General features: G+C 33.9%; 53 protein-coding genes (2 of these 53 only partly in view). 23 read left to right on the top strand and 30 right to left on the bottom strand.

The genetic code is table 11. The annotated features are described in order from the left end of the window. The 3 genes from ACT3CE_RS09685 to ACT3CE_RS09675 all read left to right on the top strand — a co-directional run. Nucleotides 1–249, top strand: the final stretch of a protein-coding gene (locus ACT3CE_RS09685; protein ID WP_444709567.1) for a sulfite exporter TauE/SafE family protein. 528 nt of this gene lie to the left of the window's left edge; the window shows 249 of its 777 coding nt (coding positions 529–777); its start codon lies off the left edge, out of view; the stop codon is at nucleotides 247–249. A gap of 330 nt (nucleotides 250–579) precedes the next feature. Continuing rightward, on the top strand, nucleotides 580–2097 hold the full coding sequence (locus ACT3CE_RS09680) for a c-type heme family protein (protein ID WP_444709566.1): 1518 nt from the start codon (nucleotides 580–582) through the stop codon (nucleotides 2095–2097). Nucleotides 2098–2107: 10 nt separating this feature from the next. Beyond that, on the top strand, nucleotides 2108–2473 hold the full coding sequence (locus tag ACT3CE_RS09675) for a response regulator (RefSeq protein ID WP_444709565.1): 366 nt from the start codon (nucleotides 2108–2110) through the stop codon (nucleotides 2471–2473). 63 nt (nucleotides 2474–2536) lie between these two features. Here ACT3CE_RS09675 and ACT3CE_RS09670 read toward each other — a convergent pair whose 3' ends face one another. Further along, nucleotides 2537–3115, bottom strand: a complete 579-nt coding sequence (locus ACT3CE_RS09670) for a uracil-DNA glycosylase (protein ID WP_444709564.1) — start codon at nucleotides 3113–3115, stop codon at nucleotides 2537–2539. Nucleotides 3116–3534: 419 nt separating this feature from the next. On the opposite strand from ACT3CE_RS09670, the gene ACT3CE_RS09665 reads away from it, so the two are divergent. Beyond that, nucleotides 3535–3972 (top strand): CGGC domain-containing protein, encoded by a 438-nt coding sequence (locus tag ACT3CE_RS09665; RefSeq protein WP_444709563.1) that lies wholly within the window; start codon nucleotides 3535–3537, stop codon nucleotides 3970–3972. A gap of 81 nt (nucleotides 3973–4053) precedes the next feature. Beyond that, a complete protein-coding gene (locus ACT3CE_RS09660; RefSeq protein ID WP_444709562.1) occupies nucleotides 4054–4989 on the top strand; it encodes a radical SAM protein in 936 nt (311 codons plus the stop codon). A gap of 179 nt (nucleotides 4990–5168) precedes the next feature. Here the strand turns inward: ACT3CE_RS09660 and purT are convergent, their stop codons facing one another. After that, a complete protein-coding gene (gene purT, locus ACT3CE_RS09655; protein ID WP_444709561.1) occupies nucleotides 5169–6338 on the bottom strand; it encodes a formate-dependent phosphoribosylglycinamide formyltransferase in 1170 nt (389 codons plus the stop codon). Between the two features lie 187 nt (nucleotides 6339–6525). Continuing rightward, nucleotides 6526–6705 (bottom strand): hypothetical protein, encoded by a 180-nt coding sequence (locus tag ACT3CE_RS09650; RefSeq protein ID WP_444709560.1) that lies wholly within the window; start codon nucleotides 6703–6705, stop codon nucleotides 6526–6528. Between the two features lie 65 nt (nucleotides 6706–6770). On the opposite strand from ACT3CE_RS09650, the gene ACT3CE_RS09645 reads away from it, so the two are divergent. Continuing rightward, on the top strand, nucleotides 6771–7016 hold the full coding sequence (locus ACT3CE_RS09645) for a hypothetical protein (RefSeq protein WP_444709559.1): 246 nt from the start codon (nucleotides 6771–6773) through the stop codon (nucleotides 7014–7016). Between the two features lie 32 nt (nucleotides 7017–7048). Here the strand turns inward: ACT3CE_RS09645 and ACT3CE_RS09640 are convergent, their stop codons facing one another. From ACT3CE_RS09640 to ACT3CE_RS09615, 6 genes are all read right to left on the bottom strand, one after another. Next, entirely contained in the window at nucleotides 7049–8305 is a 1257-nt protein-coding gene (locus ACT3CE_RS09640) for a glycoside hydrolase family 117 protein (protein ID WP_444709558.1), read from the bottom strand. Nucleotides 8306–8319: 14 nt separating this feature from the next. After that, entirely contained in the window at nucleotides 8320–9549 is a 1230-nt protein-coding gene (locus ACT3CE_RS09635) for a hypothetical protein (protein WP_444709557.1), read from the bottom strand. A gap of 18 nt (nucleotides 9550–9567) precedes the next feature. Then, nucleotides 9568–11769, bottom strand: coding sequence for a glycoside hydrolase family 3 C-terminal domain-containing protein (locus ACT3CE_RS09630; RefSeq protein ID WP_444709556.1), 2202 nt, complete (start codon nucleotides 11767–11769; stop codon nucleotides 9568–9570). A 144-nt stretch (nucleotides 11770–11913) separates the two neighbouring features. Beyond that, entirely contained in the window at nucleotides 11914–14421 is a 2508-nt protein-coding gene (locus ACT3CE_RS09625) for a glycosyl hydrolase 2 galactose-binding domain-containing protein (RefSeq protein ID WP_444709555.1), read from the bottom strand. Between the two features lie 17 nt (nucleotides 14422–14438). Continuing rightward, nucleotides 14439–15656 carry a glycoside hydrolase family 117 protein gene (locus ACT3CE_RS09620; protein ID WP_444709554.1) on the bottom strand — a complete coding sequence of 406 codons (1218 nt, stop codon included), beginning with the start codon at nucleotides 15654–15656 and terminating at the stop codon, nucleotides 14439–14441. A 29-nt stretch (nucleotides 15657–15685) separates the two neighbouring features. Continuing rightward, nucleotides 15686–18208 (bottom strand): sugar-binding domain-containing protein, encoded by a 2523-nt coding sequence (locus ACT3CE_RS09615; RefSeq protein ID WP_444709553.1) that lies wholly within the window; start codon nucleotides 18206–18208, stop codon nucleotides 15686–15688. A gap of 206 nt (nucleotides 18209–18414) precedes the next feature. Here ACT3CE_RS09615 and ACT3CE_RS09610 point away from each other — a divergent pair, with 206 nt between their 5' ends. After that, complete coding sequence (locus ACT3CE_RS09610) at nucleotides 18415–20052, top strand: hypothetical protein (RefSeq protein ID WP_444709552.1); 1638 nt, start codon at nucleotides 18415–18417, stop codon at nucleotides 20050–20052. Between the two features lie 46 nt (nucleotides 20053–20098). On the opposite strand, the gene ACT3CE_RS09605 is transcribed toward ACT3CE_RS09610, so the two are convergent. After that, on the bottom strand, nucleotides 20099–21343 hold the full coding sequence (locus ACT3CE_RS09605) for a threonine/serine ThrE exporter family protein (protein WP_444709551.1): 1245 nt from the start codon (nucleotides 21341–21343) through the stop codon (nucleotides 20099–20101). Nucleotides 21344–21776: 433 nt separating this feature from the next. Between ACT3CE_RS09605 and ACT3CE_RS09600 the strand changes: the two genes are divergently transcribed. Then, nucleotides 21777–23411: a SulP family inorganic anion transporter gene (locus ACT3CE_RS09600; RefSeq protein WP_444709550.1), complete on the top strand. Its 1635-nt coding sequence runs from the start codon at nucleotides 21777–21779 to the stop codon at nucleotides 23409–23411. A gap of 85 nt (nucleotides 23412–23496) precedes the next feature. Here ACT3CE_RS09600 and ACT3CE_RS09595 read toward each other — a convergent pair whose 3' ends face one another. The 11 genes from ACT3CE_RS09595 to ACT3CE_RS09545 form a co-directional block, all read right to left on the bottom strand. Next, nucleotides 23497–23955, bottom strand: a complete 459-nt coding sequence (locus tag ACT3CE_RS09595; protein ID WP_444709549.1) for a DUF4405 domain-containing protein — start codon at nucleotides 23953–23955, stop codon at nucleotides 23497–23499. A gap of 101 nt (nucleotides 23956–24056) precedes the next feature. Next, nucleotides 24057–24461 carry an acyl-CoA thioesterase gene (locus tag ACT3CE_RS09590; RefSeq protein WP_444709548.1) on the bottom strand — a complete coding sequence of 135 codons (405 nt, stop codon included), beginning with the start codon at nucleotides 24459–24461 and terminating at the stop codon, nucleotides 24057–24059. Continuing rightward, nucleotides 24461–25345: a P-loop NTPase gene (locus ACT3CE_RS09585; protein ID WP_444709547.1), complete on the bottom strand. Its 885-nt coding sequence runs from the start codon at nucleotides 25343–25345 to the stop codon at nucleotides 24461–24463. The genes ACT3CE_RS09590 and ACT3CE_RS09585 overlap by 1 nt, the downstream gene beginning before the upstream one ends. Continuing rightward, nucleotides 25338–26213: a P-loop NTPase gene (locus ACT3CE_RS09580; RefSeq protein ID WP_444709546.1), complete on the bottom strand. Its 876-nt coding sequence runs from the start codon at nucleotides 26211–26213 to the stop codon at nucleotides 25338–25340. The genes ACT3CE_RS09585 and ACT3CE_RS09580 overlap by 8 nt, the downstream gene beginning before the upstream one ends. After that, a complete protein-coding gene (locus ACT3CE_RS09575; protein ID WP_444709545.1) occupies nucleotides 26203–27063 on the bottom strand; it encodes a damage-control phosphatase ARMT1 family protein in 861 nt (286 codons plus the stop codon). Before ACT3CE_RS09575 ends, ACT3CE_RS09580 begins: the two co-directional genes overlap by 11 nt. 1 nt (nucleotide 27064) lies before the next feature. Then, nucleotides 27065–27403 carry a NifB/NifX family molybdenum-iron cluster-binding protein gene (locus ACT3CE_RS09570; protein ID WP_320119429.1) on the bottom strand — a complete coding sequence of 113 codons (339 nt, stop codon included), beginning with the start codon at nucleotides 27401–27403 and terminating at the stop codon, nucleotides 27065–27067. Nucleotides 27404–27636: 233 nt separating this feature from the next. After that, entirely contained in the window at nucleotides 27637–27852 is a 216-nt protein-coding gene (locus ACT3CE_RS09565) for a DUF5320 domain-containing protein (RefSeq protein ID WP_444709544.1), read from the bottom strand. 14 nt (nucleotides 27853–27866) lie between these two features. Beyond that, entirely contained in the window at nucleotides 27867–28052 is a 186-nt protein-coding gene (locus ACT3CE_RS09560; protein WP_444709543.1) for a DUF5320 domain-containing protein, read from the bottom strand. A gap of 12 nt (nucleotides 28053–28064) precedes the next feature. Continuing rightward, nucleotides 28065–28382 (bottom strand): NifB/NifX family molybdenum-iron cluster-binding protein, encoded by a 318-nt coding sequence (locus tag ACT3CE_RS09555; RefSeq protein WP_444709542.1) that lies wholly within the window; start codon nucleotides 28380–28382, stop codon nucleotides 28065–28067. Between the two features lie 15 nt (nucleotides 28383–28397). After that, the gene (locus tag ACT3CE_RS09550; protein WP_444709541.1) at nucleotides 28398–28802 is read right to left on the bottom strand and encodes a DUF134 domain-containing protein; all 405 of its coding nucleotides are present in this window, start codon (nucleotides 28800–28802) and stop codon (nucleotides 28398–28400) included. A 129-nt stretch (nucleotides 28803–28931) separates the two neighbouring features. Then, a complete protein-coding gene (locus tag ACT3CE_RS09545) occupies nucleotides 28932–29720 on the bottom strand; it encodes an SDR family NAD(P)-dependent oxidoreductase (RefSeq protein WP_444709540.1) in 789 nt (262 codons plus the stop codon). A gap of 333 nt (nucleotides 29721–30053) precedes the next feature. On the opposite strand from ACT3CE_RS09545, the gene trpB reads away from it, so the two are divergent. After that, nucleotides 30054–31262 carry a tryptophan synthase subunit beta gene (trpB, locus tag ACT3CE_RS09540; protein ID WP_444709539.1) on the top strand — a complete coding sequence of 403 codons (1209 nt, stop codon included), beginning with the start codon at nucleotides 30054–30056 and terminating at the stop codon, nucleotides 31260–31262. A gap of 96 nt (nucleotides 31263–31358) precedes the next feature. Then, on the top strand, nucleotides 31359–31778 hold the full coding sequence (arfB, locus tag ACT3CE_RS09535) for an alternative ribosome rescue aminoacyl-tRNA hydrolase ArfB (RefSeq protein WP_444709538.1): 420 nt from the start codon (nucleotides 31359–31361) through the stop codon (nucleotides 31776–31778). Nucleotides 31779–31835: 57 nt separating this feature from the next. On the opposite strand, the gene ACT3CE_RS09530 is transcribed toward arfB, so the two are convergent. From ACT3CE_RS09530 to ACT3CE_RS09515, 4 genes are all read right to left on the bottom strand, one after another. Then, nucleotides 31836–33440: a fumarate hydratase gene (locus tag ACT3CE_RS09530; RefSeq protein WP_444709537.1), complete on the bottom strand. Its 1605-nt coding sequence runs from the start codon at nucleotides 33438–33440 to the stop codon at nucleotides 31836–31838. A gap of 257 nt (nucleotides 33441–33697) precedes the next feature. Then, nucleotides 33698–36010, bottom strand: a complete 2313-nt coding sequence (gene gshAB / locus ACT3CE_RS09525; protein WP_444709536.1) for a bifunctional glutamate--cysteine ligase GshA/glutathione synthetase GshB — start codon at nucleotides 36008–36010, stop codon at nucleotides 33698–33700. Nucleotides 36011–36015: 5 nt separating this feature from the next. Next, entirely contained in the window at nucleotides 36016–37368 is a 1353-nt protein-coding gene (locus tag ACT3CE_RS09520; protein ID WP_444709535.1) for an MATE family efflux transporter, read from the bottom strand. 75 nt (nucleotides 37369–37443) lie between these two features. Then, nucleotides 37444–37893 (bottom strand): MarR family winged helix-turn-helix transcriptional regulator, encoded by a 450-nt coding sequence (locus ACT3CE_RS09515; RefSeq protein WP_444709534.1) that lies wholly within the window; start codon nucleotides 37891–37893, stop codon nucleotides 37444–37446. A 213-nt stretch (nucleotides 37894–38106) separates the two neighbouring features. Here ACT3CE_RS09515 and ACT3CE_RS09510 point away from each other — a divergent pair, with 213 nt between their 5' ends. Both ACT3CE_RS09510 and ACT3CE_RS09505 read left to right on the top strand, forming a co-directional pair. Next, entirely contained in the window at nucleotides 38107–40023 is a 1917-nt protein-coding gene (locus ACT3CE_RS09510) for a RecQ family ATP-dependent DNA helicase (protein ID WP_444709533.1), read from the top strand. A 55-nt stretch (nucleotides 40024–40078) separates the two neighbouring features. Continuing rightward, nucleotides 40079–41389 carry an MFS transporter gene (locus ACT3CE_RS09505; protein ID WP_444709532.1) on the top strand — a complete coding sequence of 437 codons (1311 nt, stop codon included), beginning with the start codon at nucleotides 40079–40081 and terminating at the stop codon, nucleotides 41387–41389. A 36-nt stretch (nucleotides 41390–41425) separates the two neighbouring features. On the opposite strand, the gene ACT3CE_RS09500 is transcribed toward ACT3CE_RS09505, so the two are convergent. Beyond that, the gene (locus tag ACT3CE_RS09500; RefSeq protein ID WP_444709531.1) at nucleotides 41426–41959 is read right to left on the bottom strand and encodes a YkgJ family cysteine cluster protein; all 534 of its coding nucleotides are present in this window, start codon (nucleotides 41957–41959) and stop codon (nucleotides 41426–41428) included. A 154-nt stretch (nucleotides 41960–42113) separates the two neighbouring features. Continuing rightward, a complete protein-coding gene (gene sfsA / locus ACT3CE_RS09495; protein ID WP_444709530.1) occupies nucleotides 42114–42812 on the bottom strand; it encodes a DNA/RNA nuclease SfsA in 699 nt (232 codons plus the stop codon). A gap of 79 nt (nucleotides 42813–42891) precedes the next feature. On the opposite strand from sfsA, the gene ACT3CE_RS09490 reads away from it, so the two are divergent. After that, on the top strand, nucleotides 42892–44130 hold the full coding sequence (locus tag ACT3CE_RS09490; protein ID WP_444709529.1) for a hypothetical protein: 1239 nt from the start codon (nucleotides 42892–42894) through the stop codon (nucleotides 44128–44130). Between the two features lie 36 nt (nucleotides 44131–44166). Here the strand turns inward: ACT3CE_RS09490 and ACT3CE_RS09485 are convergent, their stop codons facing one another. The 3 genes from ACT3CE_RS09485 to ACT3CE_RS09475 all read right to left on the bottom strand — a co-directional run bounded on the left by ACT3CE_RS09485 (nucleotide 44167) and on the right by ACT3CE_RS09475 (nucleotide 46605). Beyond that, nucleotides 44167–44655: a superoxide dismutase [Ni] gene (locus tag ACT3CE_RS09485; RefSeq protein ID WP_444709528.1), complete on the bottom strand. Its 489-nt coding sequence runs from the start codon at nucleotides 44653–44655 to the stop codon at nucleotides 44167–44169. A 199-nt stretch (nucleotides 44656–44854) separates the two neighbouring features. After that, a complete protein-coding gene (gene fabG, locus ACT3CE_RS09480; protein ID WP_444709527.1) occupies nucleotides 44855–45601 on the bottom strand; it encodes a 3-oxoacyl-[acyl-carrier-protein] reductase in 747 nt (248 codons plus the stop codon). A gap of 257 nt (nucleotides 45602–45858) precedes the next feature. Beyond that, entirely contained in the window at nucleotides 45859–46605 is a 747-nt protein-coding gene (locus tag ACT3CE_RS09475) for an SIR2 family NAD-dependent protein deacylase (protein WP_444709526.1), read from the bottom strand. 281 nt (nucleotides 46606–46886) lie between these two features. Between ACT3CE_RS09475 and pstS the strand changes: the two genes are divergently transcribed. From pstS to ACT3CE_RS09425, 10 genes are all read left to right on the top strand, one after another. Beyond that, the gene (gene pstS / locus ACT3CE_RS09470) at nucleotides 46887–47963 is read left to right on the top strand and encodes a phosphate ABC transporter substrate-binding protein PstS (protein WP_444709525.1); all 1077 of its coding nucleotides are present in this window, start codon (nucleotides 46887–46889) and stop codon (nucleotides 47961–47963) included. 119 nt (nucleotides 47964–48082) lie between these two features. Beyond that, nucleotides 48083–48937: a phosphate ABC transporter permease subunit PstC gene (gene pstC / locus ACT3CE_RS09465; RefSeq protein WP_444709524.1), complete on the top strand. Its 855-nt coding sequence runs from the start codon at nucleotides 48083–48085 to the stop codon at nucleotides 48935–48937. A gap of 22 nt (nucleotides 48938–48959) precedes the next feature. Next, nucleotides 48960–49853 carry a phosphate ABC transporter permease PstA gene (gene pstA, locus ACT3CE_RS09460; RefSeq protein WP_444709523.1) on the top strand — a complete coding sequence of 298 codons (894 nt, stop codon included), beginning with the start codon at nucleotides 48960–48962 and terminating at the stop codon, nucleotides 49851–49853. Continuing rightward, a complete protein-coding gene (gene pstB / locus ACT3CE_RS09455) occupies nucleotides 49835–50683 on the top strand; it encodes a phosphate ABC transporter ATP-binding protein PstB (protein ID WP_444709522.1) in 849 nt (282 codons plus the stop codon). The genes pstA and pstB overlap by 19 nt, the downstream gene beginning before the upstream one ends. Nucleotides 50684–50739: 56 nt before the next feature. Beyond that, entirely contained in the window at nucleotides 50740–51432 is a 693-nt protein-coding gene (locus ACT3CE_RS09450; protein WP_444709521.1) for a phosphate signaling complex PhoU family protein, read from the top strand. A 103-nt stretch (nucleotides 51433–51535) separates the two neighbouring features. Continuing rightward, nucleotides 51536–52222 carry a response regulator transcription factor gene (locus tag ACT3CE_RS09445; protein WP_444709520.1) on the top strand — a complete coding sequence of 229 codons (687 nt, stop codon included), beginning with the start codon at nucleotides 51536–51538 and terminating at the stop codon, nucleotides 52220–52222. A 96-nt stretch (nucleotides 52223–52318) separates the two neighbouring features. Beyond that, on the top strand, nucleotides 52319–54115 hold the full coding sequence (locus ACT3CE_RS09440) for an ATP-binding protein (protein WP_444709519.1): 1797 nt from the start codon (nucleotides 52319–52321) through the stop codon (nucleotides 54113–54115). A 117-nt stretch (nucleotides 54116–54232) separates the two neighbouring features. Further along, a complete protein-coding gene (gene mgrA, locus ACT3CE_RS09435; RefSeq protein ID WP_444709518.1) occupies nucleotides 54233–55222 on the top strand; it encodes an L-glyceraldehyde 3-phosphate reductase in 990 nt (329 codons plus the stop codon). A gap of 233 nt (nucleotides 55223–55455) precedes the next feature. Beyond that, nucleotides 55456–55809 carry a hypothetical protein gene (locus ACT3CE_RS09430; protein ID WP_444709517.1) on the top strand — a complete coding sequence of 118 codons (354 nt, stop codon included), beginning with the start codon at nucleotides 55456–55458 and terminating at the stop codon, nucleotides 55807–55809. An 88-nt stretch (nucleotides 55810–55897) separates the two neighbouring features. Further along, nucleotides 55898–57671, top strand: partial view of a tetratricopeptide repeat-containing sensor histidine kinase gene (locus ACT3CE_RS09425; protein WP_444709516.1) — the 5' portion only. It continues 311 nt past the right edge of the window; 1774 of the gene's 2085 nt are visible here — the first part of the coding sequence; it begins with the start codon at nucleotides 55898–55900; the stop codon falls past the right edge of the window.

The following is a 57671-nucleotide window of genomic DNA, read 5'->3' as shown; positions in this document are numbered from 1 at the left end:
ATACCTATGCACATTGCAGTTGGTACATCAACTACTTTAGTAAGCATTTCGGCTGCCGCCGGATTTTTTGGTCACTTAAGTGCCGGCCTTTTCGACTTTGGGTTAGCTATTCCTTTAGCACTGGGAGGTATAATTGGTGCATTTGCAGGTGCAAAAATGGCATTAAAATCAAAACCTAAAAATTTAAAATACCTATTTGCAACTACTCAACTAGTCGCCTCTGTAATAATGATAATAGATATCTTTTAGACTACTAAATAATAAATTTATGTATTAGCATACAATTACATTCAATTACACCATACAAAAACTACATTTCTCTTTCACTGATTATCCAAAATAATATAAAGCTACTCATGCATTAGGCTAGTGAATCTATCTTCTTATAATAATTAATATAGAAAGAATAACTTTTAAAGATCTTTACCGTAAACCAACAGAACGCGTTAACAGCTATATTCAATCTTAGAATGTCATTTATAATTATTAGGTTACTAATTTTTATTTCTTGATTTGTCCAATAAGTTTGTTAGCTTTAATTGACTAAACAATAACAACCTGTAGATTTCTATTTATTTTATGAACGGTAGTACACTTAACCATAACTTCTCAAATCAAAAAACTAATCTCATTATTGTTATTGTTAGTATTCTGCTCATCATTATGCTTGCGATTCTGGGTATTATTATAAGCCGAAAATATGTTGTTAAGCAAGCCGAAGCACGTATTCAGGGAGTACTATTAGAGGCCGAAGCTCTGCACCATTATGTGCAAAAGGAAATGCATCCGGCAATGTATCAACTAAAAGCAGATAATAAATTACCTAAGGAATTTTACTCTCCCGATTTACTTTCATCATCCTTTATTACACGGCATATATTTAATCAGTATAATTATATACGTAATTTGAACCAACTACCAACAGTAGAATATCGATTGGCTTCAAAAAATCCACGTAACACTATTAATTTAGCCGATAGTTTGGAGGTTCGTTTAATTGATATGTTTAATGCTGATTCTACCATTCAAAAATATACAGGAATTATTACTGATAATGGAATTAAACAACTGTATTATGCTAAACCATTTTTACGAATTACAAATGAATGCTTAGTCTGCCATGGAAAAAAAGAAAATGCTCCAAAAGAATTAACAAAATACTACAATTGGAATAGCGGATTTGACTGGAAAGTTAATGAAATTCCGGCAATAGAGATTATTAAAACTCCATTGGTTACAGAGTTTAAAACTTCTTCAAACATTGCTATTCTTATATTAATGATAGCCGGAGTACTCTTAATCCTTATTGTATTATATTCCCGTTTATCCAATAAAAACAAGATAATTAATCACCAAAAAGAGGAAATTCGAATTAGCTTAAACGAATTAAAGAAAGCACAAGCTCAGTTGGTTCAATCGGAAAAAATGGCCTCCCTAGGAGTACTTACTGCTGGTGTAGCACACGAAATTAATAACCCTCTAAATTTTATAAATGGTGCTTATCTTGGTTTAAACTCTTTCTTCTCATCGAGCTTACCTGAACACCAACAAAAAGTAGCAGTTCTTTTAAAAGCATTACGCACTGGCATCGACCGTACATCCGAAATTGTTCAGGGACTAAATCATTTTAGCCGAGATAGTAAAGAATATAATGAAGAATGTGATATTCATACTATTATGGATAATTGTCTGCTAATTTTAAAAAGCAAATATAGTAATAACATCAGCATAGAAAAGGATTACAACAGTCATAGACTTTTAACTAAAGGCAATGAAGGAAAATTACATCAGGCTTTTATAAATATTCTTTTAAATGCAGTACAAGCAATTGATAAAAATGGAATTATCAATATAAAAACAGAAAAGCAAGAGGATACAATAGTCATTCTCATTTCGGACAATGGATGTGGTATAAATCTAGAACATATTTCTCAAATATTTGATCCTTTTTTCACCACAAAAGACCCTGGAAAAGGAATTGGACTTGGATTATCAATAAGCTACAACATAATAAAAGAACATCAAGGTACTATTGAATTTACATCAGAATTAAACAAAGGAACAATCGCAACAATTACATTCCCAATTACTTATTAATTTTTAATCTATGAATACTAAAACACAAATTTTATATATCGATGATGAACCTATTAATCTGGAATTATTCTTGTATAATTTTGAAGATAATTATAATGTACTAACAGCCTGTAGTGGGGAAAAAGGCCTGGAGTATTTACAAAAATATCCTGATATTAAAGTGGTTATAAGCGATATGAAGATGCCTAAGATGAATGGACTTGAATTTATAAATAAAGCAAAAGAAACTTACAGCGATAAGAAATATTTTATTTTAACAGGCTTTAATATAACCACTGAAATGAAATGGGCAATCGAAAGTCAACTCATATTAAAATATTTCAGAAAGCCTTTTAATATTAATGAGATAAGAACCGCAATAGAAGAAGTTATCTAATAGTAATAGTTTAAACTAAAAATTTCCAACTTATAATATTCACACAAAAAATTAGGTTCGCATTTAAACATGTGCCGAATAATGATCTGCATTAACAATTTCGCGATACTTGAGAACAACTTTCTTAAAATCGGTCCATGTTTCACGTTTTAAGCCAGGATTACGCAACAATGCCGATGGATGATATACGGGCATAACTAAACGATTTTTCCACTCTATCCATTCACCTCGACATTTTGTTATCCTCATATTATCGTTTTTAAAGAAACGTTTAAGGGCTGTTGCACCCAAAAGAATAATAATTTTAGGATTTACAAGCTCTATTTGCTCAAACAAAAAAGGAATACATGCCTCTACCTCTTCGTTTTGTGGAGTTCTATTTTGTGGCGGCCTGCAACGAATAACATTACTTAAAAAAACATGTTCCTGTCTGTTAAAACCGCAGGCTGCTAAAATCTTATCTAATAATTGTCCCGATTTACCAACAAAGGGCCTTCCCGTACTATCTTCATACGCTCCCGGAGCCTCACCAATTAATAAAATGTCAGCATTTATATTTCCTTCACCCCATATTGCATTCTTACGCGTTTTTGACAGGTTACAAGCAGTGCAGTTTAAAATTCTATTTTTTACGTCTTCCATATCATTTATGTATCAATACAAGAATACAAATCATCAATAATAACTATACATAACAATTAACTATATTATCAACAACCCTCTTCTGAAAAGCTAAATTTATAAAGAGATTCGTGATAAAACAAATAATTATATTGAGAATAATCTCAATACTACAACTTTTTAAAGAACAATAGTAAAGACTAAATGAAAATATTTACCATTCTATTTATTTGATATGTAGATTAATAGACATTTATTAAAATATCACCCTTATAATTCGCTAACAATTGTAAAAATTCGTAAATTTCATCTACACTTGTACTAAGTAAGTTGACTAAAAAATCTATTTTTTGTATAGAACATAACTTATATAGCATACAAAAAAAAATAGAATTAAATTTTTATAAACTATATATGAATTAACATAGGAGCTTAATAAAATGAAAGTAGGTATATTTATTTGCGATCGATACAAAAATTGTGCAGGAGGTAAATGTTTTAAATCAATGCAAAAGCGAGAAGGTGCTTTTGACATATACAGTAAAGATGAACCCCTCGAAATTGTTGGTTATACAAGTTGTGGCGGCTGTCCTGGCGGAAATCTGGAATATGCTCCTGAGGAAATGATTAAAAATGGTGCAGAAGTGATACATTTTGCAACAGGTTTTGTAGTTGGATATCCTCCTTGTCCTTACATATCTTATTTTAAAAGATTTATTGAAGAAAAATATAAAATAAAAGTTGTAATCGGAACCCATCCTATTCCTCAAAAATACTATATCACTCATAAGAATCTAGAATCCTGGGATACTCCAGAGTGGCAGAATTTCATTATTCCAACATTAAAAAGCAAAGAAATTAGATTACAATATGATTAAATAAGCTAATCAGCCCGAAAATCATAGAATTTATTGTCTTTAACAGACAAACACTTAATTGAATATAAGAAATTTAGCATCATGTATAAATATTTATTTGGCCCAGTTCCTTCACGAAGATTAGGCATGTCCTTAGGTGTTGATTTGGTACCTAAAAAAGTATGTTCTTTAGATTGTGTTTACTGCGAAGTAGGCAAAACTACAAAACTAACAACAGAGCAAAAAGAATACATTAAGTTCGACAAAATAAAAGACGAATTAAACAAGTATTTCGAAACTAATCCCGATCCCGATTATATTACTTTTTCAGGATCGGGAGAACCTACATTAAATATTCGTATAGGGGAAATTTTAGATTTTATTAAGCAAAAAAAGCCTAATATTCCTGTCGCAGTTTTAACCAATGGCACTCTTCTTTACAATAAAAAAGCCAGAGAAGCCATTCTTAAGGCCGACGTAATTCTTCCATCTCTTGATGCAGCGACAGAATCTGTTTTTCAAAAAATTAACAGACCTGCCAATGAAATAAATATTACTAAATACATACAAGGATTAATTGATCTTCGTAAAGAATTTAAAGGTAAAATTTGGCTCGAAATCTTCATATTACCAGATTACAACAATGCTATAAATGAACTTACAAAACTAAAAAATGCCATTCTAAAAATTAATCCTGATTCTGTTCAGCTTAACACCTTAGATCGCCCGGGAGTAGTGGCAAATTTAAGAGGTGCTACTAAAAATGAACTTCAGGAAATTGTTAACTTTTGGAATCTGGATAATGTGGAAATTATAGCAGCAGCACCAGAACGAAAAAATATTCAATCGTACAGAAGCGATACCGAGACAGCAATTATAGAAACAATTGCACGAAGACCTTGTACACTAGACGATTTAAGTAAGATTTTAGGTTTACACGTAAATGAAGTAAATAAATATCTTGATGTACTCGAAGCTGATGGTAAAATTAAAAGCATACAGCAAGAAAGAGGTGTATTCTATCACACAAGAGAATAATAACTAAGTTTTTAAGTATTCTTTGCAAAATAATCGACCTGCGAAGAATACTTACTAAACATTCTTTACTACTCCTAGTATTTTTATCTCCTATTTAAATGCTGCAAACTTTTCTTTATAAGAAAAGATGTTCTTAAATTGAACATCCTCTCCTATTTTCTTTTATTTTAAGATATATCTTACTGATTCTTAACCGTAACAAGATTGGCCATTTCTTTGGCCTGATCTACACAGGTAAACACATTAGAACCAACAGTATTATAAGCCAATGTGATACCCATTCTTCTATATTGGCGTGTTGTTGGTTTTCCAAAGAAACGCAAATCTGATTTTGGATAAATGGCAGCTTTCTCCACACCTTCGAAATAAGGATTCTTACCTTCTTTATCGGCAAGAATAACAGCACTGGCTCCTACTCTTTCCAATGTAATCTCGGGAATTGGTAACCCCAATACAGCGCGACAATGCAATTCAAATTCACTAAAATTCTGTGTTCCGGCAAGGGTAACCATTCCTGTATCGTGTGGACGAGGAGATAATTCTGAAAATACAATTCCATCCTCACAAACAAAGAATTCTACGCCCCAAAGTCCTGCCCCTGTTAAAGATGCTGTAACCTTTTCTGCCATATCCTGAGCAACTTTTATATCCGCATCGGAAACTACTGCCGGTTGCCAGCTTTGTTGGTAATCGCCACGTTCCTGTACATGCCCAATGGGTGGACAAAATAAGGTTGATCCATTTTTTTGAGTAACGGTTAAAATTGTAATCTCAGAAGTAAACTTTACGAATGCTTCCACAATAACATCACCAGAGTCGCCACGACCTTTCGATCCCGCAATTTCCCATGCCTTAGCAATATCATTATGGCATTTAATTACCGACTGTCCTTTTCCTGATGAAGACATTAATGGCTTTACCACACAAGGCATGCCCACTTTTTCAACAGCAGTATACATTTCGTCCAATGAAGCTGCATACAAATATTTTGCAGTACGGATTCCCAAATCTTTAGCAGCCAAATCGCGAATTGCTCTGCGATCCATAGTAAAGTTTGCAGCTTTCGCACTTGGCACCACTTGAATTCCCTGTTTTTCGTAATCGTAAAAACGCTCGGTACGAATTGCCTCAATTTCAGGTACAATTAAATCTGGCTGATGTTTGGCTACAATTGCATCCAGCGCATCACCATCCAACATATTAATAATTTCAAAATCATCAGCAACTTGCATGGCAGGTGCGCCTTCATAACTATCTACTGCAATTACAGTTTGCCCCAAACGCTGAGCAGCAATTACAAACTCCTTTCCAAGTTCTCCCGAACCTAGCAGTAAAATCTTCTTTACCATAAAAAACTTCTTTCAATTTATAAAATGGATTACTTAAACGCTTGTTAAGTATTTTGAATTGCAAAAATACTGTAAGTTTTCATAGCAAGAGAAAAGTATGGAAATTTTCTTAAGCCTTAAGAGTTAAAAATAAAACCTGATTGAAACAGAAGCCAATCAGGTTTTATCTTAAATAATCTATTGCTATTTATTCTTCTATACTTATTTCTCCAGAGACAATTTGTTCAATTTCTTCCACTATTTGATGAGGATTACCTGTTAACACCACTTTATTGTCTTTGTCGATTAGAACCGCATGAGGAAATCTATTATTCTCATTAAAAATGGTAATTACCTTATCTGTAGCATAAGCGTGTTTCCAATTCATTTCCTTCTCCTTAATTATAGCTTTTACCTTTTCTTCAATTTTGTCTCTGGCATTAAAAGAAATAATTGATAATTCTTGCTCCAATCAAAGGGGTAAAAGGAATGCCAGATGTAATAAAACAGAGAATTAAAGCTGCCGATGATTTATTCTCAACGGCAGTATCCAGAATTAGGCAACCTGTTGAGGCAATATTCAATTGGTTAATTGAAAAAACAGATATTCAAAAAGCTAGTAAAGTCAGATCTACAAAAGGATTAATGATACATACTTTTGGCAGGTTAGCTGCTGCTTTCATTGCATTAGCACTTTAGATCAACTCTGGATTCGCATTATTTACTAAAGTTTAATTCTTCTTTTTTAATTCTTTATTCTCTTCAAGAATACGAGCTTTCTGTTTTGCATTCAAACCATGTTTGTAATAATGTTCTGGCTTGTAGTAAATATGATTTCTCTTCATCCCTTCGTCATGCACATCCTGACTTAAATCGCAATCGAAACGCAATAAAATTGCATGATTCTCTTTCCATGTTGTAACTGTAGTTAAATGCGAAATTCCCCATGTAATTCCTCTACCATCTTTTGTATCGGTAAAAGCATCAGGAATAAACGGTCCACCTGCATTCGGCATTAAGGATACAATAGATGCAATGTTAAAATTCACACCATCTTCGGCATACTGAATGGTATTGTGCTCATTCCCATCACGAATAACCAAGGCAGCAATTCCTTCTTTAAATGGGAAAAGCGTTGTTTCATGTCCTGAGTTGATAACCGGGTTCAACGGACATTTTGTAAATGGTCCCAATGGATTATCGGCAGTTGCCAAACCTTGCATACGAATCAAGTTAGGTTGTCCATTCGCATCCGACTTGTAGTACAAGTAAATTTTCCCTTTGTAAACCAATGGGTACGGATCATGAATTGAATACTGATCCCATTCTCCTTCTGCTCCGTTCGGAATCACAATTTTATTGTATGGCGTCCATGGTCCATCAGGAGAATCGGCATAAGAAACTGCCACCGGGCAATCGTCACCACGCTTTCCACTGGCTTGCATAAAACCCTGGTAGTACAGGTAATATTTTCCTTTCCATTCCAAAATATCTGTCGTGGAAACTGATCTCCATCCTACATTTGGTTTTGGTGGGCGTGGAACAGCAACACCTTGCTCTTCCCAGGTAAAACCATCTTCGCTGGTTGCATACCAAATCTCGCAAAGATCCCAATCGCTCGATGGAATGGTATCGTTACATTTTGCTGCTCCCTGCGGAGGGGTTGGCGTGTTTCGATAAGTATACCAAACGTAGTACTTTCCATTGGCAAAAATTACTTTTGATGGATCGCGACGAGAAATCGTACCGTTGTGATTGTTGTAATCGAAACCCTTTAGCTCGGTGTATTTAAATTGTGTGTACAGCTCATTATTCTGAGGGATTGGTGCCATATAAGCATCATAATTACGCTCCATTGCAGCGCTTAACTCTCGATTAGGTTTCTTAATCGGCAATTTAAAAGGAAATCCTCCTTGTTGCGCTTTTACATCTTGATGCGATGCACAAGAGAAAAATAGAATTGATAAAAGAATGATAATGTTTCTCATACTAAAAGTATATTTTATTGAATTTTAAGTTCTAATGTTCTGTTTATTGAAATATCTCCTTTGCCCGCTTCACCAATAGGCTTCATATTTGCTACAAGGGTATAATTTCCTGCTTTTGGCTTTCTTTTTAGCTTTAGCTGATGAAGAAGATTTGCATATCCAGCGTAGGCTGTGAAATTGGTTTTAGCAACTACTTTATTGTCCTTATTTCGTAATTCCAAATAGATCTCACGATCTTGGTTAGCCATATACGTAAGAGGAATTTCCAGTTTTTTTGAAGCTACTAATTCTCTTAAGTCTTCACTCAAGTTAACCTGCTCGTTGTATAGTTTAACACTGGTATCTACATTTGCGTCCATATTGGAATCATCTACATCTACCAATACATAAGAACGTACCCAATCGTAATAACAAATGTTCTTTTCAGGGTCGGCCAATTCTTCATCGTTTGGTAATTCAATCCATGGGAATGGATAAGTTTCCGACACCATGTTCAAACCCATTTTATGATCGAATGGCTTTTCCTTTATATCAGAATAAAACTCCATTTCCTTTGCCTCTCCATTGTTAAAATAAAAGCTTGCAGTACTTTCATCTTTCCACCAGCCACCATAAGTATTGAATGCATCAGAACAGAACTCTTCGGTTTCAAATTTGACCTCTTTGGCACGCAAATCGTTATTTTTCTTCTCACAATCACGATACCAGAAGTGTGAATTGGCATGCATTCCTTTAGCAAACCATTTTCCTTTAAAATCACCTTCACGACCAATACATTCCTGAATATCCAATTCTAAACCATAAGAGTCTTTGCAGTCTGCAGGACCATCGTAATGACTACGACTAGACAGCCAAAAAGTAGTTGACATTGTTGTTTTTGCAGCCTTAAACTTGCACTCGTAATAACCAAACCAGGCATCGGTTGTTCTTGAAACGACTGCGCCACAAGCTATATTGAATGTACGAGAACCAATTATGGTATCTTTTTCCAGTTTACCTCCACGAATGGTCATGTAACCATCAGCAACAGCAACCTGAGAAGGCAAAAAGATCCCTGGCTCTCTCCCTTTCCAATTGGGATGATAATCGTACCACTTTGTTAAATCGAGTGATGTACCATTAAATTCATCCGAAAATTGCTCGTTTCGCACCCAACGTTTACCTACAGGAGGTAGTGGTGGTATTGCAGCAGCATCCATAATAATGATGTTTGCTATCAATAGAAGTATAATTTTTATTTTCATCTATATAAATTCAATTAATTATCTTAATTGTAATTGTTTCTTTTGAGGAAGCGCAGCACCCAATTTCACACTTAGTTCTGATGGTGAAGAGTTTCCAAGAATAAGTTCATACTCTCCTTTTCTCCACTCTTTTTTACCTTCCTCGTTAATCACTTTTAATTGCTCTGCTGTAACAATAAAATCAACTATTTTTCTTTCTCCTTTTTTCAAGGAAATATTCTCAAAAGCCTTTAAGCTGGTTTGAGGTAAATTCCCATCAGTATTTTTTGGGCTGATATACAACTGAACTACTTCATTGATATCGTAAGTTCCCGTATTGGCAACCTCAATCTGAACTTTTAAATCATCCTTAGATTTTAATTTGTCCAGGTTTACTTGCAAATTTTCAAATGATGTAGTCGAATAAGTTAAACCAAAACCAAATGGAAACATAGGCTCCTTAGTCATGTACTTATAGGTACGACCTTTCATCGAATAATCATCGAAAGCAGGCAACTGAGCCACATTCTTAGGAAAAGTGATAGGCAAGTGTCCCGATGGAGAAATATCTCCGAAAAGGATATCTGCAACCGCATTACCACCTTGTTCGCCAGGATACCAAATTTGTAAAATTGCATCACAATGTTCCTCTATACCCTCTAGTGAAACTGCACTACCACTGGCTACCACCAATACCAATGGGCCTTTTTTCACTTCAATAATTTGCTTGATATAATTAATCTGATTCTCTGGTAATTTTAAATCTCTACGATCACCTGTGTCAGTAGCAGCAATTGCATCTACTTCTTCACCTTCCATATCGGCTGTAATGCCAACCACACAGATCGTTACATCTGATTCTGCAGCTACATTTGGCGCCCAGTTTTTTGGGTTGATATTTTTCTGAAATGGAAGTGCACCGCTACGATAGTTTAAAGATGTTCCCAAGGAAACTGCATCGGTAATTCCTTCCAAAATGGTCACTAAATTAGGACTCACGCCATAATAGCTTCCAATTAGCATATCGGCAGAATTGGCAAAAGGACCTGTTACATAGGGTACTTTTATCTCTTTGGAAAGTGGCAAAACATTATTCTTGTTTTTCAACAATACAATTGATTTTTGTGCAACTTCTCTCGCCAATTGCACATGCTCATCGCAATGAATTTTTTCAGGACTAACATTTAGGTATGGATTATCATCCGATGTTCCAATCATCCCTAGTCTGAAACGTGTCTTGAAAAGCTGTTTGGTTCTTTCATCAACCAATTCTTCGTCGATAATTCCTTGCTCAACTGCCTTCTTTAAATGTTTATATGTTCCTCCGCAATTTAAATTCGTTCCTGCTTTTAAGGATACAGCTGCCGCTTCAACCGGCGTTCCCACATACTTTTGCTTGTAAGTTACGCCACCTACTGCTCCACAATCGGAAGTAATGTAACCATCAAAATTCCATTGTTCGCGAAGAATATCCTGAAGTAAAAACGGACTTGCACATGCAGGTTTACCATAAACGGCATTGTAAGCCGCCATAACACCTTCTACCTTTGCTTCTTTTACCAAAGCCTCGAATGCAGGCAGGTAAGTTTCATATAAATCTTGCTTGTTGGGCTCTGCATTAAAATGATGACGCACACTTTCTGGTCCCGAATGTACAGCATAATGTTTCGCACAAGCTGCCGATTTTAAGTAAGTAGGATCATTTCCCTGTAAGCCTTTTACAAAAGCAACACCAATTTTGGACATTAAAAAAGGATCTTCACCATAAGTTTCCTGTCCACGTCCCCATCTCGGGTCTCTAAAAATATTAACATTAGGTGTCCAAAAAGTTAAACCTGCATATTTTCCTCTGTTACCCATTTCTTGAGCAATACGATATTTAGCTCTTGCCTCTGTTGAGATTGCGGTAGCCACTCTTTCGGCTAACTCAGGATCGAAGGTTGCCCCTAAGCCAATTCCTTGTGGAAAAACTGTGGCTTTTCCATTTCTGGCAATTCCGTGTAATGCTTCGTTCCACCAATCGTATTCAGGAATGTTAAATCGAGGCAATGCTTCCGCATGATTTACCAACTGAGAGATTTTTTCATCCAAAGTCATTTGTGAAACCAATATCTCCGTTCTATCTTCTATGGAAAGTGATGGATCCATAAAAGTAAAATCAACATCCTGGGCTTTCAATTGTGATCCCCATGCAATGCAAAAAAGCAAGGCTACACAAATTTTATATTTTATTAAGCTCATTTATTTATCGTATTAAATTTATCAGGATCTTCCTATTTCGAATACCTATTCAATTAATGCTTTTTTGATAAGTACAAAATACCACCATTATCACAGCTTTCACGGGGTTGTTTTAGCAGTAATAATGATGGTATATTTAAATTTTTAGTAATCGCTAGCTCTTGGCTGCTCTACATCACTTTGATGATCTTTCCCGTTTTCAAATGTCATATCGTCATAAAAACGGAAATAGTTACCATAACCGTACTTTCCATTTCTTTTTTGCATCGCATTTTGCATCTGCTTAAATTCCTTAGTCGCAGCTGCCTGATCGCCAATCAGCAACATGTAATGATTAAAAGAAAGCTCTTTACCATTTTTATCGGTAAGCGATAGTTCTATTGTAAATTGCTTTTCAACTTTCGCTAAAACTTTTTCGTTGATATCGAAAAACTTGTTCGCACTATTCTCTTTAATTATGCTGATTTCCATTTTCTTGGAATGCAAAACAGCACCTTTATCATCTTTTATTGTAAGCTGTACAGAACTATTTTTATAAGTCTTGTACAAATCATTTATCACCCAAATTTCTCCAATAAAAGGCTCGTTGGTGTGCCAACGGCGTTTTTTAAAATTTAAACTCACCAAAAGTGGCTGATAAGCACGTTTTACGTAATCGTATGATCTTTTAGGTTGCTGATAATTGTCAACAATTCCCCATTTCATATCTGGCCAGTAAGTAATAAAGTGACATAAGGCAATCCCACTTAAACGTGGTTTCTGACGACGGAAATATTCTACTCCATTTTGAAAAATAATTCCCTGTGCATCTTGCGAAGCATTAACGAATTCTTCCAATGAACCGATTTTCTCATCTCCAAAAGTATCCCAGTTTTGCATTTTTAATCTATCTAAATCTGCCCAATGGTGTCCCCAACTTAATCCTGGAGGCCACATTTCGTTTTCCGGAATAAATTTTTTCAAACTTTCTACCGATGGCACCGAAGTAATTGCAAATTCAGGAACAATTGGATAATCCAGAGATTGATACCAATCTTCCATTAAAGCATGTCCCATTCCATAAAAATAACGCAAAGCGTGAACGGCTTCTTTCTTTTTATAACCAGCCTCTTGCGAGACTTCACAAGTTAATGGAGAATCTGGCACATAAGGTAAATTCGCATAGCTTTGAAGTGTATCGCCAAGTTCTTCAAGGAAGGCTCTACCAAAATGTGCATCAGCAGTTCGAAGCAACATCTCCTCTCCACCTTCCATCATGATTAAAGATGGATGATTTCTTCGTTCCTTAATAACAGAAGCAGCTTCTGCCATGATCAGGTTAATTTTCTCTCTCTCGGTTGGTATATTTCCTGTTCCCATAGGAATCATATCCTGCCAAACCGTTAAACCAGCTTCGTTACACAACTCATAAAATTCAGGAATTTCTGGTGGATGCCATCCAAAAATACGAATGTTATTCATATTGGCTTCTTTCGCCAATTTAATTAGGTTCGCATATTTTCCAGGAGCAGTTCTACCCACAAAAATATCTGGTGGTCCTCCCCAACAGGCAGAACGAATAAAATGAACTTTACCATTGATTAGAGTAGTCCTTGGAAAACTTACTTCATCCCTTGTAAATCCAGGATTCCATTTCATTTTCACTTCACGAATACCAAAAGTAATTTCATTGAAATCATGATTTACTTTTCCATCTTTTAAAGAAACCTTAGCTGTATACAAATTCGGTTTCCCTAAATCCCAGGGCCACCAAAGTTCTGGCTTTTTAACATGAATGTTTTTCTTGATTTTATGAATTCCCGGTTTAACAACTTGCGTAATCTCAGCTGTTAAAGCTTTTGATTTAAAGTTTTTACCTTCAATTGAAGCTACAACAGTCATTTCCTTTGGACTTGCAGTGGTATTTTCCACTTCTACTTCCATTAGAACATTTGCCGAACCGTCTTTATTTAAACTTGTATTAGCATACACATCTTCAATACGCACTTTACCAGTTGAAACCATTTTAATTTTACGAGTAATGCCAAATGGAATCAAATCTCTCCAGTAATCGCCAAACCATGGTGTTTTACGTCCCGCTACCTTAGCATTTACTTGTGGTGGAGGATCTAGTTTGATCATTAGCATGTTTTTGCTCTCGATATTTTTCTTGCTTACGCGTAATGCTTCTGTTACATCAAAAGAAAAAGAAGAAAAAGCACCTTCATGGCGACCTAAATGAACTCCATTTAGCCACACATCGCAACTAAAATCAACACCTTCAAAATCGATACGTACAATTTGATCTGTAATATCCTCAGTTACATTAAACTGATAAGAATACCACCATTCGTAATGCTGTACCCATTGTGCTTTCACACTATTTCGTCCAAAATAAGGATCTTCAATAGCTCCAGCCTTCCATAAATCAGTAAAAACATCACCTGGAACTTTTGCCGGATTCCATACCAAAGTTTCAATGTCTGCGGGAGGAAGTTCGTGTAATCCTGCCTTTACCCCCTCTCCCGGCAGCATCATTTTCATTTTCCATTTGTAGCCGCTAAAATCACGAACCACCTGACTATTATCCGTATGTGAATTGATGGTTCCCGGCTGACTATATGTCAAAAACGGGAACAACATCAATAACAATATCAATTTAAAATCTTTCATTGCTGATATTTTTGATTTTAATGACTTTTATCTTTTACAGCTTTGTCGCTAGCTGCGGTATGTACTTTTTTTGTAGCTGAGGTAAACCTACGAATTGCTTGATAATCGTAGGTATAATACTCGTGAGTTAATCCCCAACGCAAAATTTCTGTTGGCTCTTTTTCGTTATCTGCAGTTCTGTTCAATCCAATTGCATGAGGAGCGCCTGGTATCGATGACATAATTTCAAAGTTAATTCCGTCAGGCGACCATTGAATGGTATTTTTCTCTGGACCATCAGTAGTAATTAAGGAAGCAATACCACCATTGTATTTCCAAACACAAATTTCGTGTCCACTATTACTAATAGGATTGTATGGAGACTTCACATATGGTCCTTTTGGATCATCAGCGATGGCAACACCATGACGAATTTGACGACCCCCGAAAGTCATTTCTTCTCCCATTTGCTCCCCTTTATAGTAAAGGTAAAACTTCCCCTTAAACGGTATAATACAAGGATCATGGACTTTATGACTATCGAAATCACCTTTCTTAATTACTTTATGACGATCTTGCTCCTCGCCTTTCCAAATTCCATTGTCTGCAGGACTTAGAATTGGTTCCTTGCTCTTTGTCCATGGTCCGTCAGGAGAATTAGACCAAGCCAGGCCTACCTGATTTTTAACACGCACATTATATGGTGATTTTACCGTTTGGTAAGACAAATAGTACATTCCTTCGTATTCCATAATCTCAACGGTAAAAACAGAACGATCATCATAAGCTCCTTTTTCACCTCTTCCTACAGCCATACCTTCTTCTTTCCAGGTCCAACCATCTTTCGATGTTGCATACCAGATATCACATCTGTCCCAGGGAAATACTTTTCCATTTTCGATATCCCCACCAAAACCATCAGTTGGTCCTACACTTTTGGTATACCACACATAATATTTCCCATCGTGTTGAATCATTGCACTTGGATCGCGACGAACAACACCTTCCTCGTAAGCCAAATCACCTTTTAAATCCTGTGTTTGAAATTCAACAAACCAATCGTTACCAATGTTTGGCCATTTTAATGCACGCTTCGATGCTGCACTTAAATGATCTTTATCGGTAATTCCCAAACGATCGATATCTGCTTGAGAAATGCTTGTGTCAGGATCAATCTGACATGCATTTTTTTTGCAATCATTACACCCAGACAAGGCAATTAGAGCTCCTGCAAGGATAATAAAATATTTTTTCATGAAAATTTGATTTTAGAGATGAGGATATATTACTTTATTGATAATTGAATCGAATTACTCTTAATTTCATTAGCTGATGCAGATATGATCGCAGAACCAGTTTTGGTAGTAGATTGAACAATCATCATACAGCGGCCTTTGTGAGTTGTAACACTATTTGACTGATAATTTTCAGTATTTCTGGCCGAACCACTATCTACACCCAGCAACTTCACATCTCCTTCTATATCGAAAGTAATTTTAGCATTATCAGCAATCACAGGATTATTGTCTTTATCGTAAAGTTGTGCGAAAATATGTGCCACTTCGTACCCATCGGCATTTAAACTTATTTTATCAACTGTCAATTCGATACTTGTTGGAGCAGATGATGTTACAATTTGACAAGACGTTTCTAGGCCATCTTTAACACCTTTTGCTTCTAATTTACCTGCTTGATATGGAACATACCATTTGTAAATTCGATCTTCGAAATCGACCAATTTTTTTGAACCTAATGATTTGCCATTTAAAAACAATTCAACCTCTGGGCAATTTGAAATTACTTCAACAATAACATCTTGTCCTTTTTGGTAATTCCAATGTTCTTGTACAGGATACCAAACCCAGGTACGCTTTTGCCACTTGCCTGCCTTTTTCTCAACAATCTTATTATTTACCAATTTATATTCCGATTTATCGGGTGTGTTTCCACAGATATAAATATGAGCATCATCCTGCCAAAGCGTTTTGTACATGTGGAAATTGGGTTTCTCAAAACCGGCTAAATCAAGCAATCCACTTTCGGTGGCTTTGCGTGGCCATTGTCCGTTTGATTCTCCCAAATAATCCGTTCCTGTCCAAAGGAAAGTACCCGATACAAAAGGACGTTCCTCAATTGCTTTCCACTCGTGCCATTGTCCTAAATTTTCGGTTCCCATTACCACTTTATCAGGATAATTCTTTCTTGCATAATCGTACATTACACGACGATAGCTAAAACCAACAATATCCAAAGCATCGGCATAACCGGTTTCGAAACTTGCCGATGGTAAAATACAGTTTGCAATTACTGGGCGACTTGTATCCAATTCTTTTGTCCACTTTGCTAACTTCTGAGCTGTTGCTCCAATATTATGCTCTTTTGCTGGCAAACTATTGTAAACAGAGCGAATCTTTTCAGTTGAAAATGGAGGCTGCGACCAAAAATAGCCACCTTGCCAATTCATATTATCGAAAAATCCTGTAGCTTTTTTATTTCTTGGGTAAGTCCACTCTATTTCGTTACCAATACTCCACTGAAATACAGATGGATGGTTACGATGTGCCAACATCGTATTTTTCAAATCAAATTGCGCCCATTCCTGGAAATGTTCTGCATATCCGCGTGTAATATAATCATCATGACGTTCGTTCATATTCAAACGCTTGTCTTTTGGATAATCCCACTCATCGAAAAACTCATCTTGCACTAAGAATCCCATTTCATCGCATAATTCTAACAATTCTTCAGATGCTGGATTGTGCGAAATACGAAGAGCATTACATCCTCCATCTTTTAAAATCTCTAAACGACGTCGCCATACTCCCTTTGGAACAGCAGCACCAACCAAACCACCATCGTGATGCTGGCACACTCCTTTTATTTTCATGTTCACACCATTTAAGAAAAACCCTTCTTTCTTATCGAATCGAATAGAGCGAATTCCAAATGTTGTGTTATATGTATCCAAAGTTTTATTTCCCTGCACAATTTTAGTAACTGCCTTATAAAGTTGAGGTGTATCAATACTCCATAAAGCTGGATTTTTAATAGAAACAGTTTGCATTAAAGTTGTTTCGCCTTTATTTATATTCAATTCATCTGAAACAACCTCTCCAACTTTAATTCCTTTAGGATTAAAAAAAACTGTATTCACTTTAAAAGATTGTATTTTACTATATTCATTCAAAACCTTTACATCGATTGAAACAGTTGCCTCATCTTTAGATACTTTAGGAGTAGTTACGAAAGTACCCCAAATTGGAATGTGTAGTTTATTTACTGTAATTAATTTTACATTTCTATAAATACCAGATCCTGAATACCATCTACTATCTGCATATCTTGTGTGATCAACTTTTACAGCAATTACATTATCTTTTCCTGATTTATTTAAATACGGTGTTAAATCGAAATAGAATGGTGTATATCCATTAGGATGCTCTCCTAACTTTTCCCCGTTTAACCATACTTCTGAGTTATTATAAACCCCATCGAATAAAACATAGATTGATTTATTCGGATTACTCTCCACTTTAAAGTGTTTTCGATACCAAGCTAATCCACCAGGAAGATATCCTGTGCATCCTTCACCATTTATTGAATCAAATGGAAATTCAACACTCCAATCGTGAGGTAAATTTACCTCTCTCCATGATGCATCATCTACATTTAATGCATAAGCATCATTAAGCTTATCGAGCGAAAATTTCCATCCAAAATTGAAATCTGCTTCGCGATCTACTTTCTGTACCGATTGACAAGCACACAAAATCAAAAGTGATAATCCAAGAATTAATTTATTAATCATACAAACAAAACTATTATTGGTTTAATTTAAAATCTCATCTCGAAAATGCGGCATTTTAGAGAATAAACCCTATTATTTGCATGAACAAAAACTGAACAAAGTCAATTTTTACAATCAATTTTAATAAACATTCGAAGTAATAAATATATCTTTAAGTCTTTAAAAACAACACTTACACATATTCAACAACTATACAAGACCTACAAATGAAACATAGACTAATCATTATTATCCTTCTATTCTATACATCTTTACTTTGGGCTCAGGATAATAAGATATCAAGTACTCAAAATGACAAACAAACAGATGAATTTTTTCAAAATTTCGATCATCGTTTTAGTCATGAATTTTCGGAAGAAAAAGTTTATCAATTAAAAGATAAATATGCCAAGCAAATGGCAAATGGCGATACTTTAAAAGCTATAAACACCATTTCTAAACTGGGAAACATTTATTCTAATCATGCCTCCTATTCTTTAGCTTATCAACAATTTTGGAAGGCTCTTTTATTAGCCGATGAAATAAATAACACAAAAACTACAGCCCGATCTTTGGAAGATTTAGCATGGTTATATATTTCCTTTAAAAGAAAAGAAGAAGCCATTAAATACTTTCAAACATCACTAAAAGTCAAAAAGCAACTTATTACAAAAGGTCAATTATCTAAAATAAACCTCTCTTCGAATTATTACGGACTTACAACACTTTACCGAGAGACCAACGAACCTCTAATGTCGAAAATATATCTTGACAGTTGTTATATGATTCATTATTCGGGCGGAGATAATACAGCAGACAAACCATTTTTAGAAGCTGAAGAAAGTTATTATCAACTTAATAAAGGACAAAATACGCAAGCTTTAAAAAAAATGCATACCATTGAACCATGGTTTGCCAAAAATCAACCCCATTATTTGGTTATTCTATACTCATTTATGGGAGATGCTTACAAAAAGTCAACACAATATGATAAAAGTGAGCATTACTATAAAATGTCGATCAAAATAAGTGAAAACTCAAAAACTCACATGAATTATATTCCAAGAGTTTACGAGCATTTATCAGAACTTTATTTAAGAATAGGCAATCATAAAAATGCCTATAAAAGTTTATTGGAAGCTAAACAACTTAATGAACACCTGTTTGATAGCAGAAGTGAAAATAACAAAGCCTTATTTGAAATAAACGATCAATTTAGAAAAGAACAAGAAGCTAAAAACAACTTGATTCAAAAGCAACGTTTAGCACATTTGGAACAAGAAAAACGAATAGGACTGCTGCAAATACTACTGTTATCGGGAACAATAATTGTAATTGTAATTTCTGTATTTTTTTACATAAAACACATTAATTCGAAACATAAAAGCCAGGAAAAACTTGCAAAAGAAAAGAGAGAACTTGAAAATAAAAAAAATAGAGAATTACTTGAGCTTAAAAACAAAGAGTTAGCAATTTCGGCTTTGCAATTAATTGAAAAGGATGAATTGCTTAAGCAATTAAAAACGAGCTTAACCAATAATCCTACTCCTCCAACAGATTCCGAAGTCAACAAGCTCTTTAAATCTATATCGCTTAGTAATGCTCAAAACTGGAAACAATTCGAAGCTCGTTTTAAATCTGTAAACCAGGAATTTTTCAAAACTTTGGTCACTACTTACCCAAAACTAACTGCTGGAGACAGACGATTATGCGCACTGGTGAGACTTAATTTTTCGAGTAAGGATATTGCCAAATTAATGGGAATATCAAACGAAAGTGTTCATACATTACGTTATCGGTTAAGAAAAAAAATGGGTCTTGCCCGTGCCGATAACCTATTTAAACATTTAGAGCAATTCGGATAATAAATTGCCGGCTGTACTATTTTTTTTACAGCCGTTTTTTACATTTCTATTGTGCTGAAGTTTTATCTATATTTTTTTGTAGATACTTTTTTTTAATATTGACATCCATAAAGCTTCCTGAGAAAATTAAGCCACCAATAATGCCCATAAATATATAAAGCACCTGTTCGCCCATATTGCTTTGCGTGCCTGCCTGACTTAAAAACACACTACTTAAACCGATAAATGCTTTACTTCCTGGTACTAACATTACTATACCTGGAACTAAGAATACAAGCTGTGGTGATTTTGTAATTTTACTGAACAATTTACTTACACTAACAGCTACAATGGTACCTATAAAAATACTTACCAAAATGCCTGTAAAATCGAATAATGTAGTAGTAAAGAAACTTACAAAACCAGCAATTACACAATATAGAACATCCTTCGAGCGAACTTTAAAAACAATAGCAAGACTTAGTGCTAATGTAATAATTGCAAAATAATCGAGCCATTGAGGAATATCATTAATCACAGTATTGGGTTGAAGATCGATAAATAAAGGCAGTATAGCCAAGGCTAATACAACACCAAAAAATTGCTTAAACAAGGATACTAAAGCATCAAAAAGCTTGGCTGTACCTGAAACTAAACTCTTCGATGTGATTTCCTCTAATGCAGTGGTAATAGATAAACCCGGAATAAAAACAATTATAGATGCCAGAATAGTCATTGAAATATTTATTTGATTAAAATACAATGACAATAAACCAGTAATTACTGTGGCTACAAATGCAACGAGCGATTCAAGGGCACTCTTAATATATCCCGATTTTTGAGCCAGAATTGTAAAAATATAAATAACAGCACCTATAAAAGATGCTGTTAATGCAGAAACCCAGCTGGTATCTAATATCATACTAAAAGCACCTGCTGACAAAACAAAAGCAAATAATTCACTTATTTTACCATATCCCAATGGTGCAGTTTTTAATTTCTCGATGGCAATTTTTGCTTCTCCAAAACTTGTTTTGTTAGACAAAACATTATTAGTAATTTCTACAATTCGTGAAAGAGCACCCAGATTTAGTTCACCTGGCAAAACACACTCTACATAATTATAAGTTTGCTCGTCCTCTTCATAAAACACATAATTAATCCAGGTAGGAGTATCCATAAAGCTACCTTTTATGCCTTTTTTCTCTGCAATTTCGGTCAAATAAATTTGCGACTTATATGAAGGCACCCCATAAGTATGAAGCGCTTTGCCCAACTGCACTATAAATTTGTATTTCTCTGGAATTTGCATTTTTAAATATTTAACCAATCAGATATTTCGAAAAATCGAACAAAAATACAACTATTTTGCACTTTAAAAAGTCCAGTATAAGTTTGTTTTTATATTTTTTTAAGCGAAGATTCCTTCTTCAAAACTCAATGAATCAACAAGTAAGACCAGACCTCTCTTTATCAAACAATTAAAGACTACTTAATCCTTTAATTAAATATTAAAATCTTCTAAAAAATTTATCAATAATAGAGAATAACGAGAGCAAATATGCATTACTTTTGCAGCTTCAATTAAACTATTCTAAAATAGAATAAGAACTGAGGCATTATTTTTCTCCAAAAAAATATGTTTCCGTATTTAAATCTGGCTATTAAAATCAAAAAACTAAACATATAAGCGAGCAAAATTAATTGCAAGTTGTATATGCTAAGTGAAAATAAATAATAATTATATGAAATCAATTTTTAAACCTAAATTATTTTCTGTTCTAAAAGGATACAATGCCCAGGCGTTTCAGAAAGATTTATTTGCAGGAATAATTGTAGGTATTGTTGCTCTTCCTTTAGCAATTGCATTTGCTGTAGCATCGGGTGTATCGCCCGAAAAAGGACTTATTACTGCTATTGTAGCAGGATTTTTAATTTCCTTATTAGGAGGTAGCCGCGTTCAAATTGGCGGACCTACCGGTGCTTTTATTGTTATAGTATATGGCATTGTTAATCAGTATGGTATTGATGGTTTAATGATTTCGACATTTTTAGCCGGAATTATATTAATTATTTTTGGATCACTGCGCTTAGGAGCTGTTTTAAAATTCATTCCCCACCCTTTAATTGTAGGTTTTACATCGGGAATTGCTCTTGTTATTTTCTCAACGCAAATAAAAGGAGCATTTGGATTACAAATAGAGGAAATCCCCTCAGAATTCATCGAAAAGTGGATCTGTTATTTCACCAATTTATCCTCAATAAACATTTATGCTTTAGCAATTAGCGGTGGTACAGTTTTACTTACCCTATTTGCTGGTAAAGTAATTCCTAAAATTCCCGGTTCTTTTATTGCTATTATTGCGATGACTGCCTTAGTACAGATATTTGATATGCCTGTAAACACTATCGAATCAGTTTATGGAAGTATACCAAATTCATTTAGCTTTGAAGTTCCAAGTATAGACTGGAGTAATCTTCCAAACTATTTTCAGCCTGCTATAACTATCGCAATCTTAGGAGCAATTGAGTCACTTTTATCTGCTGTAGTTTCGGATGGTATGATTGGTGGAAATCATCGATCGAATACTGAATTAATAGCACAAGGTATTGCAAATATTTTTTCACCTATTTTTGGAGGGATTCCAGCAACTGGAGCTATTGCTCGTACGGCAACCAATGTAAAAAATGGCGGTAGAACTCCTGTTGCGGGTATAATTCATGCCTGTACACTTTTATTAATTATGCTGGTTTTTGGTAAATGGGCAAAGTTAATTCCAATGTCATGTCTTGCTGGAATTCTAATTGTAGTTTCATATAATATGAGTGAATGGCGTTCGTTCCGATCAATATTAAAAAGCTCTCGTTTCGATATTATTGTATTACTAACAACATTCTTCCTAACTGTATTAGTCGATTTAACCGTTGCAATAGAAATTGGAATTGTATTAGCTGCATTAATCTTTATGTATCGCATGTCGAAAATTAATGGTGTATTTCAACCAGAATTTGAATCTGACGAAATTCAAAATTATAATCAGATACCTAAAGAAATTGAAATTTATGAAATTAGTGGTCCCTTCTTTTTTGCTGCTGCAAAAAGATATCAGGAAACACTTAGAAATTTAAAGAGATCAACATCCGTTCTAATTATACGTATGCGTCATGTACCCTTTATTGATGCAACTGGAATTAGAAACTTCACAGAAATTATTAAAGATTTAGAAAAACGAAAAACCAAAGTAATACTATCTGGTGTAAACCCTGATGTTTTAAAGGAAATTAAGCGTAGCGAAATTATCGATTTTATATCTCAAAAAGATATTCATGATAATTTTGAAGATGCATTAGCTAAAGCTCAGTTATACCTAAAAAATTAACACATAAAATTGTTCTAAAATAAAAACCCCGAAGAAAATTTAATTTTCTTCGGGGTTTTTATTTGCTTGTCTGCTTCTATATTTTCTAATTATAATGAAAAGATCTCCCTCTTCCATTCCGCTCAAATTTCTTATTCTCAAATTTATGATGCCTTTCACCTTTTCTATTGTTTGTTACATCAGGATTAACTAAAAAGGATCCGAAAATTAAAATTAAACACAAAAATATAAAAGCTATTGCTGATAAACCCTTTATGAAAGATATTCCAATTATTTTTTTAAACATAGATTTAATTAACTGCCAATGATATAAAATATGCAACACCATTAATACTATCATAACAAAACCGGCAATTAAATGAATATATCCCCATTCATGACGATCTAATCCTAGAAATTCCAATCTTATATTTTCGCCATATTTAAGCCACGTTTCCTGTCCGGTAATTAGAATATATTTAATCAAAAAGCCTGTTCCTATGATGAACGACAAACATAAAAACGAAAGAATATCAATTATAAAATTTAATTTAAAGTTTTTCATATCTAATAAATTTAATTTTTATTAAAAAAACCGGATTTGTACATTACATTACAAAATCCGGTTTCAACCATATAATCATAGTCACTAATAACGCATTCTAATTAAACTACTCTCATCAAGTTGTTTAGTATTAAAGCAGGAACTTTACAAGGTTTACGAGTAATAGAATGAACAAATACAACAGTACTATTTGCTTTACAAACTACTTCGTTTTTTGCATTTCTAAATACAAAACTAAATGTAAAACGTGTAGCTGGCATTTCGTTTATTCTAGTTGTAATTATTAATTCTTCGTCGTAACCTGAGGGCTTAATATATTTTAAATTCATTTCGATTACCGGAAGCATAATATTATTATCCTCCAAAACTTTATCGTTGATGCCTAATTCACGCATTAATTCTGTTCTGGCCTGATGACAATAATTCACATAATTGGCATGATAAACATAACCCATTTGATCTACTTCCCCATAACGCGGACGAATTGTGTATTCTCCTGAGATCATTAACTCTCTTGTTTTACAGTTTCTGTAATCGTATTCCACATATTACGAACTGTATTAGCAATATCCGATTCGGGAGCATACTCAACAATAGATTTAGCTGCAACAATTGCATTTACCATTTCTTCAGAAAATGGAATCTTACCCAGAAGAGTAATTCCTTTAGAGTTGAAGAAAGTTTCCATTTGTTTAGTAATTTCCGGATTAATATCATGCTTGTTAATTACAGCATACATAGGTACTTTAAAAGTATCTATCAATTCTATTAATCGAATAATATCGTGGAAACCCGATTTACTTGGTTCCGTAATCAAAACAATTTTATCGGCACCTGTAACCGAGGCAATAGCTGCACAACCAACCCCCGGAGGTCCATCGTTCAACAAAAAATCAGCATTTACACTTCGAGCCTTTTCTTTAGCATTTTTTCTTACCACAGAAACCAATTTCCCCGAATTTTCTTCGCCTGGTCCCATTTTAGCGTGTAATAATGGACCGAAACGAGTATCGGAAATAAACCAGTGATTATTAAGACTTGGCTCTGAAGTAATAGCTTGCACCGGACAAATTCTCTCACATAACCTGCATCCTTCGCACTCAAACGGATTTACTTCGAGACCTCCTTCGGCTTTGTAATGAATTGCCCCGTACCTGCACTCCTCTACACAAAGCCCACAATTGGTACATAATTCATTATCAATACTAGCCAATCGAGCACCCATAAAAACATTTTTTTCACGAATCTCAGGCTGAAGAATCAAATGAAGATCCGGAGCATCTACATCGATATCTGCAAATACGGTATTTTGAGCCACAGAAGCCAAAGCTGCTGTTAATCCGGTTTTCCCGGTTCCTCCTTTACCGCTTAATATGGTGATTTCAATCATTTTTAATTCTGTTTTTCAGATAATCAGCTAGTTTATTATATTCCTTTTCAATTACTGGAGGAATATCCGACAATAAATTACCTTTAGCGTATTGAACAGCATACTCTTTATTAAAAGGAATTTCGGCAAGTAGATCTATTTTCTCCTCTTTCAAATATTGATAAACAGCAGAATCGCCTAATCCAGCTTTATTTATAACCAAACCAAATGGTTTGTTCATTTCCCTCATTAAATCTACTGTTAATCGTAAATCGTATAAACCAAAAGGAGTAGGTTCTGTTACCAAAATTACATAATCAACATCAGATACTGTTTCAACAACTGGACAACTTGTTCCTGGAGGAGCATCAAAAATAACAATATCAGAATCCTCATTAACGCAAGCTTTCAAATCTTTAATAACTCTTGTTTGCATTGGAGAGCCAATTCGAAGACTTCCCTCTGCAATTGCAGCTTTAGCCTCTGTTTGATAGTGTGCAATCTGTCCAATTGCATGAGGCTGATCTTCTATAGCTCCGTATTCGCATGCATGCAAACAAGCACCGCACGAATGGCATAAGTTAGGATCAACAGCAGCATAATTTACCGATGGAATTATAGTAATTGCGTTAAATTCACAATACTCCTCGCATTTTCGGCAGAAAGTACATTTTGATTCATCAATTTTAGGAACTGGCTGATTTACTGTATCATTGCTTACAAGTGTAGCATTCTTAAAAAACAATAAATCATTAGGCTCTTCAACATCACAATCTGCAAGCTGTACTTTTTTTGTCCAATTCTTATGAATTGCAGAAAATAGGTTCACTGCGACAGTTGTTTTACCTGTTCCGCCCTTACCACTCGTAATGGCAACTTTATAGTTCATAATTTCCTATCTTATTTTCAGTAATCACCAAATCCATTTTTTTCACTCCTAATTTATTTGCCATTAGGTCGCACTTTGCCATTAACATGAAATACAAGTTCTCTCTTTTTTCATTTAATAAGCCCTCATAATTTCCTTGTCCTTTAGAAATAATAACATCTGCCTTTTTAAACATTTCCTGAAATTTATCAGAGCAATTTTCCTTTAAGGTTGATGGAGCATCATGCCCATTAGACATAACAGAACAAACATTTTGCATTCCCAAAGAGTTTGCATCTTCGAGGGTAACATCGTTAATAATTGGCTGATCGCGAACAATAAAAGTTAGGTTAGGATGATTAAGTGTTTCAATAAAAAGTTTATCAAAAACAATTTCTCCTGCATTGTCTCCCAAATACAAAACACTATCGGCCTTTTTAATAGCTTCAAACATTTTAATTCTCTCATCTAAGGCAAATTCTTTCTTTAAAAGACCTTTAATATCAGCTACAATATCATCGGGAACCGAATGTGCTCCATAATCTATAATATTGCCAATTACGGCTAATTTTGCTGCTAAATGTAAGGGCCTTTGCGATTCATTCACCAGCAGCTTCCAATAATCATACTGAGAATAGAGCAAATCATTTGCCTCTTTTTTTTCTTCTGCATACAAATTTTCGGTAGCAAAAGTTTTTTTTGCCAAACGGTGCACTAACAATGCTGCATAGGGACTAGAAATAGACTGACTATTATTTATAATATAGTTAGCCTCGCTAATAAATGCCTCAGCCACATTCTTCTCTGGCTTAAATTTCTCAACAATATGCTTTACCGTTTTAGCATGACAAGCTAAACAATCAAAATCCATCTTAGTGATTACAACAATTAGCAGTAAAACTGATACTCTTATCTAGAAAACCTTTCACCAACTCTTTTGCTTCCAAAGTAGGAGCTCCAACAAACACATTCACATTGTGATTGTTAAAAATCTGAATTGCTCTTCCACCCATTCCTCCGGCAAGTACATCGGTAACCCCTAAATTTGCTAAAAATGGAGGTAGCAGACCTGGCTCGTGAGGTGGCGCAGGAACTAATTCCTCATTAAGGATTGACTGATCGTCGATTTCAATTAATGCAAAATGACTACAATGTCCAAAATGCGCATCTAAAACACCTTCTTTTACAGGTACTGCAATTTTCTTTTTCATATAATTATTTTTTTGAATTCATTATTAATAGAGAAGCTTGTACAAATTGCTTTTATTCTTTTCTGTAAACATTAGAATATTACAATCTAATCCTATTTCACATTGTATATAAGTGATAAAAGCTTTATTACTCTTCTACTGAAAAACCCATTTAAAAATATAAAACACAAGTATGAAACAATAAAATAATTTTGCAACATACTTGTGTCATAGACTACTCATGATAAGTCATATTAACGACCACGTCCTAAACCGCGACCGCGACCATTTCCAAGACCTCTTCCAAGACCTCTTCCAAGACCTCTTCCACGTCCAAGACCTCTTCCTCTTACATTCTCTTGAGAAGTATTTTGACTATCTTGTTTCTCTTCACGAGGATTACATTTTCCTAATCCTCTACCTGATCGTGAACCTTGTCCTTGTGGACCTGTACTGTCTAATCCTGGCATTTCTACCTCCTTTTTTAAATGGATTTACTACTTTTTAATCTTTTCCCTCTGCCTTCACCGCCACCACTCTTTCGTTTTTGGCCTTGACCTTTGCCTAATTTTTCGAGTTGAGATGGCAAATCCTCAGAGGTGCATTTGCCAAGTTTTCTTCCTGTTTTGGTTCCTTTACCTTCGGGTCCTGTTCCATCAAGATTTGGCATAATAAGAATTTTTTAAGATTTTAAATTGTTGATAATATTCTGAATGGTATTGTTATCATCTTTTAAAATGACCATTTGAATATTGAATTTTTCAAGTAATTCTTTCGCTTTAGGTCCAAAATCACCTGAAATAACTTTAGAGACTCCCATTTCAGCAACTTTTTCTACTGCTTTGGTTCCCGCTCCAGAAGATGCGTTAATATTCTCATTTTCTACGAATTTAACATCTCCTGTTTCATCATCAAACAAGCAAAACCAAGCTGCTCTTCCGAAACGTAAATCAAATAATGAACCAGTACCTTCTGCTGTTGATGTAATTATTGTTTTCATACTTATACTTTCTAATTATTTATTTAAACACTCTATTTGTTTTGAATTGCACGCGGGACATTTTTCCTTCTCCATTGTTGCGGGTATATTAAAGCGTGCATTACACTTACCACACTCATACCAATCTTTATCTAAAACTGCATTTCCAAATACTGTTTTTATGTCTTTTACTTCAACCAAAGCTGCTGCAATTTTTCTTCTTGCACATTCATAAATCCTTGCAAAAGTGGGTCGTGAAACTCCCATAACTTCGGCTGCTTCTTTATGATTCATTAAATCATAATCGGCCAATTTTAAAGACTCATATTCTTCATACAACAATTCGATAGATTGTCTTTTCCTTCCATTAGTTCCAAATGGTCTATACCCTTTAAAACGTGGCGGTTCTACAACTTTTCTTAATCTAACTCTTCTTGGCATTACAATTATTTTCTACAAATCTATTGAGAATATTCTCATTTCGCAAATTATTTTCAACTAAATAACTTAGCACTAAAGATAAAAAAAAGAGATCCGTTTAAAGATCTCTCTTATGTAATTTTTTTAAAGTTAAACTACTTCCTTTTCCGAAACAAAATGTGCAAATTGTTTTTCGACCGTAACTGGCTCTGTCAAATAAAGTTCTGCAATTTGTTTCGACATAATATCAGGAAACACATATTCATTTCCATTTTTTAAACCTAGAATAATATTACGTGCAATATTTTGAGGTAAGGCCTTATTTAGATTTAATTTTTTAGCCAAATTAATATGAACAAGAGCAGGATAAACACCCATTACCAATACATTTGTATTTAATAACTCACCCCGAATTCCCAGTGTAATACTATGAGCTGCAGCCTTGGAAGCAGAATAAGTCCCTGCTACAGGCATACTTGCCAAGCCTAAAATTGATACAATATTAACAATTGCAGCACAATCTTTATTCTTTAAATAACCTAGTAGTGAGGTAGTTATTTTTAAAAGACTTCGTACATTAAGATTAAAATTGATTGTGAGACTATCTAAAGAGTTATCAGAAAATAAACCTCCTGATTCGCACACTTCGGCATTATTAATCAAGATTTCAATATCCTTAAGCATGTGACTAACTTTTACAATAGATCGATCATTTTTCATATCTAATAACAGAGGAAAAAGCCTGTTTCTATATTCCAATTTAAGCTCCTTAAGCGCTTTTACATCCTGTACTCCAGCATATACTTTTGATGCACCCTCTTCTAATAATGCTATCACTAAAGCCCTTCCAATTTCATTATTTGCTCCACTAACAAAAGCTACTCTCCCCTTTGGTGATATCTTTAAACCATTCATCACAACCTCCGTTTTGATTCTCATTTTTTATAAAACAGTTTAAACAAGTTACAAAGATCTTCTCCTAATATCAATGCAAATAAAAGCTCTTTTCTAATTTAGAAAGTCAGTAAAAATAGCACTTACACAAGTATTTTTATATACGCTTATTTTTTTACCTTTGTACAGGTCGAAATATTTTGGCGATTTCTTATCGGGGTGCAAGTAATCTATAATCTTTTCCAATGGCATTCCTGGCTGGAAATTTTAAGGAATGTTTCGACCTTTAAAGGTTATCTGCTTTTAGCATTTATACACAAGTCAAATTATCTTAATTCTACCTGATAATAAAACAATTAACCAAAAAAATAACCAAAAATGTCATCTAACTATTTTAAAAGTCACCCAGACAAAGAAGGAAAGTTTGGCGAATATGGTGGAAGCTATATTCCTGAAGAATTAACAAAGGAAATGAACAAAATTAATGACGCTTATTATTCTATAAGTAAGTCTCACAAATTTATTTCCGAATTAAGAAGTATTCGCAAACACTTTCAGGGAAGACCTACTCCTGTATATTATTGCAATAGGTTATCGAATAAATATGGTGGTCGTATTTATTTAAAACGTGAAGATTTAAATCACTCTGGAGCGCATAAATTAAACCATTGTATGGGTGAAGCATTACTAGCCAAGTACATGGGTAAAAAGAAATTAATTGCCGAAACCGGAGCGGGACAACATGGAGTTGCTCTGGCTACTGCAGCTGCTTATTTTGGATTAGAATGTGAAATTCACATGGGCGAAGTAGATATGGCCAAAGAACGTCCCAATGTGGTTCGTATGGAAATATTAGGCGCTAAAGTTGTTCCTGTTACACATGGTTTAAAAACCCTAAAAGAAGCAGTAGATTCGGCTTTCGAAGCATATTTAAAAGATCCGGTAAACACTATATATTGTATTGGTTCGGTTGTAGGTCCTCACCCTTTTCCTATGATGGTTCGTGAATTTCAAAGAGTTGTTGGTATAGAAGCAAAAGAACAATTTTTAGAAATGACTGGCGAACTGCCTGATAATATTGTTGCTTGTGTAGGTGGTGGCAGTAATGCACTTGGAATTTTCTCTGCTTTTTTAGAGGATAAAGAATGTAAACTGCATGGAGTTGAACCTGCCGGTAGATCTTTCAAAAAAGGAGATCATGCTGCAACATTAACCTTTGGAAAACCAGGTATTATTCATGGATACAAATGTTACCTTTTACAAAACGATAAAGGCGAACCAGATCCTGTTTATTCTGTTGCCAGCGGATTGGATTATCCTGGAGTCGGACCAGAACATTCCATGCTAAAAGATTGGAATAAAGTTGAATACACTTCTATTAATGATAAAGATTGTATTGATGCATTTTACGAATTGAGTCGTTTAGAGGGAATTATTCCTGCACTCGAAAGCTCGCATGCGGTAGCTTATGCAATTAAACTTGCTCAGGCAAATCCCACAAAATCAATTTTAGTAAATTTAAGTGGTAGAGGTGATAAGGATATCGATTTTATTGTAGAAGAGTACGGATTACCAGAAGTTAAATAATATTAAGATTTATAAACTTTAAAATGCTGCCCTCAAAGGCAGCATTTTTTGTATTATATGGTCTGTTTCAATTTTTGGCATTATATTTACAATACTATGAAAGAAGTTTTCCGGTTTTCAAAAGATCTGAGTAATGAATTTAAATTCATTACATCACGCAGTAGCGGTCCTGGCGGACAAAATGTGAATAAAGTAAATTCAAAAGTAGAATTGCGCTTTTCGATATTCGATTCTAAACTATTAACACAAGAAGAAAAGGAAACTCTTTTTAGAAAACTTTATCATCATATTAATAGTGATGGAGTACTTATCGTTAGTGCACAAAATGAACGATCGCAATTATCAAATAAAGAAATTGCCATAGAAAAATTGTATCAATGGATAGAGCTTGCCTTAAAACCTGTAAAACCGCGTAAAAAAACCCGTCCGACTCGAGCTTCTAAAGAAAAACGAATAGCCGACAAACAAATACAGGCAAAAAAAAAACAGGATAGAAAAAAACCTGATCTACAATAAAATAAAAGGGTTGTATTACAAAACACAACCCTTTCTTACTATTCAAAATTTCATCTTTTACATATCTGCAAAAAAGTCGTTTCCTTTATCATCAACAATAATAAAAGCAGGGAAATTTTCTACGCGAATCTTACGAACTGCCTCCATTCCCAACTCTGGGAAGTCAATTACCTCAATCGACTTAATACTGTTTTTAGCCAATACTGCTGCTGGTCCTCCGATCGATCCAAGATAGAATCCACCATTTTCTTTACATGCATCGGTAACCGATTGATAACGGTTCCCTTTAGCAACCATAACCATTGAACCACCAACTTTCTGAAATGGACCTACATAAGGATCCATACGTCCGGCAGTTGTAGGTCCAAAACTTCCCGAAGGCATTCCTTCCGGAGTTTTAGCAGGTCCTGCATAATATACTGGATGATTTTTGAAATACTCAGGCATTTCTTTTCCTTCATCCAACATTTTCTGGATTCTGGCATGTGCCATATCACGAGCAACAATTAATGTTCCAGATAAATTCAAACGAGTTTTAATTGGATATTTAGTCAATTCTTTCAAGATATCTTCCATTGGCTGATCAAGGTTAATATCAACTGCTGCTTTCATTGCTGGAGCTTCTTCCGGCAAATACTTAACAGGATTTTTCTCTAATTGCTCTAAGAAAATTCCATCTTCGTTAATTTTTGCTTTGATATTACGATCGGCACTACAGCTAACGCCTAATCCTACAGGACAAGAAGCAGCATGACGAGGCATACGAACAACTCTTACATCATGAACAAAATATTTACCACCAAACTGAGCACCTATTTCACTCTTCTGGCAAATTTCCTGCACTTTTTTCTCCCATTCTAAATCGCGAAAAGCCTGACCACCTTCATTTCCTTCGGTTGGCAAATGATCGTAATATCCGGCTGAAGCTTTTTTAACAGTTGCTAAGTTTGCTTCGGCAGAAGTTCCACCAATCACCAAAGCTAAATGATAAGGAGGACAAGCAGAAGTTCCCAGATCTTTAATTTTAGTTTCGACAAACTTGGTTAAATTTGCTTCGGTTAAAAGAGCTTTTGTTTCCTGATATAGAAATGTTTTATTAGCAGATCCACCACCTTTAGTTACGAATAAAAATTCGTAAGCATTACCCTGATTAGCATAAATATCGATTTGAGCTGGAAGATTATTGCCAGTATTTTTCTCTTCGAACATGGTAAATGGAACCACCTGAGAAAATCTTAAGTTTCTTTCTTTATAAGTATCGAAAACACCTTTGGAAAGATGCTCAGCATCGTTTGCTCCAGTGTAAACATCTTCTCCTTTTTTTGCAACTACAATAGCAGTACCAGTATCCTGACAAGTAGGCAATTGTCCATCTGCAGCAACTACCTGATTCATTAACATTGTATGTGCAACAAAACGATCATTATCAGAAGCTTCATCATCTTTTAAGATATTCTGCAATTTTGATAAATGAGCAGGACGCAAGAAAAATGAAACATCAGAAAATGCTTCTTTCGATAACATTTCCAATCCCTTAGGATCTACTTTCAAAATTTTTCTTCCATCAACTTCAATAGTTGAAACATAGTCTTTCGTTAGCAAACGATATTCTGTGGTATCCTTTGTAATCGGAAAAGGCTTCTGATATTTAAATTCAGACATGATAAAATATTTAAATTTTGTTTATTACAATATTAAATTAAAAACAAGAAATAATCCTCTTGCTCAAAATCTGTACACACAAAGATAAAACAAAATGACATTTACGCTTTACAGAAAATACTATTCTAAAACATTGCCCTGTAACATATCATTCTATATCATATCTATTTTATGAAATTTGTTTCATCAGCAAATCCAGAAAAAATTCTTATTTCTATTCTTTATATGTACTTTTTTTGGGCTGCCTTTGTATTGATCTAAAATCCTAATGCATCAAGAATTTTGTCATTCAACTTTCTATTTTCACCAATGTATGGATAGCAATGAATATGAATTGCCGGATTAAAATTCATTTCGATAATTGCGTAATTGTCCATGGTAGCAGGCTTTTTCACATCTTCTATCATCATGTCTAATCCTGTAATTTTAACATTTAAAGCTTGCGCGGATTTTATTGCTATATCCTTATACGACTGATGAATATCATCTGTAAAATCAATGCTATCTCCACCTGTACTGATATTTGAATTCTCACGCAAATACACAAGCTGATCTTTCTCTAAAATACTCTCAAAATTAAGCCCCTGTTCCTTTAAAAACATCTCTTCGGCTTCTTCCAGTCTAATTTTCTCTAACGGTGTTCTGTAACCTCTCCCACGCAATGGATCCTGATTTTTAATTTCAACCAATTCGCGAATCGTACTTTCTCCATCTCCTTTTACATTAGCTGGCACACGATGTAAAATACCATCAACTTTATCGTTAATAACAAAAAATCGAAATTCACGCCCCGAGATAAACTCTTCAATCAAAATACTTGCATCGTGCTCAAAAGCAATATCAACTGCTCTTCGATATATTTCCGGATTTTTATTCTCTTTCAAAATTGTTATTCCCAAGCCAAAATTAGTCGATTTTGGTTTTACCACAATTGGCTTTCCTTCAAACAAGTCAAAATCGGAACGAGCTTGCTCTACATTCTGATAATCCAATCCGCAAGGAACACGAACCTGGTTAGCTCCCAATATTTTTTTTGTAACCAACTTATTTTCCATCATTAACACACTGGAATAGTTATCTAATGATGTGCGGGTTGCCTGCATTACATATTCAATTTTATCACCCTGTTTTAAACTAATAAAATTCTCACTTCGATCTAATATGTTAAACTCTACTCCTCGTCTTAAAGCCGATTTCATAAGTAACTGCGACGATAATTCTAAATCTTCAAATCCATGAAAACGAAAACTACTCATCTCACTTTCTTCCCTATATTGCTTTGCTTTGTTCAAATGAAAATTAATAAAACCTTCTTCAATTACTCTTTCTTTAAGTCTGAACGATTTTCTTTTATCCGGATAATTAATTAAATCCCCAACCTCCTTAAAAGCAGTTAAATAAAGCTCATTATTATTCAAACTTGAATCTGAAATAAACCTTTTAATATCAAAATACAAATCATCCAGCATCCCTTTATAGTTCACCGATTTTCCATTTTTATTTATCAAGAATAAATCAGGACTAAGCCCAAAACAGGAAACTAAATCCTGATTTTTAGCGGCTATTTTTTGATCTTCATCCTGATAAGAATTTTTTTCCTCTTTAAACAAGCAATACAGTAAAAAAAGGTGAGTAAAATATAATCTATTTTTAGATATTCCTGATTTTTCAAATGGATCTAAATCGAGAATACGAACTTCTAAATGTGAAATTTGCTTTGTCTCAGGTATAAACTTTAGTCGTATTGGTAAATATAACTCCTCGCCAGAAAGAATATCTCCAGCTGTAATTAGACTGGTAAGCGACGAGAAATAACTATCTAAGCTATTAAAATCAACATAGTATTCTTCCTTATTACGATATCCTCCGGAACTATTTCGTATGGATATTGCATTACCACAACCCAATGAAGTTTTAATTCCTGTTTTTAAAGATTTCATTTTTAAGGAAGGATCTGCAACCGGACTTTCGCCAAACAGCCAAATTAACATCCAACGATATCGCATAAAATTACGCACCATTTTTAGATAAAGTGTTTCTCTGAATTTTTCAGAATCACCATTCCATTTTATAGCATGTTTTAATTTACGCTCTAACCGCGAGGTCAACGAAAAATTAAAATGAATACCCGAAAGCATTTGCCTTTCCTTTCCATATCTATTGGCTAATTCTTCTCTATATTTTTCTTTATGGATTCCCTTCTCGCCAAACTTTGCAATGGGAATTTCTTCCTCGTGAGGCAGTAAGGGCGGAGCACTTTGTGGCCATAATAATTCATCAATTAAATTCTCAGAAATAACATCCTGTAAAGTCTCTAAAAAGCCGTGTACTTCAGCAACACTTCTCAGTGGTGGAGTTATCATCTCTACCTGACTTTCAGAAAAATCAGTAGTAATAAAAGGATGATGAAATTTATCTCCTAAAATTCCTGGGTGTGGAGTGCGAGCCATTCCCCCTTTGTAATCAACTCTTACATTTTCTTTTTCGATCCCAAATTGTCCATCAATCAGACTCTTTCGAATTCCACCACACTTTAGCGCTTCGTTTATATTATTAATCAAATGATTCATATCAATTAGAATTTACCAAATGTATTGTTCTTAAAATAAGCTCTTAATAAAAAGTAAAGGACAAGTCCTTTTAATATACTACTTCCGGTGATACTCCACCAAACACCATTCAAACTTAAAAATGTATAAAATCCTAGAAAATAAGCTCCAGGCAGACGGAGCGAAGTGAAAATAACGCTCACAGTAGCAGGTATTTTTGTTTTTCCTAAACCATTAAATACTCCAGCCGAAATCATTTCCAGACACATAAATAATTGTGATGCCGCCAAAATCATTAAATAATCTTTTCCCATAAGTATACTTTCCTGTTCAGGAACAAATATTGAAAATAGGGTTTGAGGAATTAATAGAAAAATTAAAGTAGTGACTAAAGCAACAACAAAAGCAATTCGCCATCCTGCACGATATATATTTGGAACCTCGGTTAAATTTTTAGCACCATAACTATGGCCCACCATAATTGTTACCGCTTGCATTAAACCTCCAACAATCATAAAGGTTATCGATTCTATTTGGACTCCGATTTTTTGTACCGCAATAGCATTGGGCCCCCAATCTGCAATAATTCTTGCCAGAAAAATATATATGATAGAAAAAGAAATTCTTTGAATTGCAGCAGGAGTACCAACGGCAAATAATGTTTTTAATTTACTTGATTTCGGCAATAAACCTCTAAAACGAATGTTCTCAAACTTCTTCATGGTAAAGAAGAAAAATACCAAACTACATGTTCTCCCTACAATAGAAGCTACGGCTGCTCCCTCAACTCCATAATCTAAAACAAGAATTAAAAGTGGATCGAGTACTATATTTACCAATGTTCCAATTACACTGGCTTTAAATGAAATTTTCGTTTTTCCATGCGCATTAAAAATGCTTATTAAAAGTAGATTTACAAAACTAATTACAATACCAAATGCACTAATTACCAAATAGGAAGTCGCCATTTGGTTAACAGCAGCATCCTTCATTTGAAAAAAACCTATAAAATGCTCTGGAAGTGTTAAAAATATGGAAGTAAAAAGGATCGCAATACTCCCAATTCCCCACAATCCTGAGGTAGAATATCGAGCCGCATCATCCATATTTTCAGCTCCAACCGAATGAGCTATTTTTACATTGGCTCCAACAGTAACTATAGATGCCATTGCCCAACCTAAATGCAAAAAGAAACCTGCAGAACCAACCGCCGCAACCGCACCACTACCTAAATATCCTACCCAAATCATATCGGTAAGATTATAGGTCATGTGCAATAAATACGAACCAATTATTGGAAAAGCCAGTTTCAATAACTTACGACCAACTGCCGAATAGCTTTGCTCTTTTTTTAAAAATTTGGTAATATATTTCAACATTTTTGAAACTTCAGGAAAATTGCATACTAATATGCTTATTTATATTAAATATAATAGTTCAAAAGTATGGATAAACTATTTTATCATTTTTTTAATTAGAGCATCTAATTCACTCTTTAAAGACATTGTTTTTTCATGTTCAAACTGATTCTTAGCAACTAAACAAGATGGAATTTTTTGAGCTGTTTTCTCAAGTTCTTTTCCCTTCTTAGTTAGGTAAATTAAAACTTTTCGCTCATCGCTACAACATTTATTTCGTTCGATAATTTCAAGCTGTTCCATTCTTTTTAGCAAAGGCGTAACTGTATTGGTATTTAAATATAATCTACAAGCAATCTCGTTAACTCCAATTCCTTCTTTCTCCCATAAAATAAGCAAAACTAAGTACTGAGGATAAGTTACCCCCAATTCATCCAAATAAGGTTGATACATCCTAATCATTAAGCGGGATGCAGCATAAATCGAAAAACACAATTGATTGTCTAATTTCAATAAATGAATTTCTTTTGAGTCTGATTTTTCCATAATTTAATTTATATCGCCTGCGATACAAAAGAACAAAATACTATACACAGATCAAAGAAAATTTAATTCTTTAGACTTTTTTAACACTCTGCATTTACCCCATTAGTTTTAGTATTTACACATATATCTGCAATTAATTGATTAATTTCGATATTCAGAATTTACAACAAGAGTGCAAGTATATTATGTACCATTCCACATCAATATAAAATCATGATACAAAATCTTTTAAAAGATAATTTTGGCTTTTCTATATTTAAACCTGGGCAGGAAGAAGTCATTTCGAATATACTTGATGACAAATCTGCCATTGCAATTTTTCCAACGGGTTCTGGAAAATCACTGTGCTATCAGTTACCTGCATTGCGATTACCCGAGTTAACACTTGTTGTTTCTCCTTTACTGGCTTTAATAAAAGATCAAATTGATTTTTTACAATCCAAAAATATATCGGCAGTTCGTATTGATTCTTCTCTTTCGAAAGAAGAGGAGCAAGAGGTTATGAATGGAATCCGCGCCAAGCGTCATAAAATATTAATGATATCAGTAGAACGATTTAAAAATGAACGCTTTCGAAGATTCTTAAAAGAGATTCCTGTCTCACTTATGGTGGTTGATGAAGCACATTGTATTTCAGAATGGGGACATAATTTCAGACCCGATTACCTTAAGCTTCCCGATTATAGAAATGAATTTAAAGCAAAACAAGTTCTTTTACTTACCGCAACAGCAACACCAAAAGTAATTGAGGATATGTCGAAAAAATTTGCAATCCCTAAAGAACAAATTAGCATTACAGGTTTTTATCGATCAAATTTAAACTTGGAAGTGATTCCCATTCATCAATCTCAAAAAAATGAACAATTAATATCACTGCTTAGTACCAGAAAAAATGAATGTGGAATTGTATATGTAACTCAACAAAAAACTGCAGAAATAGTTTCCTCCATTTTAGCATCGAAAGGAATATCTGCGAAAGCATACCATGCAGGATTAAAAAGTGAAGGCCGCGAGGAAATTCAAAATCAGTTTATGGATGGCAAAATTAATTGTGTTGTTGCCACCATTGCTTTTGGAATGGGAATTGATAAAAGTAACATTCGATATGTGATCCATTACGATCTGCCAAAATCAACCGAAAACTATTCTCAGGAAATCGGAAGAGCTGGCCGGGATGGTAAAAAATCCGATTGCATTGTTTTGGCAAATCATGATAATATTAATGTGCTTGAGAATTTTATATTTGGAGACACTCCCGACCTATCAGGCATAAAAGAGATTCTAAGGCTCATAAAAAAGGCTGAAAACAACTGGGAAATCAAATTAAATACACTACCCTCGCTTAGTAATATTCGTATTCTTCCCATTAAAACACTACTGGTTTACATGGAGATGCGCGGAATTATTAAACCTTTATTTAGTTATTTTGCCGATTACAGATTCAGCTTAAATAGTGATGAAAAAAGTATCATAGAAAAGTTCCAAGGAGAGCGAAAGAAATTTATTCAGGCTATTTTCGATCATTCGCAAAAAGCCAGAAAGTGGATTACTGTAAATTTCGATACAATTAGTGAAAATTATTCAACAGACCGAAATCGAATTGTTTCGGCATTAGAATATTTCGATGCTCAACATTTAATCAATTTAGAAGCAAAACTAATGGTTGATGTTTTTGCTGTATCGAATCCTAATTTTGATATTGATGAAGTTGCCGAAGAACTGTATGATAGCTTTAAACAAAAAGAGAAGGTAGAAGTAAATCGAATTCGTGAAATGCTCGCCCTTTTCGAATCTCAAACCTGTATCAGTAAAAAACTAGCTAATTATTTTGGTGAATATCCAAAATGGGAAAAATGTGGACATTGTTCAGTTTGTAATTCTGGAAGTGTTAAAATTGAAAATTCAATTCATTTAAAAGACTTAAGTAAATACGATTATCAGGAATTGTGTCAGCAGGCAACCGGTAAATTAGCAGACAAGTCTACAAATAGATTAATTGCCAAGTTTTTATGTGGCATTAACACTCCCATTTTTACTCGTTTAAAATTAAAACAAGACAACTATTTTTCATTTTTAGAAAACTATCGATTTAATGATATTTTAGAATGGGTGAATTCGAATAATAAGTGAAAACAAAGAATAATAATCCTTACTTTTGCATCCTTAATTTATTACAATAATTGTTTTGAAAAGAAATCCTAATTACCCTTTTGCCCCTAAAAAATTTCCATTCTTTTACGGATGGGTTAGTTTGGTAGCCGGAACACTTGGGGTACTTTGCAGTATTCCCGGACAAACTATGGGTGTGTCTGTATTTACCGATTACCTAATGGAATCCTTGCAGTTAAGTCGCGATGCATTAAGTTCTGCTTACCTAATTGGAACAGTTACCAGTTCGTTTTTTCTTACCTACGCTGGAAAAATTTACGATAAATTCGGCGCCAGATTTACTGCAATAATTGCTGCCTTAGGATTAACAATAACACTAATGTTATTCTCAGTATCCAATAAGATTACAGCAGAAATATCAGAATTTACAGACATTAGCTTTACTGTTATTGCTTTTATTTGCATGGCTTTGCTATTCTTTTTTCTTCGCTTTTCGGGACAAGGCGTTTTAACTCTTGCCTCACGAAATTTAATTATGAAATGGTTCGATCAACGCAGAGGATTAGCCAATAGTATTTCAAGTGCTTTTCAATCTTTTGGTTTTGCAGTTTCTCCTCTTTTTATTGCCATGCTAATAGGTAAATTTAACTGGAGTATTACCTATCAGATTCTTGCTATTTTAACACTGCTTTTCATTGGTTTTGCCTTTGTTTTCTTCCGTGATAATCCCGAAGAGTGTGGATTAATTCCCGACGGAAAAAAACTAAAACCAAAAGTAAAAACAAATCCTACTTTTCAAACTAAAAAACAATATACCTTAAAAGAAGCGCGCAACACATGGGTATTTTGGGTATTTGCATTAGCCTTAAGTTTTAATGCTTTTTTCATTACCGGATTTACATTTAATGTAATTTCAATCTTTGGGTCATGTGGACTCTCAGAACAGAAAGCTCTTAGCGTATTTATTCCAGCTTCTGTAATTTCAATTATAACGGCTGTTGTTGGAAATTTAATAAGTGACTATATTCGATTACAAAAATTACTAATCATATTCCTTTTGGGCTGCTTACTAGCTGCTTTAGGTGTTGCAACACTTGCATATCCATTTGGATATTATGTGCTAATTTTAGGAAATGGAATTATGGGAGGGTTATTTTCTGTACTGGCTGCAATTACCTGGCCCCGATTTTATGGAAGAGAACATTTAGGTGCCATTAGCGGTCTTGCCATGTCGATGATTGTATTCTCGAGTGCCATAGCACCTTTATTTTTTAGTAGAATTTTTACTTTAACAGGAAGCTACAGTCTTGCCGGATATATTGGAGTAGTAACAGCTATATTATTGCTATTATTCTCGGGGAAAGCTAAAAATCCTCAATTACAATAAAAAAATAGTATACTCCTCAAAAGCGAGGAGTATATATTATTTTTTCAAATCCTTCACCAACCTATTTATTGATATCAGATCAAAATCTCCAAATTGTTCTTCCTTATAATTTTTCACAAACTCCTGATTAACAAGAAACAATTTGCTATTATAGGTATCTTGTGGAAAAGTATTCTCGCTATGGAAATCGTCGAAACTGGTAAAATTTAAAGGACAAGCCGATAATTCCCAGGCATCGCCTTCCTGATTCATGAAAAGCAGTGGCAAGCCATGTGTTCGACAAATAAAAGGACGAGATTCATATATCTGACACAAATCATCTATTAGAAAATTACAATCTTCGGCATTTTTATCTAATTCTTTATAGGCAGCCGGCGAATTTTGTTTTAATTCATCGAGCATACTGAAATATTCTACAGGCAAAACCTGAAAATTCATACAACAATCGGAACAACCTTTTTTACATGCCATTTCGTTCTTGTGCAAAGCAGCTAATTTATTACTTACTTCGCTTACCTCATCTCGCAACTGACGATACTTTGCCAATTCTTCTCTTGCCTTTTCGTTCATTTCTGTAATTTTTGTCAGGCAAAAATAGCTTTTTTCTGTTTCGAATCGAATTATACTCTTTACTATTCTATCAATTGTTTGGTCTAACCAATTAAAATTGTAATAAAACTCCACTTTTTAAAGATGATAGAGTTATATTTTTAAAGCTATAAGCTCAACTCTCCAATTCAAAAGGCAAAATATCACCAAGCACAATCTTTTTAGGACTTACAATTGCACGTATTGGATAAATTTCCACCCCATTTTCACAGGCTTTTTTTAGTGTTATTGCGTATTCCGGATCAATATCAACAGCTGGAGCAAATACATCAACATCAGCACGTTGAACCACATAAACCATAACTGCACGCTTACCCTCCTTTTTTACTTTCATTAGCGTATTTAGATGTTTTCTACCTCGAACAGTTACTGCATCAGGAAAACGCGCATAATTATCCATCTTTAAACTCACATTTTTCACCTCTATAAAACATTCTTCTTTTTCGTTTTGTGCAAAAACATCGAAACGGCTATCATCGAAACGCACTTCCCGCTTAACATCTGTATATCCTTCCAAAGCTATTATTTCTTGATTTTTAACAGCTTCGTAAATTAATAAATTTGGCACTGCCGTATTAATTCCAACCCACGAATCATTAATTTTAATCATTTCCCAGGTGTAATTAGTTTTTCTTTTCGGATCATCAACATAAGTTAAATAAACTTCGGCATCTTCCTTCAGGCAGGATTTCATACTTCCCGAATTAGCAGTGTGAGCAACAACTATTTCGCCATTATCTAATTCAATATCCGCCAAAAAACGTTTGTATCTTTTTATTAATCTACCATGAACAAGTTTATCTGGAAAAATCATATCTGTTTTTTTTATTAAAATAAAATCAAATATAGATAGATTTCTTCTACTTTTGCGACACCCAAAAAGAGATTTAATAATGAGTATATCAAAAGTGTTTTTTTATAATCCTACCTGTGAAATTGCCATCTCTAATGGCACGCTCAGCTATATGCCAAATAAAACATTAACTAAATTCGAACAGGATTTGGATTTACTTTCCATGTATTTTGCTTCGGAAGAAGATGTTATATTAACGAAGCAAATGCCCGATTCTAAATTCCTTAGAATAATAAGCGATGCAGGAATAAAACTCCCCAAAATCATTAAGCTTAGCGACATACTGCTTCATCCAGATTCACTACTTCCTAACAAAATGGAATTGCATCCCTGGGGCTGGAGTCCGAGAATTCATCATATTTTTAAACCTTTAAAGAAGTATTGCAGCGAGCAATTTCTAAATCAGCCAAACTCTTATTGGAAAGATAATCATAAAGAACTTTACAGCCGCAAAACAGCATTAAGTGTACTAAACGATTTTCTACAAAACAACAATAACGGATATTTACATCACGACAAAAAAGCAATTATCTGCAAATCGGTTGCAGAAATAGATGCGTTAATTAAAAAATGGAAACAGATAATAATTAAAGCTCCCTGGAGTTCGTCTGGCAGAGGTTTACAAGTGTTAAGATATTCATATTTAAATGAATCGATTACTCAATGGATAAAAGGTACTCTCGAAGCTCAAGGATATGTAATGGTAGAACCTTTACTAAATAAAAAGTTCGATTTTTCATTACAATACTACTGCGATGGAAAAGGAAATTTGAACTTTCTTGGACTTGCATTTTTCAAAACAAATTCGAATGGCCAATATAATGGTAATATTTTGGGTGGTATTCCCAGGGAAATAAAAAATTTCCTTTCGGAACAAATTATCAAGGAGTTATCAGAAGGCATGCTAAAGGAACTAAAAAAATCTGCCATATCAGACAATTATTGCGGATATTTTGGCGTTGATTGTATGATTATTGAAAACGAAAATGGGGAAAGCCTTATTCATCCTTGCGTAGAAATTAACTTGCGTTACAACATGGGAACTTTAGCCATAATTCTTAATCAATACATTCATAAAAACTCCCATGGATCTTTTAAAATCAATTTTAAGCCCAAAGAATCTTTCGATACTTTTCACGATAAAATGATAAAAGAATATCCTTTTAAAATGAAAGATGGAAAATGGTTTAGCGGATATCTACCTATGGTTAGCCCTTTTCAAAATAAGAACTTTGGATTATATGTACTACTAACAAATAAAGAGGAAACTGTATTGTAATTAGTTTCCTCTCTATTCAATTTAATATTGTTATTTTTAATGATGATGATGTTTTGTAGCACCAAAATACAAATGTGAAAAATTATGAACCGATTCCTTTAACTTACTAATGTAATTTAAATCGGTTGTTTGTTTGGTTTTCATGGCATACACGCATATTTCATGCAATACAGTCAGTATTTTTTGATTCTTTTTAATTTGCTCAGGATCATCGCTCAGCTTAACTCTTTGAAACATAAAATATTGGGTTGCAATATCCTGTAATTTCTTAGCATGTTCTTCTTTATTACTTACCCAGCGTACCAATTGATTATAATCGATATTATCGGCCGATGATAACTCAGTGATTTTTTTCATACTTTTTTCTATGGTAGTAATATGTTCGCTCATTAAGACAACTCTTAGCGAATCGGCATAAATACCACATGGAATTTCGCAATGTGCATAAGATTTTTGAATATTTCCCATAAACATAAACAATACCAACAATAATGGTAAACCAATAATTCTAAATAATTTTTTCATAATAGTTATTTCAATTTTTTATAAGTAACAATCTATTATTTAAAATTAATCTAATTAAGCTAAAATACAAATTTATGTTACAACTATAAATCATACCCTTCTCCATTAAATTTATATTTAATGTTGATACGCCAAATAGAAGTTAATATAAAAAAGCCGAACTAAAAGTCCGGCTTCAAAATATTCTAAGAGAAATATATTACATATTCATTCCACCACAAACGTGAATGGTTTGCCCTGTAACATAAGACGAAAGATCTGAACCTAAGTAAACACAAGTTTTTGCGATTTCTTCAGGTGTTCCTCCTCTTTTCAAAGGAATTTTACCTGCCCATTCTTTAACAACATCTTCTGGCAGTTTTCCTGTCATTTCGGTAATAATAAAACCTGGAGCAATAGCATTCGAGCGAATACCTCTTGATCCTAGCTCTTTAGCAACCGATTTTGTAAAACCAATAATACCAGCTTTCGATGCAGAATAGTTAGCCTGACCAGCATTACCACTTACTCCTACTACAGAACTCATGTTGATAATAGAACCACTACGTTGTTTTAACATAGTTCTTTGAACCGCTTTAGTAAAATTGAATACAGATTTTAGGTTAACATTAATAACCATATCCCACTGCTCTTCAGTCATACGCATCAATAAAGTATCTTTAGTAATACCTGCATTGTTTACCAAAATATCAAGAGCACCAAATTCTTTCACAATCTCAGCAACTACTCTATCTGTATCGGCAAAATTGCTCGCATCAGAAGCATATCCTTTTGCTTTTACACCATAAGAAGCAATTTCTTTTTCAGTTTCGATAGCTTGCTCATTGTAGAACAAATCAGTAAAAGCAACATTACAACCTTGTTTTGCAAATTCGATTGCAACTGCCTTACCAATACCACGTGAAGCACCAGTAATAATCGCTGTTTTTCCTTCTAATAATTTCATGAAATTCTATTTTGAATTTTAATAATTTTCCTAATAAATCCTGATTAATCGGCTTTACTTATTTCGATTTTTACGAGTAAATTATGAATTTAAGACCAATGGTCTTGATTAATTATTTACAAAATCGCTAACAAATATAAAATATTTTAGTGTAATATACCTGTAAAATCATCTTTTGAAACTATTCATCATTATTAATAAGCATTGTCTTTTGTGATTGCTACATTCTACAATATACAATAAATCAAAAAGGTAGATTAGATCTTTGGGGACAATAATTCATCTAATTGCTCCAATATTTCACTCGCCTTTCCTTGAAGAAAAAAATCAGTAATTCGATTAGTATAGTTCGATTCTTCGGTATTAATCTCGATAATAGTAGCACCATTACGTTTTGCCTCGGTAGGAATCATAGCTGCAGGCATTACCTCACCGGTTGTTCCAACAATTATTACAAGATCAGCATTTCGTGCAAATAGTAAAGAATTATTATATGCCTTCTCAGGAATACCTTCGCCAAAAAATACAAAATCAGGTTTCAGAACAACTCCATCATTCTTACAACAAGGAGGCAAATCATTTAAATTAACTTCCTCGGGCAAATAAACCCGATTGCATTCTTTACAAATTAATTTTTGCGAGTTTCCATGAAATTCAAAAATAGTTTTCGATCCTGCCTGCTGATGTAGATTATCTATATTTTGAGTAACAACAGCTTTTAACAAAGATTTTTGTTCCCATTCTGCAAGTACCTTATGAGCTTTATTCGGCTTTGCAGTTCCAAAAAAATCATAAAATATCTCTTTTATAGCAATCCATGAATCTTTCGGATTAGAATGAAAATAGTCTAAATCTAAACATTTGGGATCATATTTACTCCATAAACCTTCTGGTCCCCGAAAAGGAGGAATACCACTTTCAACAGAAATTCCTGCTCCTGTAAATGCAATCATCGATTTCGATGCTAAAATTACATCTGCAACTTTTTGTAAATTATTTTTCATGTCGGCAAATTAACTTTTAGTCTTCCTAAAAATGTAACACTTTGATTTCATATATTATTATATCCATATAAAACCGAAGGATTTATTTTCATTTTCAAACAATTACAACAAGTAACAATTATTTAACATTGCTGTAATATTCCTGTAACATTAGCTTACTAACATTGCAGTAGTAGAAATAAAGAGAAAAGCTTTTCTCAATAATATGTAAATGTATCTACAAAGATTTTAAAATAGAAAAAATCTGCAAACAATCGTTTTTAAATTAAAAAACTAGAAAAATGAAAAAAATTCAACTACTCCTATCTACTATAATAATTCTTGCATTAATGGCAAGTTGTGGAAATGCAGGAAAAGACAAATCGACCAATAATAAAAAAGCAAAAAGTATTACTGGTGCTGGCGCAACTTTCCCACAACCATTTTACAATAAAATTTTTAAAAGTTACACAAAAGAACAAGGCTTGCTGGTAACTTATGGTGGAATTGGTTCTGGTGGCGGAATCCGTAGTTTAAAAGATAAAATTGTTGATTTTGGCGCCAGCGACGCTTTTTTAAATGACACAAAACTTGCTGGTATGCCAGGAGAAGTTCTTCATATTCCTACTTGCTTAGGTGCCGTAGTTGCGGCATACAATCTTCCCGGAAAACCAGAATTAAAATTTACTCCTGAACTAATGGAGGGCGTTTTTATGGGAAAAATCACCAATTGGAATGACAAGAAAATTGCAGCTATAAATCCAGGTGCTAATTTACCTGATCTTGCGATAACAGTTGTTTATCGTTCGGATGGTAGTGGTACTACTTTTATTTTTAGCGATTATATGAGCAAAGTGAGCTCTAACTGGGCTAAGAAAATTGGTGCCGGAAAAGCTTTACAATGGGCTGTGGGTATTGGAGCAAAAGGTAATCCTGGTGTTGCCGGTACAATTAGTCAAACAGTTGGTGCTATTGGTTACATTGGTTCTGAGTATGCTTTTGCAATGGGAATTCCTGTAGCAAGCATTCAAAATCAGGCAGGTAACTTTATTTTGCCTTCTGTTGAATCGGTAAGTGCTTCGGCAAAAGGTGAAATGCCTGCCGATACTCGTGTTAGCCTTACCAACACCAATGCTGCAGACGGATATCCAATTTCTAGCTTTACCTGGATAATTATTTACAAAGAGCAAAATTACAATAACAGAAGTAAAGATCAGGCAAATCAAACCATTAAATTAATAGACTGGGTAGTAAGTGCCGATGCACAAAAAGAAACTACTAAAGTTCACTATGCTCCACTTCCCGAAGCTGCAGTTGCAAAAGCAAAAGCCGTTTTGAAAAAGGTTACATATAATGGAGAAATATTATCTAATCTATAAAAAGATATATTCTTAAAAGGAGTTTGCTTCAATTACATATTCTTAAAATTAGAATATAAAAGTTCTCCAGACATTAAATTGAAGCAAACTCATTCTTTTCAACTCTGAATCGTTCAAGCATGAACAGCGAAAAATTATTTAAATATCTGTTAATTGGTAGTGGTGTTCTTATTGTATTAATTGCACTAGGAATTGTTACTACCCTATTTATCGGATCCATTCCATCTTTTAAAGAATTTGGTTTTGGATTTATCTATTCTTCAGAATGGAATCCTACCGAAGGAAGAGAATCTTATGGTGCACTACCATTCATCATCGGAACTCTCTTAACATCCATTCTAGCATTAATTATCACCTTTCCATTTGCCTTTTCCATCTCTCTTTTTCTGGGAGAGTATTTTAAAAACGGAAAACTACCTTCTTTTTTAAGATCTGTAGTTGATCTTTTAGCAGGTATTCCATCGGTGGTTTATGGTTTATGGGGATTTTATGCTTTAAAACCTTTGGTTGCAGAGCTTGGACTTAACGCTCAGGGATTTGGAATATTCACCTCCTCAATAGTGTTAGCTATTATGATTATACCTTATGCTTCTTCTTTAGGTGCCGAAGTTATTTCTATGGTTCCCGGAAGTTTAAAAGAAGCTGCTTACTCACTAGGAGCTACCCGATTCGAGGTAGTTAGAAATGTTATTGTTCCCAATGCGGGTTCAGGAATTTTTGCAGGTTACATTCTTGCTTTAGGTAGAGCTATTGGTGAAACCATGGCAGTAACCATGCTTATTGGCAACTCAAATATAATACCAACTGGAATTTTCGATTTGGGAAATACCATGGCAAGTTTAATTGCTAACCAGTTTAGTGAAGCCGAAGGGCTTAAATACTCCTCGCTTATTGAAATAGGATTACTCCTTTTCATTATCACAGGAATTGTGAATTACATCGGCAAATTAATTATGAGAAAATTATCGGCCTAGCTCATCAATTATATATCTAGAAATGAATATCTCTACAGAAATATCAAACAGAAAAATGAAGCAACGCTTGCTAAAAGACAAAATCTTCACCTATATGATGATTGGTCTTGCTTTTCTATCAAGTGTACCTTTGTTTTTAATTCTATATCAGTTGGCAGTAAAAGGGTATCGCCAATTAAATATTAGCTTTTTCTTCGAGGAAGCACCAGATACCATGGAAGCAATGCTTGCCGTTGCAAACAACGAAATTATTCCAGGTGGTATTGCCAATGGAATTGTTGGTACACTAATTATTGTGGGAATGGCTTCTATTATTGCTATTCCACTTGGAATTATCTGTGGAATTTATTTGGCAGAAAACTCGAAAGGAAAATTCCCGGGTATTGTCAGATTTATTGTTGACATGCTGCAGGGCGTTCCGTCTATCGTGTTAGGAGTTATCGGCTACATTTGGATTGTAAAGCCTATTACTGGCGGTTTTTCTGCTCTTGCAGGTAGCGTAGCATTATCAATCATGATGTTGCCTTCTATCGTGCGTTCAACCGAAGAAACCTTAAAAATGATACCGGGAACACTAAAAGAGGCAGCTCTTTCCTTAGGTGTTCCTTATCACAAAACCATTCTGAAAGTGATTTTACCTACCGGAATTTCTGGAATATTAACAGGAATTATTTTAGGAATTTCGAGAATAGCTGGAGAAACAGCTCCATTAATGCTAACTGCTTTGGGTAGTACAGTTATTAATACAGATATAACAGGACCATCGAGTGCAGTTCCTCTTTTGGTATGGGAATTTTATAACGACCCCAACCTTGTTAACATGATATGGAGTGCCTCCTTATTTCTACTTCTTTTAATCTTATGCCTGAATTTATCGGCTAAAGCAATTGCAAAAAAATGGAAAGTACAGTACTAATGAAAGAGAAAGAGCTTACACAGCAATCATATAAAGCAAAAAACGTGATACAGAATCCAATTGAAAATATCGAATCTCCTGTGCTTAAAATTGATGATTTATCAGTTTCGTATGGTGGCGACAAATTCTCCATCCGAAATGTATCGGCTGGCATTGCCAAAAATAAAATAACTGCAATTATGGGTCCTTCAGGATGCGGTAAAAGTACATTGCTAAGAGCCATTAACCGCATGCACGAATTGTATCCAAACACGCATAACAAGGGTGCTGTATATTTAGGCAAGGAAAATATTTACAAGTTGAATCCTATTCAGTTAAGAAGAAAAATTGGTATGGTTTTTCAACGTCCTAACCCATTTCCAACCATGAGTATTTACGACAATGTAATTGCAGGATTTAATTTAAATGGAATAAGGCTAAAGCGATCTGAAAAAAATGAAATTGTAGAAAAATCGCTTCGTGAAGTTGGACTTTGGGAAGAGGTAAAAGACTCTTTGCACAATAAAGGAACATTTTTATCGGGAGGACAACAACAACGTTTATGTATTGCCCGAGCTTTGGCTTACACGCCAGATATTATTCTTTTAGATGAACCAACTTCTGCTCTCGATCCAATTGCAACAGCTAAAATTGAAGACCTCTTGGTAAAATTAAAAAAGGATTTTACAATTGTTTTGGTTACTCATAATATGTCGCAAGCTGCTCGAATTTCTGATTATTCGATGTTTATGTATTTGGGTGAACTTGTAGAATACGGTAAAACCAAACAGATGTTTACCACCCCAAAAGACAAACGCACAGAAGAATATCTAACCGGTAAATTTGGTTGACTAAAAATACAATTAGTTGTTGATTCATATTTATTAATCTTTTATAGAATTACTCAATGTCAATAAAAAAAGATAAAAAATTCGATAAAATACATTCAGATTTCGGTAAAATGAAACTGATACTTCAGGAACAATTCGAAATATTAGAAAATGTTGTTTTGTTGGGACTAGACATTATAGATGTTAAAGAAGTTGAAAAATTTAAAATCAACGAAACCATACTAGACAAATTTGAACTAAAATTAAGCGATAACATTATTCAAACCATTGGCCTGCAACACCCAATGGCTAGTGATTTACGTCTTCTTATCTCCTACTTCAGAATGATTGGTCATATCGAAAGAATTGGAGATCAGTTAAACAATATATTGCGATTTATAAATAAAATGGAACCTCCTTTTATTCCAGAAACCCATAGAGAATCCCTATTAGATATGTTGTCGATAAGTGAGAAAATGGTTAGAAAAGCATTAATATCATTCGAGGATCTCGATCATGAATATGCCATTTGGACAATAAAAAATGATGAGTTAGTTGACGAAATGCAATACAACTTACTAAAAAGAATGGTGAAAAAGCACACTCCAAAAGATATTGATAAAACTGGAATTTACAACTTAATAAATTTTGCAAGCATATTAAGTAATATTGAGAGAATTGCTGATAATGCCACTAATATTGCCGAAGCATCAATTTATTTCCAGCAAGGAATCGATTTGCGTCATCAGGACTTACCCGATAAAGAGTAATACCTCAATAAAAATGCTATCAACTTCCTGTTATCACTGAATTTAACTAAATCCAAAAATTAAATTTTAAAATCTTAACACAACCAGTTTAGAATGCCTCAAAATGAAAGATTTAAAAATATTAGTAGTAGATGATGAAGAAGATTTGTGTGAAATCTTACAGTTCAATCTTGAGCAAGAAGGATTTGAAGTAGACACCGCCCACTCGTCGGAACAGGCATTAAAATTAGAACTTAACAAATACGATTTCTTTCTTCTCGATATTATGATGGGAGAAATATCAGGTTTGGAACTGGCGAAAATTATCCGTCGAAATCCCGATCTGGAAGAAAAACCAATTCTTTTTATTACTGCCAAAGGAAGGGAAATAGATAAATTAAAAGGCTTTACAGCCGGAGCCGACGATTATGTAGCAAAACCATTCTCTGTTAAAGAGCTAATTGCAAGAATTCATGTTATCTGTAAACGAGTATATTCGAAATCGAAACACGAAGTTTCTTTTGAGTATGAAAACTTAAAATTAATCCCTGAATCGAAAAAAGTGAGTATCAACGGAATTGATGCAGGCTTAACCAAAACAGAATTCGAAATACTACAACTACTTTTAAGCAATAAAGGTAGAATATACTCTCGCGACGAAATTATGCATAAAGTTTGGGCTGGCGACACCTATGTTGGCAATAGAACTGTTGATGTTAACGTAAGACGAATTAGAAAAAAAATCGGTGAATATCATAATTTGATTAAAACAAAATCGGGTTACGGATACTATTTTGAATCCTTAAAATAATGTACCACACCATTTGTTATATCTATATCAATTATTGATATTTGTTACACAATCAATAAGTACAAGCCCAGAAACCTATCTAATCCAAACGAATAAATGCAAGCAAATATTCATAATTCAGGATCGAAATACAAAAAAAAATTATTCTTTTTCTTTTTTCTTATTGTTCTGATTTTCTCTCTTTTAATTGGAGGATTTCAGTATCATCAGGAAAAAGCTTATCGCCGTGAGAAACTGGAATATGCTCTTAATATTTACACCGAGCAGGTTCAGAAACTAATTAACAAAAAAGGCTTATTGAAAAAAAATAGTTTTTCCGAAATAGATTCCTTAAGATTATTAATACCCGATCGTAATATCCGTATCACGGTACTTACTGTTAAGGGAGATGTTATTTACGATTCGTATGTTGAAAAACTTAGCGAATTGGATAATCACCTACAACGCCCCGAAGTGCAAAAATCGCTACACACAACGAAAGGAAGTAATATTCGCTTGTCGGGCTCAACCGGACAAACCTATTATTACTATTCTAAATACTATTACTCACATTTTGTTAGAACGGCCTTACCTTTCAACGATAGTGTGATGATGTTTTTAAAGGCAAATAATATTTTTCTTTATTTTCTAATCGGATTATTTGGAGTTACCGTAATTTTCCTGATTTATGCAACCGAACATTTCGGAAATTCGATTTCGAAACTTAGAAAATTTGCGATTAATGTAGCCAAAAATCGCCCGATTGATCCCAATGAAGATTTTGGAAAAACAGAATTAGGAGAAATCAGTCATCAGATTGTGAAAATTTACCGTAAACTAAGCCAAACAAAAGAAGCTTTGGTTCGAGAAAAAGAGAAACTAATTATGCATCTTCAGATTGCACAGGAAGGTGTTGCTGTTTTCGATAAAGATAGAAACCTGATACTTTGGAACAGTCATTTTATTGATTACATAAATTACCTCGGAAATATTTCTACTCACAACTATCAAGAGATTTTTGAACTTCCTGAACTGAAAGAGATCAACAAATTTATAAATGCCAACATTAAAAAACTAAAATCGAATTACATTCCCAATGTAGATATTATCAGCGATAAAAAAACAGTAATTATTGGACATAAATTATTTCTGTATCAGGTTGTAGTATTCCAGGATTGTAATTTCGAAATCTCTATTAACGACATTACCAAATCGGAAAACGAGAAAATCATAAAACAGGAAATGACTCTGAATATTGCTCACGAATTAAAAACACCGGTTACCGCTGTCTCGGGATTTTTAGAAACCATTAAAGATAATCCTACAATGCCCGAGGATAAAAAGATTCAATTTATTGAGCGATCGTGCCTGCAAATTAATCGATTATCGAATTTAATTAAGGATATCTCTGTTTTAACCAAAATGGAAGAAGCTCAACAATTGTTCTCGGTTGAGAACATCAACATCAGGAAAATACTTGATGAAATGATAGAAGATTTTGAGCTAAAATTAGAACTATCGAAAATGAAAATCGATTTGCAAATACCCAGAAATTTAAACATCACAGGCAATAGCGAACTTATCGATTCTGTATTTCGAAATTTAATCGATAACTCGATAAAATATGCCGGCAAAGAAGTAAAAGTTGAAATCAAAAATTACTTCGAAGATAGTAACTACCATTATTTTTCTTATTCGGATAATGGAATAGGTATTTCAGAAAAACACCTGCCACGAATATTCGAGCGTTTTTACAGAGCCGATAACGGAAGATCAAGAAAAATGGGTGGTACCGGACTAGGACTATCCATTGTTAAAAATGCAGTAAGTTTCCACAATGGCAGAATATTCGTAAAGCCAGGAAAAGAAAAGGGAGTTGAATTTTTCTTCTCCTTAAAAAAACAACTTTCCTAAAAAAGAAAAAATCATTGAAATCAATATCTCAGAATCATAATTTGACATTTTTTGAACTTTTATGCATTTCTACTTTTCAACTTTTATTATCTTCACACTACATTAAACTTTAATAATATGTATATCGCATCAAAAGATAGATACAATGAAATGCCCTACCGACGATGTGGACGTAGTGGACTGCTTTTACCGGCAGTATCCTTAGGCTTGTGGCATAATTTCGGACATGTAGATTTATTTTATGAATTCAAACAAATTATTTGTCATGCATTCGATCGAGGTGTTACTCATTTCGATCTGGCTAATAATTATGGTCCGCCTCCTGGATCGGCAGAAGAAAATTTTGGTAAAATTTTAAAGGAAAACTTAAAGCAATATCGCGACGAAATAGTAATTTCGACTAAAGCTGGATACACAATGTGGCCCGGACCATACGGTGATTGGGGCTCAAAAAAATATCTAATTGCCAGTCTTGATCAAAGTTTAAAAAGAATGGGAATAGATTATGTCGACATTTTCTACTCCCACCGTCCCGATCCCAATACTCCAATTGAAGAAACCATGTCGGCTCTAGATCAAATCGTACGACAGGGAAAAGCTTTGTATGTTGGAATTTCAAGTTATAGTGCCGAACAAACTCATGAAGCCGTCAAAATATTAGATGACTTGGGAACTCCTTGTCTTATCCATCAGCCACGGTATTCGATGTTCGATCGTTGGGTCGAAAATGGATTACTAGATACAATCGAAAAAGAAGGTATTGGTTCTATAGCTTTCTCCCCTTTAGCTCAAGGAATGCTTACCAATAAATATCTGAAAGGAATTCCTGAAGGCTCGAGAGCAGCCAAATCACACGGATTTTTACAAAAGGAGCAACTCACCGATAAAATTATTGAAAAAGTAAAAGTATTAAATACTATTGCCGAAAAACGCGGACAAAGTCTAGCACAAATGGCCATTGCCTGGTTGTTAAAAGATGACCGGGTAACTTCAGTTTTAGTAGGTGCTAGTTCGGTTCAACAATTAGATCAAAATATAGATAGTATTAACAACTTACATTTTGAAATAAACGAACTGAAAGAAATTGAAGAAGTATTAAAATCATAAAAACATCCTATTTGCATAACTAGGAATACAATTATTGTATTTCTAGAAATGCAACACATTTTCAAATAAACCCTCCTATAGTCGCAAGAATTTACACATTACAACCCACTCATTATCTTGCACAAATAAAAATACGGTAGACTTTATTTTTATCAAATATATTAAACATATATTTGCAACATAAATCTATTTTAGTAAATTCACTACGAATTACAATATTATAAATTAGAATTATGAAACTATTTAAACCCTTTATTAATCTTACCCAATCAGAATCTACCGGAATTTACACATTAAATGCTGTGGTTTCCTTACCAAAAGATTATGCATTAAACTCTATAGAACAAGGACTGAGTATAAAACACAAAAAAAAATCGTGGGTAGTTACTGCATGTGTAACAACGAATGGCTCTCTGGAGACGGATATTGTGGAATTTTCGGTTCCTTTAAAACAAAAGCCAACAAAAGAAATCAGAACTGTTTCTATGAATATTATCGAATCATCAATGAGTAATACGGTTAAAGATCCGACAGAAAATAGTGCTACTGACATAAATTATGATGATGCTGAAAATACACAGCCCTAAAAACCCATTTACTTAGAATATTAAAAACACCCTCTGTACTCCTTATTTCCATTCTTTCTACTTTGCAGACTATTTATATTAACACCCTATGCGTTTAACTACTCTTTTACTACTCCTATTTTCTTATGGTATTTCTGCACAAAGTATTAAAAAAATCGAATACTCATTAGACACAATTTCTAATGTAAACGATAAAATTACCTTCCTAAACAATTGGACAGGGAAAAATTACAGAACTAAGCCAACTGAAGCTGAATACTATGCCAATAAAACAATTGATCTTGCCCTAAAATCAGAAAATTTTTCTGGTATTGGTAATGCACATATTCGCATAGGATCAATTTATAGAAGAAAAGCTAAATATGATACTGCAATAATAATATACAATCGTGCAATAGAAAATTTTAAAACAGCATCCGATTCGGCTGGAATTAATCTCACCTATCTTAATCGTGGCTTGGTGCTGCGGAAAGTATCCAAATACGATTTAGCTTTAAAAGACTTTTATTCAGTTCTTAATTATTATGATAGAAATTACAATGCCTCTATAAAAGGCGATGCAAACAATAGCATTGGACTTGTATATAAAGAATTGAAAAACTACAACAAAGCTTTAAGCTACTATAAAAAAGCTGCTGAATTATATTTAGAATCAGATCATATTTCCAGTTTATATGCCGTTAACAATAACATTGCCGTTATTCTCTCTTTACAAGAAAACTTTAAGGAAGCGCTAAATTACTATAATGACAACCTTAATATCTTAACAAAAAAACCAAACAATTATAAATTTGCCCAAACCTATCATAATATTGGAAATTGTTTTCTTGTATTAAAACAATATACTCTTGCTCTTGAGTACTTCCAAAAAAGTCTTGATTTAAAAAAATTAATTGGCAATAAAGATTTAATTACAACAAGTTTAAATAGTCTGGCAAATACTTATATAAGATTACATAATTATAAAGCAGCTCTTGCCTACAGCAAAAATGCCTATCAACATACTTTTGAAACTAATAATATTTATTACAGAAAAACCAGTAGTAAAGATCTCTTCAAAATTTACTCCCATTTGCAAGACCCCGATAGCGCAATGCACTATTTTACGATTTATGAGCAATTAAAAGATAGTCTTCTTAATCTAGAAAGCTTAAGCAGAATTTCGATGATTCAAACAAAATACGAAACAGATAAAAAAGAATCTCAAATTGCCATATTACAAAATGAGAATGAAAATAAAGCAATGCAACGCAATGGGTTGATAATAATTTTAATTCTAATTATCGCTTATGTTGGTTTTATCGTCAAATCATATTACCGCAATAAAAATCTCACTCGCATACTAAGTTTACAAAAATCACGAATTGAATGGTCGGCAAAAATTCTCAATCAAAAAAACATAGATTTGCAAACATCCAACCAAACTAAAAATAAATTATTTCAGATTATTTCTCATGATTTACGATCTCCATTAGCAACAGTCTCCGGAATATCAAAACTTATTACAATTTATTTAAAACAAGGAAGATACGACAAGCTAAATAGCACTAGCAAAGATTTAGGAGAAAGTGTTACCCGGGTTTTAAACCTAACCGATAACCTATTATCGTGGTCTTTAAACCAATCTGGCCGTCTTCCCTATAATCCTGTTACTCTTTCAGCAAACAAACTAATTTCGGGAATTTCTGAGACTTACCAATCGGTTGCTCAGCATAAAAATATATACTTGGAAATATCAGCTAATGATAATCTTTTTATATATGGCGACAGATCGATGCTGGAAACTGTAATTCGTAACTTAATAAATAATGCCATAAAATATACACCCGAAGGCGGAGTCATACTAATAGGAGCACTAGCTG

Source organism: Marinifilum sp. RC60d5 (assembly GCF_052400665.1).
Taxonomy (GTDB): domain Bacteria; phylum Bacteroidota; class Bacteroidia; order Bacteroidales; family Marinifilaceae; genus JBQTGK01.
This window is presented reverse-complemented; position numbering and strand designations above follow the sequence as displayed.

Excerpts from the sequence above, each read along its gene's own strand:
- ACT3CE_RS09680 (WP_444709566.1), top strand. The coding sequence starts at position 580 with ATGAACGGTAGTACACTTAACCATAACTTCTCAAATCAAAAAACTAAT.
- ACT3CE_RS09675 (WP_444709565.1), top strand. The coding sequence starts at position 2,108 with ATGAATACTAAAACACAAATTTTATATATCGATGATGAACCTATTAAT.
- ACT3CE_RS09670 (WP_444709564.1), bottom strand. The coding sequence starts at position 3,115 with ATGGAAGACGTAAAAAATAGAATTTTAAACTGCACTGCTTGTAACCTG.
- ACT3CE_RS09665 (WP_444709563.1), top strand. The coding sequence starts at position 3,535 with ATGAAAGTAGGTATATTTATTTGCGATCGATACAAAAATTGTGCAGGA.
- ACT3CE_RS09660 (WP_444709562.1), top strand. The coding sequence starts at position 4,054 with ATGTATAAATATTTATTTGGCCCAGTTCCTTCACGAAGATTAGGCATG.
- purT (WP_444709561.1), bottom strand. The coding sequence starts at position 6,338 with ATGGTAAAGAAGATTTTACTGCTAGGTTCGGGAGAACTTGGAAAGGAG.
- ACT3CE_RS09650 (WP_444709560.1), bottom strand. The coding sequence starts at position 6,705 with ATGAATTGGAAACACGCTTATGCTACAGATAAGGTAATTACCATTTTT.
- ACT3CE_RS09640 (WP_444709558.1), bottom strand. The coding sequence starts at position 8,305 with ATGAGAAACATTATCATTCTTTTATCAATTCTATTTTTCTCTTGTGCA.
- ACT3CE_RS09635 (WP_444709557.1), bottom strand. The coding sequence starts at position 9,549 with ATGAAAATAAAAATTATACTTCTATTGATAGCAAACATCATTATTATG.
- ACT3CE_RS09630 (WP_444709556.1), bottom strand. The coding sequence starts at position 11,769 with ATGAGCTTAATAAAATATAAAATTTGTGTAGCCTTGCTTTTTTGCATT.
- ACT3CE_RS09625 (WP_444709555.1), bottom strand. The coding sequence starts at position 14,421 with ATGAAAGATTTTAAATTGATATTGTTATTGATGTTGTTCCCGTTTTTG.
- ACT3CE_RS09620 (WP_444709554.1), bottom strand. The coding sequence starts at position 15,656 with ATGAAAAAATATTTTATTATCCTTGCAGGAGCTCTAATTGCCTTGTCT.
- ACT3CE_RS09615 (WP_444709553.1), bottom strand. The coding sequence starts at position 18,208 with ATGATTAATAAATTAATTCTTGGATTATCACTTTTGATTTTGTGTGCT.
- ACT3CE_RS09610 (WP_444709552.1), top strand. The coding sequence starts at position 18,415 with ATGAAACATAGACTAATCATTATTATCCTTCTATTCTATACATCTTTA.
- ACT3CE_RS09605 (WP_444709551.1), bottom strand. The coding sequence starts at position 21,343 with ATGCAAATTCCAGAGAAATACAAATTTATAGTGCAGTTGGGCAAAGCG.
- ACT3CE_RS09600 (WP_444709550.1), top strand. The coding sequence starts at position 21,777 with ATGAAATCAATTTTTAAACCTAAATTATTTTCTGTTCTAAAAGGATAC.
- ACT3CE_RS09595 (WP_444709549.1), bottom strand. The coding sequence starts at position 23,955 with ATGAAAAACTTTAAATTAAATTTTATAATTGATATTCTTTCGTTTTTA.
- ACT3CE_RS09590 (WP_444709548.1), bottom strand. The coding sequence starts at position 24,461 with ATGATCTCAGGAGAATACACAATTCGTCCGCGTTATGGGGAAGTAGAT.
- ACT3CE_RS09585 (WP_444709547.1), bottom strand. The coding sequence starts at position 25,345 with ATGATTGAAATCACCATATTAAGCGGTAAAGGAGGAACCGGGAAAACC.
- ACT3CE_RS09580 (WP_444709546.1), bottom strand. The coding sequence starts at position 26,213 with ATGAACTATAAAGTTGCCATTACGAGTGGTAAGGGCGGAACAGGTAAA.
- ACT3CE_RS09575 (WP_444709545.1), bottom strand. The coding sequence starts at position 27,063 with ATGGATTTTGATTGTTTAGCTTGTCATGCTAAAACGGTAAAGCATATT.
- ACT3CE_RS09570 (WP_320119429.1), bottom strand. The coding sequence starts at position 27,403 with ATGAAAAAGAAAATTGCAGTACCTGTAAAAGAAGGTGTTTTAGATGCG.
- ACT3CE_RS09565 (WP_444709544.1), bottom strand. The coding sequence starts at position 27,852 with ATGCCAGGATTAGACAGTACAGGTCCACAAGGACAAGGTTCACGATCA.
- ACT3CE_RS09560 (WP_444709543.1), bottom strand. The coding sequence starts at position 28,052 with ATGCCAAATCTTGATGGAACAGGACCCGAAGGTAAAGGAACCAAAACA.
- ACT3CE_RS09555 (WP_444709542.1), bottom strand. The coding sequence starts at position 28,382 with ATGAAAACAATAATTACATCAACAGCAGAAGGTACTGGTTCATTATTT.
- ACT3CE_RS09550 (WP_444709541.1), bottom strand. The coding sequence starts at position 28,802 with ATGCCAAGAAGAGTTAGATTAAGAAAAGTTGTAGAACCGCCACGTTTT.
- ACT3CE_RS09545 (WP_444709540.1), bottom strand. The coding sequence starts at position 29,720 with ATGAGAATCAAAACGGAGGTTGTGATGAATGGTTTAAAGATATCACCA.
- trpB (WP_444709539.1), top strand. The coding sequence starts at position 30,054 with ATGTCATCTAACTATTTTAAAAGTCACCCAGACAAAGAAGGAAAGTTT.
- arfB (WP_444709538.1), top strand. The coding sequence starts at position 31,359 with ATGAAAGAAGTTTTCCGGTTTTCAAAAGATCTGAGTAATGAATTTAAA.
- ACT3CE_RS09530 (WP_444709537.1), bottom strand. The coding sequence starts at position 33,440 with ATGTCTGAATTTAAATATCAGAAGCCTTTTCCGATTACAAAGGATACC.
- gshAB (WP_444709536.1), bottom strand. The coding sequence starts at position 36,010 with ATGAATCATTTGATTAATAATATAAACGAAGCGCTAAAGTGTGGTGGA.
- ACT3CE_RS09520 (WP_444709535.1), bottom strand. The coding sequence starts at position 37,368 with ATGTTGAAATATATTACCAAATTTTTAAAAAAAGAGCAAAGCTATTCG.
- ACT3CE_RS09515 (WP_444709534.1), bottom strand. The coding sequence starts at position 37,893 with ATGGAAAAATCAGACTCAAAAGAAATTCATTTATTGAAATTAGACAAT.
- ACT3CE_RS09510 (WP_444709533.1), top strand. The coding sequence starts at position 38,107 with ATGATACAAAATCTTTTAAAAGATAATTTTGGCTTTTCTATATTTAAA.
- ACT3CE_RS09500 (WP_444709531.1), bottom strand. The coding sequence starts at position 41,959 with ATGAACGAAAAGGCAAGAGAAGAATTGGCAAAGTATCGTCAGTTGCGA.
- sfsA (WP_444709530.1), bottom strand. The coding sequence starts at position 42,812 with ATGATTTTTCCAGATAAACTTGTTCATGGTAGATTAATAAAAAGATAC.
- ACT3CE_RS09490 (WP_444709529.1), top strand. The coding sequence starts at position 42,892 with ATGAGTATATCAAAAGTGTTTTTTTATAATCCTACCTGTGAAATTGCC.
- ACT3CE_RS09485 (WP_444709528.1), bottom strand. The coding sequence starts at position 44,655 with ATGAAAAAATTATTTAGAATTATTGGTTTACCATTATTGTTGGTATTG.
- fabG (WP_444709527.1), bottom strand. The coding sequence starts at position 45,601 with ATGAAATTATTAGAAGGAAAAACAGCGATTATTACTGGTGCTTCACGT.
- ACT3CE_RS09475 (WP_444709526.1), bottom strand. The coding sequence starts at position 46,605 with ATGAAAAATAATTTACAAAAAGTTGCAGATGTAATTTTAGCATCGAAA.
- pstS (WP_444709525.1), top strand. The coding sequence starts at position 46,887 with ATGAAAAAAATTCAACTACTCCTATCTACTATAATAATTCTTGCATTA.
- pstC (WP_444709524.1), top strand. The coding sequence starts at position 48,083 with ATGAACAGCGAAAAATTATTTAAATATCTGTTAATTGGTAGTGGTGTT.
- pstA (WP_444709523.1), top strand. The coding sequence starts at position 48,960 with ATGAATATCTCTACAGAAATATCAAACAGAAAAATGAAGCAACGCTTG.
- pstB (WP_444709522.1), top strand. The coding sequence starts at position 49,835 with ATGGAAAGTACAGTACTAATGAAAGAGAAAGAGCTTACACAGCAATCA.
- ACT3CE_RS09450 (WP_444709521.1), top strand. The coding sequence starts at position 50,740 with ATGTCAATAAAAAAAGATAAAAAATTCGATAAAATACATTCAGATTTC.
- ACT3CE_RS09445 (WP_444709520.1), top strand. The coding sequence starts at position 51,536 with ATGAAAGATTTAAAAATATTAGTAGTAGATGATGAAGAAGATTTGTGT.
- ACT3CE_RS09440 (WP_444709519.1), top strand. The coding sequence starts at position 52,319 with ATGCAAGCAAATATTCATAATTCAGGATCGAAATACAAAAAAAAATTA.
- mgrA (WP_444709518.1), top strand. The coding sequence starts at position 54,233 with ATGTATATCGCATCAAAAGATAGATACAATGAAATGCCCTACCGACGA.
- ACT3CE_RS09430 (WP_444709517.1), top strand. The coding sequence starts at position 55,456 with ATGAAACTATTTAAACCCTTTATTAATCTTACCCAATCAGAATCTACC.